The following is a 43,607-nucleotide window of genomic DNA, read 5'->3' as shown; positions in this document are numbered from 1 at the left end:
GACTCCCGCGCCTTCGCTTGGGCTACACCCGCCGCCGGCCATCTGTTCTGAATATTCGCAAAATAACAGTTCATCCATTATTTCGACGAGCTACCCTACTGACTTACACAAACTTCTTGACGCTACCGGAAACAAGGGCTACGAGGGTCAAAAGCCTGCACTTTTGCAGGCTTTGTGCACACACGCCGCCGGCGCACTAGCTCGAGCGGCCCGGGCTGTTCTAGCAACGGCCGGCCTTGCCCGAAAACCTGCGAAAATACAGGAATTTTCGCAGGAACCGGCCGGTTTGAAGGAAAAGCCTGCGATTGTGCAGGAATTTCCGCGCATGAGGGGGCGGGGCCCTAGGTTTGGACGGAAAAGCTTGCAGATTTGCAGGAATTTTCCGGAAACAAGGGCTACGAGGGTCAAAAACCTGCACTTTTGCAGGCTTTGTGAACACGTCGCTGCTGGCGCACTAGCTCAAGCGGCCCGGGCTGTTCAAGCAACGGCCGGCCTTGCCTGAAAACCTGCGAAAATACAGAAATTTTCGCAGGAAGAGGCCGGTTTGAAGGAAATGCCCGCTATAGCGCAGGAATCTCCGCCCATAAGGGCGGAGCCCTAGCCGCCACAGCGCAAAGCTGCAACAAGCATGGATGCTGAATCCATGCTATTTTTTCACCTTAATAAACAATTCATTTTATTCTGACATTCCATTTACACAAGGCAAGTACAATGGCAGTGAGGCAAATCATTCAAAATAAAAAAAATGTAGCAAATGCTTCATTTGGGAGGCGGCAGAGTGGCTTTAACATTCGTATGGTTCGATTTGGGGTATACGCTGGTGGATCGTTACATAGGACGTTTGTATCAAAACATTCTTTCCAGCGAATACCAGATTCAGAAAACGGTTCGCGAAGTCGAATTGGCGTTTCACTGCACGGACAAGCTGTTCATGCGGGAGTATCCGGGAGTGCTGAGCCAAAAAAGCTCAACGTACTTTTTGTGGTATATCGGGGTCGTCAATCATTTTCTCGGCATCGCGATTGATTTGGAAAACGTTGTGGCGCATTTCAGGCAAAACAATTATTTCAGCGTCGATATTTGGAAAGCTTATCCGCATACGAGGGATACGCTTTTGAAGCTGAAGCGGGAAGGTTACGGCGTAGGCCTGATTTCCAACTGGGATTTATCGGCCAGACAAGTTCTGCAGGACAATCTCCTTGATGATTTGTTCGACGAAGTGGTCGTCTCTGCCGAGGTCGGCGTGGAAAAGCCCAGTTCGAAAATATTTAAAATCGCCCTCGACAAGCAAAAATTGAAATCGGAGGAGTGCCTATACGTTGGAGACAACTATTACGACGATGTCATCGGATCGCGCAAAGTCGGGATGGATTGCCTGCTCATCAACCGGTTCGGAACGACGGGCATCGAAGAATTATCGTTCCAGGCCGTTATCGAAGATGTAACGGGCGTGCTGCCGTGGTGCCAACGTAAACAGGCGCTGCAGTAAATATCCAGGGGGTAACAAAGTTGAAAATAACAGAGAGAATAGATTTGCATTTCGATTCACTAAGCACCAGTCAAAAAAAAGCGGCGCACTACATTGCTTCGAATTTGGTTGAAATTGTGACGCTGCCCGCACGCCAAATCGCCGAACTTGCGAACGTCAGCGAAGCGACGCTGCACCGGCTGGCGCAAGCTTTGGATTACGCGAACTACAAAGACATGCATGGAGCGATTAAGGAAGCCGTATTCAAGCAAAGAGCGATTTCGAGGCTGCAGCAGACCGCCGACATTTCGGACAGCAGTTGGGTGGACGCACATTACGATGCGGAAATTCATAATATCGAGGCGACTCGCCGGCTCAATGACTACTCCGATTTGCAAAAAGCGGCCGACATGCTGCTTCAAGCAAACAAAATTTGGGTGGCCGGCTGGCGGATGGGGCTGGCGGTTACGTCATTTTCGGGGTTTATTTTCAAATATTTGTTGGGCAATGCCGAGCTCATCCCGCAGGGGCAAACCGCAGAATACGCGACCTATTTGGATAAGCGGGATGTGATGTTCATCAGCGGTTTTCCGAGATATTGCAGAAGGACGCTGAAGCTTGCGGAGATTGCCAGGCAGCGCGGGCTTCGCGTCATTGTGCTGACCGATTCGAAAATGTCGCCGTTCGTGAAGTATGGGGACGTCAATTTGTACGCCTTGACGAAATCGGTCAGTTTTCTGGACTCTTATACGGCTCCGCTCGCGCTTGTCAACGCGATTTTGCGGGAAATGTCGATTCACGACAAAAACCGCATGCAGGAAAGCATGAAAACGATGGAGCACATGTTCGAAGCTTTTGAAGAAAGTTTCAGTTGGTCGATTGTCGGGAAAACGGAGAAAGAACAATAACCAGGAGGAAGAGAAACCATGAAAAAGAAAATAAGCAAACAACCGGTTGTTTTTGTATGCTGCGTTTTGATGCTCGTCCTTATTCTAGCTGCGTGCAGTCCGCAGAAGTCCGGCCAGGACACAGCCGCCGGCAGTCCCCAGCAGAGTCCGAAAGCGGAAACGGCCGCAGCGGCCAAGCAAGGGGGAACGGTCAGACTGCCGATTGCTACGGAGCCTGATAATCTGGACCCGTATTTATCCTCAGCGACGGATACGGCTTCCATGATGGACAATGTGTTCGACGGTTTGCTCGGAAATGACGACAAAGGGAGTATGGAACCCGCAATCGCCGAGTCCTATCAAATTACCGACAACGGGCTTACATACACGTTTAAGCTGCGGCAAAATGTCAAGTTTCATAACGGCCAGCCGCTAACTTCTCAGGATGTGAAATATTCGTATTCCCGTTTGGCCGGTCTTAACGGCGACAAGCCGCTGTCGTCTAAATTCGAGATGGTGAAAAGCGTCGATACGCCTGACGACTATACAGCGGTCATTCATTTGAAAGTGAGCGATTCGTCGTTTATTTCCCGGACGACTACGGCTATTTTGCCCAAAGATTATAAAGATCAAAGCAAGCAGCCGATTGGCGCAGGACCATTCAAATTTGTGGAATACAAACCCGGGCAGTCGCTCGTTCTGGAGAAAAATAAAGATTTCTACAATCCCGATAAAGCCGCCAAATTGGATCGGGTGGAGTTTAAATTCATGACCGATGCCAACGCAACTTTGCTGGCGTTAAAATCCGGCGCCATCGACATGATCCCGTCGGTTTCGGCGCAAGGGCTGCAGCAGTTGGGAGATGGCTTCAATTACGTCAAAGGTCCGCAAAATATGGTGCAGTTAATGGCATTAAATAATAAAGTGAAGCCGCTGGACGACCTCAAAGTAAGACAAGCCATCAATTATGCGATCGATGTGGATGCGATTATTAAAACGATTGCGGACGGAAACGGCACAAAGCTCGGCTCCAATATGAGCCCGGCGATGGCGAGCTTCTACGAACCGGGTCTTGACACAATGTACAACGTGAATGTAGAAAAGGCCAAAGCTTTGCTTGCCGAGGCGGGTTATCCGAACGGCTTCGACCTGGAAGTGACCGTTCCGTCCAACTACAAAACCCATGTGGACACCGCCCAGGTCATCGCCGATCAGTTGAAGGCGGTCGGCATCAAAGTGCAGATCAAACAGATCGAATGGAGCAAATGGCTGGATGATGTGTACACGAAACGCAATTACGTATCTACTGTAATCAGCTTTACAGGCAAGCTGGACCCTTATGATGTGCTAATCCGGTACGACAGTTCTTACGGCAAAAATTTTATTAACTACTCCAATCCGAAATATGATGAGCTTATGAAGCAGGGGACGCTGGAATCGGATACCGCCAAACGGATCGAAATTTATAAGAAAGCGCAGCGTTTGCTGACGGAAGAAGCGGCATCCGTCTATATTATGGACATGAACCAAACCGCAGCGATGAAAAAAGGATTGAACGGATTCAAAATTTATCCGAACCAATTGCTGAATATGGCGGATTTGTACTACACCCAATCCTGATGGAGGGTATACAGTGACCGTTTTTGCCCGAAAAATCGCAACTTTGCTATCTACGGTACTATTCGTATCCGTGATTACCTTTTTCGTATTTCAAATCCTTCCCGGAAACCCGGTGCTCATTATGTTAGGCGTTGACGCCGATCCGAGGCAGGTCGAAGTTCTGGGACAGCAGATGGGGCTGGATCAGCCGGCCATTGTCCGCTACGCCGAATGGATTCAAGCGGCTCTCCACGGCGATCTGGGGATGTCTGTCCGCTATCAGCTTCCCGTCTTTCAGCTTCTGGGCGACCGTCTGCCGGTCACGTTGTCTTTGACTTTCATTTCCATGGGGTTGATCGTGCTGATCGGTCTCCCCCTGGGCATTTTCATCGCAACCCGCAATGGAAAACCCGTGGCCTATCTGTTATCTTTTATCACGCAATTAGGGCTGGCGATTCCTTCCTTTTGGCTGGGCATCGTTTTGATTTTTATATTTTCGGTCGTGCTGCGCTGGCTGCCTTCCGGGGAATATGTGAGCTGGAGCGAAGATCCGTGGAAAGCGTTCAGATCGCTGCTGCTGCCCTCGACGGCGCTTGCGATTCACAATACGGCAGTCCTCATCCGCTATATCCGAAACACCGTCATGGACCAAATGAAACAGGATTATGTGAGGACGGCCAGGAGCAAGGGATTGAATGCGGCCGCCATTTTATACGGACATGTCATCCGCAATGCTTTTGTTCCGGTATTGACCGTGCTCGGTTTGATCGTGGCGGAAACTTTGGGCGGCAGCATTATTGTGGAAAATGTGTTCAGTCTGCCCGGTTTGGGCAGCTTGCTCGTGACGTCCATCAACAGCAGAGATTTGCCGCTCGTTCAAGGAATGGTTCTCTACATCGGCATCACCGTCGTCATGATTAATTTCATCGTGGACATTTTGTATAAAGCAGTCGATCCAAGAATCGGTAGAAAGGGCTAATTTGATGAAGTTGAGCAGATTTTATAAGAACGTCCATCTCATGATCGGCGCCTTCTTGTTCGCTATCCTGTTTATCGTCTTTTTGGTCGGCTTGTTTTACACGCCTTATGCCACGGAGGCGATGAACACGGGACAGCGCCTGGCCCACCCGAGCGCAGCCCACTGGTTCGGCACCGACAATTTCGGGCGGGACATCCTGAGCCGGATTATGGAGGGCTCGCGGATCGTGTTTTATGTCGGCAGCTTATCTGTTACGATCGGTTTGACCGGAGGCCTGCTGATCGGTGCGACGGCCGGTTATTTCGGAGGCTGGATCGACGAGCTGGCTATGCGGATTATGGACGGTATGATGGCGTTCCCGGGCATTTTGTTCGCGCTCATGCTCGTCACGGTGTTCGGGCCGGGTCTGGGCAATACGATCATCGCGCTGGGCATTATGAGCATTCCCGGATTTTCGCGCATCATTAGAAGCGGGGTCATCCAGTATAAGGAGTTTGAATTTATCAAGGCGGCCAAAGTGCGCGGTGCGGGTCCGCTCCGCATTATTTTTCGCCACATTTTGCCGAACATGACCTCACCGCTGATCGTGGCGGCGGCGCTCGCGGGTGCGGGATCGGTTTTGGCGGAAGCCGGGCTCAGCTATTTGGGTCTGGGGGTTCAGCCGCCGCTGGCCAGTTGGGGGAGAATGCTGAACGAGGCGCAGGTATACGTGATGTCGGCTCCCTGGTACACGATTATTACGGGAAGCTTCATTACGCTGATGGTACTCAGCTTGAATTTTTTGGCAGACGGCTTAAGAGATTTGGCCGATAAACGGAAGTAACGGAAGAGGAGGGCGTATGGCTAACGAATTACTTCGCATCGATCGTTTAAATGTCCGCTTTTCTACGGACAAGGGCGAATTCAAGACGATCAAGGACGTATCTTTTCATATTCGCGAAAACGAAGTGGTCGGCTTGGTCGGGGAGTCCGGCTGCGGCAAAAGCGTCACTTCGCTGGCGTTAATGGGGCTCCTGCCGGCGAACGCGCGCAGCGTGTCCGAACAAATGCGGTTTCAGGGCAGCGATCTGTCCGGACTGGATGAAAAGGGCTGGATGAACGTTCGCGGCAACCGGATATCGATGATTTTTCAAGAGCCCATGACTTCACTCAACCCGCTTATTCCCGTGGGCAGGCAGGTTGCGGAAGGATTAATCCGGCATCGCGGATTGTCGGCAAAGCAGGCCAAAGCAAAAGCGCTTGAAGTGATGCAGCAGGTGGAGCTCCCGCGAGCCGAACAGCTGTACGACAATTACCCGCATCAGCTCTCCGGCGGAATGCGCCAGCGCGTCGTCATTGCCATGGCGCTCGTCTGCGGCCCGCAGTTGCTGATCGCCGATGAGCCTACAACCGCGCTGGACGTGACGGTGCAGGCCCAGATTCTGGCCCTCCTGAAAACCATTCATTCCAGGCAAAATACGTCCATCTTGTTTATTTCGCATGATTTGGGCGTTATCTTTAATTTGTGCCAGCGCATTATCGTCATGTACGCGGGCCATATCGTGGAGGAAGCGGATAAGGCCAGTTTGAGCCGACGGCAGCTGCATCCTTATACGAAAGGGCTGATCGAGTCTTTGCCGACCGCCGAGAAAAAAGGCAAGCCGCTCTACACGATGCCGGGCTTCGTTCCCTCCATTCAAGAGGAACAAAAAGGGTGCCCTTTTGCGCCGAGGTGCCCTAAAGCGGACAAGCGCTGCCATGAAGAGCTGCCGCAGTTGGAAGAGAAGGCGCCCGGCCATCAAGTGCGCTGCCATTTCCCGAACATGGAGGCTATCGTATGAGCGAACCGCTTGTTGAAGTCAACGGACTGCACAAATATTTTCCGGTTCCACGCAAACATATGCTGGAGAAGCGCTCGCACGTCAAAGCGGTCAACGGCGTATCGTTCGAAATCCGCAAAGGCGAAATTTTCGGACTCGTCGGCGAGAGCGGGTGCGGCAAATCGACATTAGGCCAAATGCTGGTGCGGCTTTTGCCGATGACAGAGGGGACCTTGGCTTTTCGCGGCCAGGACATTACGAATGTCAAAGGGAAAGAGCAGCAGGAATTGCGCAGGCACATTCAAATGATTTTCCAGGACCCGTACTCGTCGCTAAATCCGAAAATGAAGGTGCAAGCGATCCTGGAAGAACCGCTGATCATTCATCGGATGGGGGACCGTGAGGCCCGCAGGCAAGCCGTCGTGCAAATGCTGCGGCACGTAGGTCTGGACGAAACCTATCTGGACCGCTATCCGCACGAATTGAGCGGAGGCCAGCGGCAAAGAGTGGGCATCGCCTGCGCGCTCATCCTGAACCCGGAATTTATCGTTGCCGATGAAGCCGTCTCCGCGCTGGACGTTTCCGTTCAAGCCCAAATTTTGAACCTGCTTCGAGAGTTGCAGCAGCGCTTTGATTTAACGCTGCTGTTTATTTCCCACGATTTGAATGTGATTCAATATATAAGCAACCGCGTCGGTGTCATGTATATGGGGGAAATGGTGGAGATCGCTGACGCGGACTTGATCGGGAGCAAGCCCATGCATCCGTATTCGCAAGCTTTATTTTATGCGGTGCCTGATTTGAACCGGCAGGATGAGGACAGCAATCCATTCCTTGTTCAATCCGGCGCCCCCGCGTCCGGTTATGTGCCTGACGGTTGCTCGTTTCACGGCAGATGTCCTTTTGCGCAGCCGCAGTGCACGCAGATCAAGCCGCAGCTAAGGCAAATTGCGGACAAACATTTTGTAAGGTGCCATTTGTACGAATAAAAAAGCCGAGAGGGGAAAGTCCGATGAAAACAGGCGTAATTTCCGATTTGCATCTGGATATCAATAAGGAGAAGGCGGTTTTGCCCGCTTTATGCGATGCCGTCAAACAGAATGAGTTACAATTGCTGATTATCGCCGGCGATCTGTCGAATGATTGCTTGCAAAGCATAGAGGCCGTACGGGAAATCGAAAAGCTTACGGGGATTAAAGTATTGTTCGTTCCGGGCAATCACGATTATTGGTCGGTGAACGGCGATGTGCAGAATACTTGGGATACTTACAAAAAGTTCCAAGAAGCGCCGGGCTGCCTAAGCGGGGAACCTTATTGCCCGAATGACAACTGGGTCATTATCGGGGACTCGGGGTGGTATGACTATTCGTTTGGCGATCCGCGCTATTCGGTTGAGCAGTTTGACCGGATGATGACTGCGGACAGAACGTGGGGGGACAGCTTGCACGTACGATGGGGAAAGAGCAACAAGGAGATGACCGAATTTTTTTACGACAAATTGAAAAACGAGCTGGCGCAGCACAAGGGCAAAAAAGTCGTGCTGGTTACGCACATGCTGACGCATCCTTTTTTCAAAGTGCCGGCGGACCGCGAACCATGGGACTATTTCAACGGTTTTTTGGGCAGCGAAAAGTACGCCGAGCTGTATGAAGACCCCCTTGTCAAATTCGGCATTATGGGACATGTCCATTACAGAAAATCAACTGCTTATGCGCATACGCAGCTGATTTGCGCCTGCCTCGGATACGCCAGCGAATGGAGACAGCCGGGCAACGTAGCCGTTGAGATTCATGATGCGCTGAAGGTGATTGATTTGGACTAGCCGGCTACTAGAAACGCGACTTGGAGGAGGTGCCCGCAGGGAAGCGCTGCAAGAGTCTGGCGGGAAATCGGGTGGCCATGCGCAGAAAGCCTGCAAGAGTGCAGTTTTTACAGGCTGTGAGAAACCCACACGCCAGAGCCGACCGCACCATCAGCCTGGTCGCGCGAAGAAAGCCTGCAAAAGCTAGGAATTCGCGTTCTAGAGGCAGCAACTGCTCGGCAATGCGGAGAAAGCCTGCAAAAGTGCAGTTTTTGCAGGGTGAGAAACCCACACGCCAGAGCCGACCGCACCATCTGCCTGATCGCGCGAAGAAAACCTGCAAAAGTACAGCTTTTGCTCGATGGATACGCTGTTCGCGACAAATTCCTGCAATTGTGCAGGCTTTTCGCCGCGAACATGGGCTACGGTTCATTTTCAGCAAAAATTCCTGCACAATTGCAGGCTTTTCGCGAAAATGAACCTTTTTTACGGAAAAAACCTGCACTTTCGCAGGTTTTTCCGTGCCAAGTAGCCTTGCCGCCCACCTCAGCCCCGCAGTGAAGGAGAGGTGAGGCTCACTTCAGCCCTACAACCCCTGAGAGGTCTATTCTAGCTCCGCAACCCAAGCAGGAGAGGCCTTCTACAACCCGTACAGTCGAGGTGGGCCCACCACAGGTCTGCGCAGGAGAGGCGAGAAGGCCCACTGCACCTCCGCACCCCGTATAGGCGAGGCCTACGGCGGGGGACTCTGCGAATATCGCGGCAGCGGCGGAAGGTTCAAATTATTGCTGACGCACTAGAGTCCAGCCTGCGGAAGGGGGTTGGACAACATAGTTGAACAACTGTCCGTCAGCGTCTTCTATGACAATCTTAATGCCGTCCGAGACAGGCAGAATGTGGAGAATTTCACCGTCTTGCCCAAGCTCAGCCGCAAGATCGGTTACAGCCGGAAAAAGGGATTCCTCGAGCCAAATTCTTTCCTGATACCAGCGGGGAATCGGCACTGGCACCGGATAGCCTGTGGCGGGAGCTTCCAGTTCCGCCGCAAGGCTTTGCGGGTCGCACGAAAGCTTGCGGCCGGCGCCGATCGCCGCTACGAACCGCAGACAAAGCTCGATCGTATTGAGCACCTCATCGTAGTCCAAGGTGCCGTTCGCATAGCGAATTTCCACGGTGCCGATATCATACCAGGCCCCGACATTGATTCCGCAGCGATGGGATTGAGGGCGTCCCCGATGATGGACTGCGTCCGGACCCGGATCAGAAATAAAGCGGCTCCGCATCTCTCGAGTGACAGGAGGGCAAAATATAAGCCGATGCTCGCTCGTCTGTAACAGCGCCCGGATCGTATGTTGATACAGTAGCGCTGCATCAATCAGCGGAAGCACGATATCTTGCCCCCACGATTCCAAACCGATATGAACATGGAGTCCGCAGCTCCAATTTACAGATGCTCCCTGCACATGCAGCCGGTTCAACATGACTCGTATTTGTTCCCGGTCTTCCCACAAGATCGGGGGCGTTTTAAGCTCGCTGCCCGAATCTGCGCCCGTCTCGTCAATCTGCAGCTCATCCAATGAAATAACCCATCCGGGCAGCAGCTCCAAATTTTCCGCATCGCCGCCGATAAACTCAATTTCAACACCGAATCTCAAGTCTTTCCAATCAACTGATTTAACCAACACACTCATCCTCTCATTGTCGAATTGAATGGGATAGAAAGCGCAATGAGAGGGGGGACCGCGAGATTACCGGGGGATTTTTTCTCTTGGCACAGCGACTCCTCCTTTTATTTGATGATGATATAAATGATATCACATATCCGTTCGTTCATTCGAGTGAATGATCTCAATGCCAAAATCGATTAACTGTTCGGCTCCCATCATGGTCATTTTCATTTTGGCCCGCTTTTTATGCTTGTCGATTTTTTTGATCGAGCTTTCCATTCCTTTTAACGGACCTGCCTGAACGATTATACGCGATTCCTTGAAATAGACTCGGGAATATTCGATAGTTTCGCTGTGATGAATAAGCTTCAGCACTACGAGTATTTCCTCTTCGGGCACTTTTCTTTTAGGAATCACACAATGCAACACGCTGCTATCAAATTTCAGATCAAGCCACTTCTTGGTTTTCAATTGTGATCCTGATTTTACGAATAGCACGTACCATGACATGAGGTGAAACTCCTTTTTGTTTTTTTTATGGGTATAATACCAAAAAACTATAGAGAAAATGTCGAATCATAGTTTCTATGCGAAGAAACCGATATTATTTTCTTGCAGAACTAGTAGTTTACTGATATAAAAAAATATAGTATTATATGGGTAATTCATTACTTTATGTAACATTAACTTACGTAAACTTAATCGACGTTTCGGCGCGTTAGGTGCGTGTAAGGGCCATAGTCATGCACATGGTGCTGCGTAATGCTTGCGAAGCCTCCCTGCCAGGGGAGGATCCGCAGGCATTTTTATGTTTTCTTTTCCGGCGGGGAGGACTTTTACGATTGATGGAGCGTCAGATTGAGAATCTGCTGTTCTCTCAAGTTTGAACGGAGAATCAAAAGTTATTTGGCAGGCAGGTACGCAGCCAAGAGAACCGTCTCTCTTCACTTGAAGGAGAACGATTTGCAGCAAATTTGCATTGATCAAGGCATCTTTACCCAGCCGATTGTCGCTCATCGGCCCAATGTTCAGGTCAGCATCACCCACTGCGAGAACCTGGCTGCCGCCGTCGCTTTTTCGGAAAAGCAGCCTTTGGGCATCGATATCGAGCTCATCCGGCCGGATAAGCTGGATATTTTGGAAAGTCAAGCGACTCCATGGGAACTCAAGCTCATTCACTCGCTGCCGTATTCGTTCGAAAGTATGCTGACCGTGTTATGGTCGGTGAAAGAAGCGCTGTCCAAAGTGCTCAAGACCGGCTTGATGGCGCCGCTTCGCATCTTTGAACTGAATCGGATTGAAATCGGGGAACATGGTTGCATAAGCCGGTATGAAAACTTTTATCAATATGAAGCCGCTTCTTTTTTTCTTCATCCGTTCGTCTGCTCGATTGTTTACCCCAAAGGGGTGGAGTTGGACGCTGATGCGGTCAAAAAGAGCTTAAACATACCTATTCGAATCTAACTGGGAGGATGGTAGAAGCTTATGGTAACTTATGTTTTTCCGGGGCAGGGAGCCCAAAGAAAAGGAATGGGAGCCTGGAGGCATCCGCCCGACAGATGCTTGCATTTGCAGAGCGCGAGCCATCATTTTCTTTAGCCGATTTTACCTTTACGCTGCAAGTAGGGAGAGAGCCAATGGAATGCCGCCTCGCATTCGTGGCCGGGAGCAGGGAGGAGCTGATCGACGGCTTCAAATCGTTCCTTTCGGCGGAAGCCTCGATACCTATTTTTACGGGAGGCTCCGACCCGGATGACAGGAGCATGGTTTTCGGGCAGCCGGGAGATGATGCTTGGCAAGCGCTTTTGGCGGAAAATAATTTGCAGAAAATGGCATCGCATTGGGCAAATGGAGGCAAAATTCCGTGGGAATCGCTTCATGAAGGCGAAAACCCGCGGAGAATGTCGCTGCCTACGTATCCGTTCGAGAAAAGACGGTGTTGGCCGGAGCCTCATAAACCGGAATCCAATGCAGGACCGGTCAAGCTACCGGTCACAATCAGCAGCCGGGCTGCGGCCGACGGTATCCCGTCCGACAGCCGCGTTCTTGACAGCTTATCCCGCATATTGGGCATGGAACCTGCCGAGATAAATCCGGACATACCATTAGTTCAGTATGGGCTTGACTCCATTGTACTGATGCAGCTGCTGCAGCAATTGCAAAATCAGGTGAATCCGGAGGTCGACCCGGTCCAATTGCAGACGTGCAGGACGCTGCAGGATATGATCCGTCTCGTCGAGCTTCACTAAGATAATAAGCCGCAGTTGTTCCAACAGCGAGCCAAGACCCCGGTTGCGGCCGGCTGGCCGCAGTTTCCCGAGCTTATTTTGCTGAACAAAGGCAAGGAGGGACTGCCTGTATTTTGGTTCCACGGCGGTCTGGGCGGAGTGGAAATGTATCAATCGCTAGCCCAAAAAAGCAAACGTCCGTTTTACGGAATCCAGGCAAGAGGATGGATGACCGACCGGTCTCCGCTGCAAGGAGTCGGGGCAATGGCCGCCTATTATGCGCACATTATTCAATCCGTCCAACCGGAAGGACCGTATGATTTGGGAGGATATTCGCTGGGCGGAGTGCTGGCCTATGAAGTCATACGCCAATTGCAGGAATTGGGAAAAACCGTCAGTTCGGTTGTAATGCTGGATTCGCCTTTCGGCATAGAGTTCCAGCAAGGGGAAATTTCCAGAAAATAGGCGGTATTGCAGGCGGTGAACCTGGCGCTCGCGTCAAAAAATTTCCAAGAGCCGGAGAAATTTGCGCAAACCCTTATTCACAGGGATGAATTGGATTTGAACGCGGAGGAAGAACAACTGCTGAAACAGCTTATCGAGCTTGGAAACGAACGCGGGCTCACCAAAACCGAAAGTCAAATCCATTCCATGATAGAAGCAAATATTAAAATCCAGCACGCTTACCAGTTCGACCGTTTTTCCGTTATGCCGCTTTCCGACGCCAAGGCGGTATCCTGCTACTATTTCCGCAATAAGCGCGGTCTTATTTTCGGGGAATTGGAGCCCTATTTTTCAACGACCGAAGACTCGTCCGCTTTGAACAGTGCCCAATATTGGGAGGAACGGGAGCGTCAATTTGCGAATCTGCACATCATCGATATCGATTCACCCAATCATATGGTGATGCTGTCCGAGCCCAAAGTGTATGAAACGATTTTTGAATTTTGCGAAAAGCTGTATGCCGGTAAAGGAGTAACGGGCAAATTTCTCCAGGCTTTTAAAACGAAGGCGAAACAGCTGCACGGAAGCAAGGTTTGAACGGTTCCATTCCGATGAGCGCGATTCAGCTATGAGAGTTTACCGGCCGGGGTACGCGAAACCGCGCTTGGCCGGAAGCTTTCTCATGCTCAAAAACGAGCTGGAGGGTCTATGGCAAATTACGAAGTGTTTCCATTGCGAACGGTTTCACACCCGTTTATTAATTCCTGCTTCCGGATTGCATATTTACGGGAGATACCATTTTTATCGAAGGCTGCGGAAGCTGTGAGTTCGAAGGAAGTTTCAAATCGATTCTTTGCAGCACTTTGTTCATTTTAGAATGAGACCGAACCAGCGCAAAGCGTACAATTTTCAATAGACCTGGGGGTGAAAAAACAATGGGGAAAGCGATCGTGTTTTTGTTTTCCGGGCAAGGCTCGCAATATTATCACATGGGCAGAGAGCTGTACCGCCATCAGCCCGTGTTCCGCCATTGGATGCTGAAGCTGGACAAAATCGTCTGCGACATTTGCGGCAAATCAGTGGTGAGCGAATTGTACGATGAGGCTCGTCGCAGCAGCGACACGTTTGATCGTTTGCACTACACGCACCCTGCTATATTTATGACTGAGTACGCCTTGGCGCAAGTTTTTATCGAAAATCGGATCTATCCCGACTATGTGCTGGGCACGAGCTTGGGAGAGTTTGCGTCCTGTGCGGTTGCGGGCTCGGTTGACTGCGATTCGGCACTGGAATCCTTGGTTGTCCAAGCCGAATGCATCCGAAATCAGTGCGAACCTGGAGGCATGACGGCCATTCTTGAGCGCAGCTCGCTATTTGATGCCGAGCCTTCGCTGAACCGGAACAGCGAACTTGCATCCGTTAACTATGACTCTCATTTTGTTGTTTCCGGGGGCGAAGAGGGACTATCGGAAGTGGAAGCGTTTGTAAAGAAAAACAACATCCTCTATCTAAGGCTGCCGGTTTCCTACGGGTTTCATTCCAGGTGGATCGATGCGGCCGGTCCGTCTTACCGGCAATATTTAAGCTCGGTTTCCTTCAAGTCCCCGCAGACTGCGGTTATATCCAGCCTCATGGGAGGGCCCTGTACCAACTTTGAAGCGGAGTTTTTCTGGAATGTCGTCAGGGAACGATTCGATTTCCGCGGCGCCTTGAGCCATGTGAGACCCGAGGAAAATACAATTTTTATCGATCTTGGACCGTCAGGCACGCTTGCGAATTTCGTCAAACGCAATTTGCACGATTTGGAAGGAAACGCTGTACATACTGTGCTGTCTCCTTTCCATAAAGATATGTCCAGGCTGGAACAAGTCATCGACGCGATAACAACCAGCCGCTGAGCACGCCTAACGGTGTCACGAGCGGGCGGCCGGTCACAGCATGGCGAATCCGTCACCTTCAAAAGCAGTTCGATTCCGGCTTAGGCCCGGTTCGGACTGCTTTTTTGTTGCCCGGAAGTCATCCCTTACTTGCGCCTATCTTGTGAGTTTTTTGTGAGTGTGCAATGATAGAATGACAAGATCAAGGTCGTGTGGTCGTATTCCGGAAGGGGACTATGTTTTGAAAAGGGGTCATTACCGCAAAATCATCGGAATCAGCTTGATTTTTGCGCTCTCTGTTGCGCTGTTCGCGGCAATTTATTCGCAAACGATACCGAATCGGGACATGCCGCCTGCAAAGCGCGGGGTGCTCGATTTGTCGAATTGGGACTTTCACAAGCAGGGATGGGTCAATCTCGATGGAGAGTGGGAGTTTTACGAAGGCGAGCTGCTGGAGCCTGCCGATTTTCGCGAAGGAACGCGGGCGGAAGTTTCATATTTATCCGCACCCGGCACTTGGCGGGGAAAATCAGCGAATGGCGGCATGAACAGCAAAGGCTACGGAACGTACCGGCTGAAAGTGTTGGTTAAAGATGCGAATGAAGTTTACGGTCTGAAAATAAGGAGCATCCGCATTTCCCACCGGTTGTTCGTCAACGACAAGCTGGAAGGCAAGAGCGGGCGTCCTTCGGCCGGTCTGGAGACGAATCAACCAGGCAATACGCCTTATACTGCGTTTTTTTACACGAACGACAAAGAAATCGATATTGTCATTCAAGTGTCCAACTACGTATTTGTCACCGGAGGCATCGTTAACTCGATCCCGTTCGGATTGGAAAGAGACATGACGAAGCTAAACGGGATACAACTCGGAACGGATATCGGGATTATGTTGATTTTGGGCATGTTCGGCGCGTATCATCTCAGCTTCTATTTCCTCGGGCGGCGAGAGAAAACGTATTGGCTCAGCGGGCTGTATTTGCTGATCCTGATGCTTGAAAAAGTGCTTTACGGCGAGAAAATTTTGCAGCGGGCGCTTCCCGGCCTCCCTTTTGACATAGCCTACAAGCTGCTGGATATAAGCGAAGTTGTAAGCGCGGCAGTGATCATCGTGTTTTTCTGTTCCGTCGAGGCACGGCTAATGACGGCCCGGATCATGAAGTGGATACTTGCTCTGCCTGTCCTCTATATTGCGGCGGTTGTCGTGCTGCCTTACCGTATCCATATCTCTGCCAAATATGTTCTCATGCTTTACTTAGGCATAGTTACTCTATACATGATTGGCAGAATGTCATATTTGTATAGTCAAAGCCAAAGAGGATCGTCCGAGCGGAAGGAATTGATGCTGTTTATTGGCGGATGCGTTTCGCTGGCGATCTTCCTGGTGGACGGGAGCCTCTACGCGGAAAATGTCGTCCCGACCGACCTGGCTGGCAAATTCGGGGTCATTTGCTTCATTATTTTCATCAATATTTTGCTCGCCGTCAGGTTCTCGAACGCTTATGAAAAGACGGAAATCTTATCGCATCAGTTGTCGGCTTCCATTCAGCTCAAAGACGAATTTTTGATGAACACGTCCCACGAGCTCAAGACTCCGCTGCATGGCATCCTGAATTTGACTTCCCATCTGCTGGATGACGAGGCCAACAATTTATCGTCGAAGCAAAAACAAAATCTTTGGCTTATCAAAGATACGTCCGTCAAACTGTCCATGCTGATTCATGATTTAATCGATGTCTCCCGCTTGAAGCATGGCGAGCTGCTCCTGCACCCGACGGTCGTGGATGTACGGGTGGCGGCGCAAATTGTGTTCGATGTGCTGCAATTTGAACTTGCGGGCAAAGCCGTGCGGCTGGACAATCAAGTCGGTTCCGACGTCTGGGTTCTCGCGGATGAGAATCGGCTGCGTCAAATTTTGTACAACCTTGTGAGCAATGCCATCAAGCATACGGACGCAGGGGTGATCAAAGTGATGTCTGGCGTCCGCGGGGATGCCGTAACGATTTCTGTGGAAGATACCGGAACCGGAATTACGAAGGAAAGGCATGAAGCCGTTTTTGAATATTTTGAGCAGCTCGACGGGCCGCTGCCGAAGGACGGATATACAGGAATGGGGGTTGGTTTGTACATCAGCCGAAAGCTGGTCGAGCGGATGGGCGGACAAATTCGGGTGGATTGGTCGGAGGTCGGTCTTGGCACGAGAATGACCTTTACGCTTCCGGCCGCAATCGAGCTGCCGGTTCATCGCGAAACGGCGTACGCCTGGGAAGAGCAGCAGCGGCATACCGGTAAAGAGCAGGATCTGGACAATTGGGAGGGGCACGAACATACGGTCATGATCGTTGACGATGAAGCTTCCAATATCCGTACTTTGCTGAATATTTTAGAGCGGCATCGCTACAATGTCGTCACCGCTTTCTCGGCGAAGGAAGCATTGGAGAAAATCGAAGAGTACCCGCAAGTCGATCTCGTCATTCTTGATGTGATGATGCCGGGAATTTCGGGCATCGAGCTGTGCCGGAGACTGCGGAGCAGCCATTCCATACTCGATCTGCCCATTTTGTTCGCGACAGTCAAGGACACGCCGCAGGATATCGCGCTCGGTTTCGGGGCCGGGGCGAACGATTATTTGACCAAGCCGTTCGATGCCGAAACGCTTATTGCCAGAATCCGCACCTTGATCGCCGTGAAAACGTCGCTCCAGGAAGCGATTCGCAATGAACAGGCGTTTCATCACGCGCAGATCAAACCGCATTTTCTCTACAACGCCTTGAGCAGCGTCATTTCTTTTTGCTATACGGACGGGGAAAAAGCGGCGTATTTGCTGTCCATGCTCAGTCAATATTTGCGCTACATTCTGGATATGGATCGTTCCACGCTATTCGTCCCTCTTTATCAGGAAATGGAACTGATTCATGCGTACGTCGAAATCGAGAAAGCACGATTCGGGGAGCGCTTCGACTACGAATTTCATTACGACGAACGGATCGGGCATGTGGAAATTCCCTCTTTATGCATCCAGCCTTTTGTTGAGAACGCGATCCGGCACGGTTTGTTCGAGAAGGACGGCCACGGCAAGGTGACGCTGGCGATCAGCGAGGGCGACGGTTATATCCGGGTGGTCGTCGAAGACAATGGCGTCGGCATACCGGATGATCTGCTGTACCGCATGTCCAAAGGGGAGCTGAAGGACAGCGGCATCGGCATCCGCAATATCCGCAAACGTCTGGATTCTTTGCCGGGGGCGACTTTGACCGTCAGCTCCGAGATGGGAAGCGGAACGAAAATAACGATGTATTTGCCTGTAAGGAATAACGATATCGCCGGCTCAGGCGGGCGAGGGAGGGATAAGATTGTTTAATGCGGTCATTGTTGAGGACGAAATACCGATTTTGAATTTAATGAAATATGTCATCGGGCAAAACCCGCACTTCACGATCACAGGTGCGTTCACAAGTTCGCTTGAGGCACTGGCCAGCCTGCCTGAGCTTCAGCCGGATGTCGCTTTCCTCGATGTGGAAATGCCAAGGATGAACGGGCTGGAACTGGCGGAAAAGATCGCTGAAGTGTCGGAGCATACGAAAATCATCTTCACGACAGCTTACAAGCAATACGCGCTGGATGCGTTCAAGGTGTATGCCTCCGATTATATTTTGAAACCTGTGACGCCCGCCGCGATCGAGCGGGTTGCGAATCGGCTCGTCAAGCTGCATCGCCCAGCCGCCGATGCCAAGCAGCAGGCGAGGCTTGCCTCGATCCAGTGCTTCGGGAGATTCGAAGTCCGAAATCGCGAAGGCTCGCTAATCCGGTTTCCGACACGCAAGACCGAGGAGCTGTTCGCATTTTTCCTCTGCCACCCGGATCAGGATATAAACAAATGGCAATTGGCGGACTTGCTGTGGCCGGAAATGAGCGAGGACCGCGCGTCGCACAATTTGCACAACACGATGTATCGCTTGAAAAAACTGTTGAAAGAGCAAGAAATCGGCATGGACATTCAAAAAATGAACGAAGGGTACATACTGAAACCAGCCGATCAAGTGTACGATGTGTTGAAATACGAGCAGTACGGCTTTTCCCCTGCAGAAGAGCTGAAGGATACGGCGCATGCGGAACATGTGTGTTCATTGTACAAAGGCCCCCTGCTGGACAGAAAAGATTACATCTGGAAAACTCCGCTTGAGGAAGGGTATTTCAAACAGTACACAGCGCTAATGCGCAGTCTGATCCGGCACGATCTTGCAGGACAGGATTGGAAAAGGGCGGAGCAGCGGCTTGAAACGTATTTGACTCTGTATCCGCTGCATGAGGAAATGAATCAGATGCTGCTGGATATTTATGCAAGCACCGGGGACACGGAGCAGCTCGCCAAACAATACGCAAGGTACGAAGCCTCTTACCGCCGGGAAATGGGTCTGGAGCCGCCGCAGGAGATACGGAACCGGGTCGCGTTCTATCTAAAGTAAAGTTGGATCTAACGGTCTCTTCCTTGGGGAAGGGGCCTTTTTTTGCATATAGAGATGTTATAGTGCTGCACCTGCGAAATGCAGTTTTCTTCTCTGAATTTGGACTGTTTTGGTGAAAAGCCTGCAAAAGTGCAGGAATTTTCGCTGAAAGTGAATCTGAGCCCCTGTGCGGGGCAAAAAGCCTGTACAAATGCAGGAATATTTCGTTTTCAGCGCATGAATAGGTGAAAACCTGCACTTTTGCTGGCTTTCTCGCGCTGCTAGGCAGCCTGGCGGTTAGGCATCCGGGCGAACCGGTTCTGTGCGCGCGTTCCGTAACTGCCTGACTTTACAACGTGCAGGGTAAATCTTTGTTATTTTACATAACACAAAAAGTTGAATTTTCACAGAAACTTAACAAAAACTTCTGCTTTTCGCCATTTTATGTGATGAAAAATGACGCAAATATATCAAACCTGCATTGAAATAAATCGTAGAACGATATATATTGATAATAATTAGTTTGGTTTAGATATAATTAGTTTTATTACCGGATTGGATAAGGAGAGGATGAACAGGATGCGAATTCAATGTGTGCAGCATGTCTTTTTTGAAAACCCGGGAGCAATTACGGATTGGGCCCATGCAAGAGGGCACGAGTGTTCAGTCAGCCGATTATACGCCGGAGAAGAACTTCCGCCGATGGATTCCTGGGACTGGATGTTCGTTCTTGGCGGACCGATGAGCGTGCATGACGAGCGTGAATTCCCGTGGCTTCTTGGTGAAAAGCGCTACATTGCCGAAGCGGTCCGCAGCAACAAAACCGTCATCGGCATTTGCCTGGGCGCACAATTGATTGCGGATGCGCTGGGTGCGAAGGTATATCCGAACGAACAAAAAGAAATCGGATGGTTTCCGCTTCAATGGACGCAAGCGGGGCTGAATATGCCTGTTTTTCAGTCTTTTCCCGAGGCGCCGGTCGTGTTTCATTGGCATGGCGAGACGTTCGAATTGCCGGAAGGCGCGACATTGCTCGCGTCAAGCGCTGCGTGCCGCAATCAGGGATTCGTTTTTGGCCGGTCCGTGTACGGTTTTCAGTTCCATCTGGAAATGATGCAGGATAATGTCCGGTTGATCGTCGAGAACTGCGGTGACGAAATTGGCGATGCGCTGTTTATTCAGACAGCGGAGGAGATGCTGGACGCCGGGCCGCAGATGAAACAATCCGTCGCGCTGCTGGAAAGCTTTTTGAATCGGCTCGAACAAGCCGGCCAGTCAAGCGATTGAGGTGATCACGATATGCGGTCCATAAGCCCGATCCGCGACAGATGGGTATTTCTCGTATTATTAGCCGGGCTGGCGGCGCTTGTGCTTTTGTCTTTTATGGTCGGGAGGTTTTCCATTTCCCCCTGGCAGGTGGCCGATGCCCTGTTTTCCCGATTCGGCGCGGCCCGTGAAACCTCCGATATTATGAATACGGTCGTTTGGGACATTCGGCTGCCCCGCATCGTTGCCGCAATTGCGTCCGGGGGAGCTCTTGCGGTGTCCGGAAGCGTCTACCAGCGTATTTTTAAAAATCCGTTGGTATCGCCCGATATACTGGGCGTCTCCGCCGGGGCCGGATTCGGCGCGTCGCTCGCCCTTTTGCTGTTATTGCCCTGGACGGTGCTTCCACTGCTTGCTTTTGCATTCGGCCTGGTTGCGGTCGCCTGTTCGCTTTTCGTTTCCAGATTAGCATGGAACGGTTCGAATATGATGATCATTTTGAGCGGTATTGTCGTGGCTGCCATTTTCCAGGCTCTGATTTCCATCGTGAAATATGTGGCCGATCCGGACAATACGCTGCCGAGCATCGTGTTTTGGTTGATGGGCGGCTTTGCGAGTGTGAAAAGCAGCCAAGTTTGGATAACGCTCGTGCCAATCGCAATCGCACTGCTTGTTTTACTCGGATTACGCTGGCCGCTGCAGGTCATCTCGTCCGGTGAAGACGAGGCCCGCTCGCTCGGCGTCCCGGTCGCCCGGATCCGGCTCATTGTCATTTTATGCGCGACACTGCTGACGGCCGCCGCCACAAGCTTGGGCGGAATCGTAGGGTGGGTCGGGCTGCTCGTTCCGCACATGGCGAGAATGCTGGCTGGAGAAAATATCGTGCGTTCGCTCCCGGTGACATTCATGGCCGGCGCCATGCTGCTGCTCGCTGTTGATACGGCTGCGCGTTCCATCGGTTCGACGGAAATACCGCTCGGAATTATTACTGCGCTGCTGGGCGCACCGTTCTTTTTGTTCCTGCTCATTCAAAAAGGGAGGAGGGAACGGTGATGCTTGACGTACATAATCTTCGTTTTCATTATTCGCCCGACCGCCCTTTGCTTCGCGGGCTTTCATTTTCGCTTCGGCCGGGAGATGTTTTCTGCATTCTCGGTGCGAACGGAACCGGCAAAACGACGCTGATCAAGTGCCTCCTTGGCTTTGTGAAATCTGCGCCCGGAACGATTCGGGTCGGAGGGGCCGATGTGGCCTCTTTGAAGCCCGGAGAGCTTGCACGGCGCATATCGTACGTTCCGCAGGCGGCGCTGGCCGACATGGACCAGACCGTCTTTGATGTCGTCATGATGGGGAGGAATCCTTACATCAAAATGCTGTCATCGCCATCCGGAGAGGATGAACGAATCGTGCATGACGCGATGGTTCAGCTTGGCATAGCCGGACTAGCCGGCACGCGCTTTTCGCGGCTGAGCGGCGGGCAGAGGCAAATGGCGCTCATTGCAAGAGCACTGGCCCAGCAGGCGCCTGTCATGGTGCTGGACGAGCCGACTGCGAGTCTGGATTACGGCAATCAGCTTAAAATTCTTCAAGTTATAAAAGATTTGGGCGCGAGCGGCCGTACGGTCATTATGACTACGCACGTCCCGGACCATGCGCACTGGGTTTGCAATATGGCCGCATTCATGAAGGATGGGATCTTCATTGCCCAAGGCGCGCCGGATCGGATTTTGACATCCGCTTTGCTCAGCGAGCTTTACGAAGCCGATATCCGCACGGCGAAGGCGCAGCTGGACGATTCGCCGGACCGGACCGTGCGCGTTGTAATACCCGTAATGGCCGAGAGCGGCATGATAAAAGGGAGGTAATCAACGATGAAATTCGGATTATCGGGAAGCAGCGGAGGGCTTGAATCGCTGCCGCAGGCCCGCATGAAAGCATTCATACCTTTACTCGAGAAAATGGGCTTTACGTCGATATGGATCAATGAGGAACATTTTCAACGAAACGCTGCGGCGCCGGATCGGCACGGTTATTCGCCGCTTATATTGGCGGCTGCTGCAGCGGCATTGTCGTCCCGGCTCCGCATCGGCTTCTCGGCGCTGCTGCTTCCGCTGCATCATCCGCTGCGGCTGGCGGAAGAGATCGCAACCTTGGACCGGCTATCCGACGGCCGAATCGATTTCGGCATTTCTCGCGGGCACGCCGGCCGTTATTTTGAAGCATACGGCGCCGATCCCGAGCAAAGAACGGCACAATTTCGCAACGTGCTGGAAGAAATCATCCGCTACTGGCGCAACGGCATGGTCTCTTTGGCGGATGAAGAAGTTCTTTTTGCGCCACTGCCGGTTCAGGCGCCTCATCCTCCTGTCTATGTGGCTGCGTATTCGGATGAATCCGTCGAATGGATCGCCCGGTCCGGGTATCGGCTTATCCAGCACGGCATTCAGTCCATAGACAGCCTTCGCCGCTGCCTCCACGTGTACAAGGAGTCCGGAGGCGATTCGGAAGCATTGCCTGTAGGGCGGTTCGTTTATGTAGGAGAAAGCGACGAAGAAGCAAGAAGGGACATTTGGCCGACCGTATGCCGGTTAACGGACCTGTTGAAACGGATTCGCACCGAACGGTTCTCGCTTATACACGATGAAGACGATTTGGAGCCGGAACGGTTTTACGATAGTCTCGCCATTATCGGAAGTCCGGAAACGTGCAGCGGCAAGCTAAGGCAGCTTCGCGAAGAACTCGGCGTGAACGATATCAATCTGCTGCCGTCTTTTTTCGGATTGCTTCCTGCCGAGCTGCTGGAAAAATCTTTGGAGCGCTTTTCAACCCGGGTCATGCCTGAGTTAGCCAACTTATAACACCAGAGAAGGGGAGCGACTATATGTTTGAAACAATCAAAAAGCGCGCTGCGACGCGAAGTGTAATGGCTGCGGTGCTGCTGCTGGCGCTGCTGCTGTCCGGGTGCGGCTTAGGGAAAAACGCGGATCCGGCATCGACATCGGGTAACACGCAGACGGATATGGCGGGCAGGCCGGTAGCCGTGCCAAGCAAAATCGAACGCGTGTCAGCGCTGCATCCGATCCCGTCCTACTTGCTTTGGCGGCTTGCCCCGAAAAAGATGGTAAGCAAAGACATGGTTTTTGTATCCCAGTATTTGGCAGAGAACAGCCCGAAGTTGTTTGCCGAGCAAGATTCCGCCATGCTGAAAGCTTTGCCGACGACGGGCGTATTTTTTAAAGGGCTCGATCCTGAGCAATTGCTGCAGGTACGGCCGGACATCGTCATCACGATGACGAAAGATCCGCAAAAGGATCAGTTGGCCGAAAAAATCAAACTTCCGGTTTACGCGATATCCAAAGATACGTTGACCGACTATGAACAATCGATTCGCTTGATCGGGAAGCTGGTCGGCAACGAATCCGAAGCGGCGAAGCTGGCCGATTATTGGAAAAACGCGATCGAAGAAGTCGCAGGCGAAAGCAAGCGCATTCCCGACAGCCAGCGGTTGAAAGTTTATTATGCGAATTCGGAATTGCTTGCAACCCCTGGCAAAGATACGATAATGGCTTCAGTTATCGAGCTTGCCGGAGGCGTGAACGTGGCGAGCGGTTTGTCCGGCAATTCGACGGACGAGAACCTTCCGGTCAAAATGGAACAAGTGCTGGAGTGGAATCCGCAGGTCATAATCGTCAAATCGCTCGCGCAAAAAGAACAGATTCTGAAAAGCCCGGAATGGCAAGGCGTCGATGCCGTCAAAAAGCAGCGGATTGCGGTGCAGCCCCGCTATGCGATTATGGACGGAATGATGGCCATCATGGGCTTGAAATGGGCGAACGGCGTCATGTATCATCTTGACGACCAAGCTTTCCAGCAGCAGTTCCGACAAAAATGGACCGAATTCCACTCGCTGTTCTTTCATTACAATATTACGCCTGAGCAAATGCAGGAACTATCAAAATAAAGCGGTCGCTTTTGTATTCGCACATTTTGACAGTATGTTCGTCAGGAAATCTCGCCCAACCTAATTCCATGGTGTGATAACTGAAATTTAAAGGCTGCTCCCCCAATTGGAGGAGTAGCCTTTTCTATCTTCACTTACCAATAACCTCTGTGTTCCTCGCCACTTAATTTTCTATGCACTTCTTTGATTAGATAAAACTGTTTAGTGGAACCAATTTTTACGTGCGGATTGATCGTATTAATAATAGCAAGTACTATAGAAATCATTGTAATTACAATACAAGGACGAAGAAGCAAATGAGAGGATAAATGCGAAAGAATTGCATGAATTGCGGCTGGAGGGAAGCTGGAGTAATAGCGCCATCCTCGGCGCGAAGTGGCTCGGGTACAGTGAGGAGCAGACAAAGGAGTTTGTTCAGCCGCCGGATCGCCAACTACTCCCAAAGGAGGTACCTTCGTGCTGCGCCTTCATCCGCTGATCGATGCGTTCCAGATGGCCGCACAGCTCACTAAGCTGCGTTACTTTGGTAACAACTAAATCGGTGACTTTATTTGTAGCTTGTACCTTGTCCAACCTCGAAACGCCATATCAACTTGCGTAGGCTGCGAGCTGTTTGGCCGGCAGCACCGTCTTGTCCCAGTTGCATCCGCGCACGAACCGGTTCGGCATCAACTTAGCTAATTATTGCGACGCAAAATACATCCCAAAACGAAAGAAGGAACTGTCCCAAAAAAGCTCGCATAGTATGAGAACGGCGCGAAAATCGAGCAAAAGGACCTCAAATTCCACTGCCAAGTGGAGAGTGAGGTCCTTTGGATTTAGGCTAGCAGCTTAGCTTGGTTCAAAATGAAAAAGCTCTGTAAGCGCGGAACTGCCGTCTAGCCTGTAGATTGCCGCTATTCACCGTAAGTCGCCGGGTCCAGGCTATATGCAAGACCTTGCCAGTCGAAGTCTCCGCACGCTTTTCTAAGGCGGTTTTCACCGGCGACGTTGCGGTAGAGCCGAAGGGCTTCGCGGTCGTCCAACTGCACGGTGTCCTGCCCCAGGTGCTCGGACAGAAGTTGACGGCGCAGTGCGCGCACCACTTTTGCATCCCATATCGCTGCGTTCATCTCCGTATGGCCGAATAGTGAATTCGAGTGGAGATTGCAGGACCCGATTGTCGCCCACGTGTCGTCTACAAGCATGATTTTCGCATGTACATATATATCGCTGCGTCCGCCTTGAGCAGTTGGACCGGCAATGCCGACAAGCGTAAAATTGCCGTATCGGCCGAGCGCTTCGATGTGATCGAAAAAGCCCTTGCGGTCCGGGTTCCGGCGGGCTGCGCGCACGTATTCCTCGGGTTCGGCCGGAACGAGGAGAACGACATCGACGCCGCGTTTCAGGGCGTCCTCAAGCCTGGCCGCTATTTCCGGTACCGGGAGCGCCTGATTTTCGATATAGATCGAGCGTCGCGCGGCATCGATCGCCTGTTTGTACTGCTCCAAAACGGAACGCTCGCCAGCGGCAATATCGAAGGAAGAACCCCCGGGAGTCGGGTGGCTATTGCTGTAGCGGCCGGCGTACACGTTCCTTTGGATCTGCACGAGGCTATCGCCCCGCGGCTCGGTGACGCGCACCGGAAAGGGCAGTTCGTCGTCGCCGTCATGGCCCCATACGCCGTTTTCCGCCGTTTTTTCGCTGGCCTCGTTCCACCTCTGGACGAAATTGTGATGCACGTCGGTTGCGGACGGTCCGGTCACTTCGACATAGACATCGTGGCGGTGGCCTTCTCCCGCGTGGCCGGGTTCAAAAGCCTTGAAAGTCGGATTAATCCCGCCGACAAATGCCGTTTCGGACGGTTCGCCTGCATCGATAAGCCAAATTTTTTGGTGTTGGCAGTAGTAGCCGTAAGCACGATCCCAACGTGCGCGGAAACGCGAACCGCGTGCGCCGAGCAGTTCAAAGTCGGCGTGCGATCCGGCAAATGCTTGGCCGTAGCCACTGCTTTCCGGATTGGGACGCCAGAAAATGATCCGCACATCCAAGCCCCGCTCAACCGCGCGGTCCAGCACATCGAAGATCGTGCCCCGGCCGTCCGGCATTTGGAAATCCGGCGCCAGGAAAGTGACCGCAAGCCAGACGCTGTGCCGCGCGGCATCGATCGCTTCGCAAATACGCCGGAAGGTGGGGGCGCTATCCACAAGCGGCCGCACCGCATTGCCGGGGCGGATGGGGTAGGAGGCGGATACAAGGAAAGGCACTTGCGGCTCGGAGCCTGGAACGGCTAAAACTTCGGATGGGATCATCGAATAAACCTCCAATAATCATAGTAACGTAAGCCAACTGCAAAGGTTGATAGAACGGTACGTAGTACAAGTCGTCTGCCGGAACTAACGTATCATGCTGCGCTAAAAACCCGCAAAAGTCAGACAGCTGCCCAGAAACCCACACGCTAGAGCCAACGGCAATTCGCGCGCTAGAGCCACCAGCAATTCGCACGCCAGAGCCAACGGCAATTCGCACGCCAGAGCCATCACTTCATCTACATCTGCCTGGCCCGCGAAGAAAGCCTGCAAAAGTGCATCTTTTTACCCGTTGATACGCTGGCTGCGGAATTATTCCTGCAAAAGTGCAGGCTTTTCGTCGCGAACATGGGCTTAGACTCATTTTTATCGAAAATTCCTGCACAATCGCAGGCTTTTTGCCAAAATGACCCATGATTACGGAAAAAGCCTGCACTTTCGCAGGTTTTGTGCGTTGTAACTGCTTAAGCCGATTGCAAAACGGTTGCGCCGCATGTGGCGCCAAAGTCATACTTTTGCTTGGACGAAAAGGGAAGCCTTCCGCTTGTCCCAACAAGGTGCGGAAACTTATGCGGCGTTCTGGCAGATTCTGTTTGTCTCTTTAATTTTAATGTATCGGAAATATCATGTATAGGGCAATCACATTCTCGACATCATGCTGCCGGAGCTCGAAGGCGTCTGCCCAATGTTCCTATCCTTATACAGACGGCCATCAAGAACGAAAGTGAAGCGAAGGTTCCCGGTTACGCCAATATAGTTTACATAACAAAAATTATGCAAAAAAATCTGCTCACCCTTCAGGACTTCGTTTTCTTTTTTTTACTTCTCACACCATGTTACAGAATGTAAAGTGGAGCAACTGATTTCGAAACACTTTGTATAATGTCATTTTGTAATTATGTTATATAATATAACATATATAGTAATTGAAGTTGACCGTGAATTCACATTTGAAAGTGGATGAGGAGGGGCTTCATGCAATCAGACGGTTTCGGCAAAAAAGTGGAGATTTCGGTGGACGGCGTTTCGATGGTTTTTGGCAAAAAGGGGCGTCAAGTGACCGCGCTTCAAGACACCAGCTTCGAGGTGTATCACAATGAATTCGTCTCCCTGCTCGGTCCGTCGGGCTGCGGCAAATCGACGCTGCTCAGGCTGATGGCCGACCTGCTGCAGCCGACAGGCGGAACCATCTCCGTCCGGAAGGAGCATCCGAGAGAAATTCGTCTCCGCCGTAAGTTCGGCATCGTTTTTCAAAGCCCCACATTGTTTGAATGGCGGACCGTCAGGGAGAACATCGAGCTTCCGCTCGAAGTGCTCGGCCAGACGAAGCGCGAAGCGGCCGGCATCGTCGACGGGCTGCTCGACATTGTCGGACTGACCAAGTTTAAGGAGCATTACCCTTGGCAGCTGAGCGGGGGCATGCAGCAGCGGGTCGCCATAGCCAGAGCGCTCTCGCTGGACCCGCCGATCCTGTTCATGGATGAGCCGTTCTCTGCGCTCGACGAGTTTACGAAAGAAAAGCTTCAGCTGGAGCTGCTTGAAATCAAGAAGAAGACGAACAAAACGATCGTTTTTGTCACCCACAGCATTCCGGAAGCCGTGTTTTTGTCCGACAGAGTCATTGTGTTGTCCCCGCATCCGGGCCGCGTCCATTCCATTTTCGATATCCCGCTCGGCGGCAGCAGGACGGCTCTGATCCGCGAATCGGAGACGTTCCACGCGTGGACGGCCGCCGTTCGGAACTGCTTCTACAAGGAGCGTGAATCCCTTGACGAGCAAATTATTTAGAACATGGAGCCAAGGGACGTCAATCGCCGTCTGGGCCGCAGCCTTGATCATTTTGTGGGAGGCGCTCGCATGGCTTCTGCATCATGGCATTCCGCTCAAGTCCCCCGATTCGAAACTGCCTTACCTTCACCAAATCGTGCTGTCGATGACTGCGAATCTGCCGGCTCTGACGGAGCAAGGGGCGATCACCTTCGGCAACTCCATGCTCGGCTTTCTCATCGGCTCTGTTGCCGGAAGCGGATTGGCAATCGCCATGAGCCTTTCCAAAACGGTCGAAAATACGCTGTCACCCTACATGGTCGCTTCGCAAATGGTGCCGATCATCGGCCTTGCTCCCATCGTCTACGGCATCCTTCATGATCCGGGCATTTCCCGGATCGTCATGTCAGGATACGTTACATTCTTTCCGGTCACGATTCATACGCTGCGCGGTTTGAAAAGCGTTTCGTCCGAGCATCTGGAGCTCATGCGCTCCTATGCCGCTAGTCCATGGCAAAGCTATATGAAGCTGAAGCTCCCCGCTGCGCTGCCGGGCGTATTTGCAGGCCTGAAGCTGGCTGCGCCGCTGGCGATTACGGCCTCGATCATCGTCGAGTTGATGGGCGCGCCCGACGGCATAGGCGTATTGATGGTCAGCTCACTATATTACGGCACAGCGCAAGTCTATATGTTTTGGAGTACGGTGCTGGTCAGCATGGCAATCGGATTCGCATCTTTTCTGGCGCTTTTGTTGGCGGAACGGCTGTTGACGCCATGGCAGCCCGAATTTCGGCAAGCGGGGAGGGATGGCCTATGAAGGAGATGGCGATCGGTGCGGAGCAGACCAGTCCCGCGAAGCCGGCGGAAGCCCCGCTCAAACTCAAACGCCCGAAGCCGGCCGCTGCGGCAAAAGCTCGTTCCTGGCCGGCGAAGCTGCTTCCTTCCGCGTTCGGCGTTTTGTTCCTCGTCCTGTGGCAGACGGAGGCGTTTCATAAGCTGTTTCATCTGGAGAGGTACCAGCTGCCAATACCGTACGACATTGCCGCCGCAATCCGGGACAACAGCGATACTTTAGCGCTCTATGCGCTCTACAGCGGCATCGAAATGGTCGGAGGCTGCCTGATCGGCTCTTTCCTCGGGTGGCTGGCGGCCGTGGCCGCGTCCTTTTATCCGAATGCGGGGAAAGGCGCCGTCTCGATCATGGCTTCGCTGAACGCACTGCCCATCGTGGCGCTCGCGCCGATCATGAACAACTGGCTGGGCGACGGCATCGCTTCGCGCATCGGGATCGTGTCCGTCATGACGATGGCGACGATGGCGGTCAGCGCGTACAAAGGATTTCGATCCATCGATCCGGCGTATTTGGAGCTGATGGAGTCCTATGCGGCCGGGAAGCGGCAAACTTTTTTTAAGCTGAGGCTTCCCAAAGCGCTCCCGTCCATGTTCGCCGCCCTCAAGATCAACATGTCGACCGGCATTATCGGGGCGATCGTCGGCGAGTTTTTCATCTCGTCCAGGGGGCTCGGTTATTTGCTATCCGATCAAATCAGGCTGGCCAACATGCCGCTTGCCTGGGCCTGCATCGCAATAGCCGCCGCGCTCGGCATCGCCCTTTACAACATCGTGCAGCTCATTGAAAAACTGTCCGTTCCATGGTCCGCTCAGGACCGGACTTCCTAGAAAAGAACATTATTTTCGGAGAGGGTTGGTCTGAATGTTGAAGGGAGTATCTGCTGTCCGCTTTGCCCTGCTGAGCTGCATATCGTCCGCGCTTGTGATCATGTCCGCCTGCGCTTCCGGTCCGGCTGCCTCGCCGGCGGCCCCGGCTCCTGCCGCTGCAGGATCGTCGCCGTCCGCGCAAGCGCCGTCCTCCGGACCGCTGAAAAAAGTGAAAATTCAGCTGAAATGGGTGCCGCAAGCGCAATTTGCCGGCATTTACGCAGCCAAAGAGAAAGGCTTTTACAAAGATGAAGGCCTCGATGTGGAAATCATCCCCGGCGGACCTGACGTCGTCATCGAACAGCAGGTCGTGAACGGCGCTGCGGATCTTGGCGTGTCGAGCTTCGACAGCCTCCTCGTGAACCGCGATAACGGCTTGCCGCTCGTGTCATTGGCGCAAATCACGCAAAAAAGCTCCTACCGGCTGCTCGCCAAAAAGGCCACAGGCATCGATGCCCCGGCCAAAATGAAAGGCAAAAAAGTCGGCACATGGATGGGCAGCCAGCAGTTCCAGGTGCTTGCTTTTATGGAGAAGAACGGATTGGACCCGAAAAAAGATATTCAGCTCGTCAAGCAGGGCTTTACGATGGACCAATTTTTCAATGATCAGCTCGACGTGGCGACGGCTACGATTTATAACGAGTACTATGTCGTTCTGGAAAGCGGCGTGAAAGAATCCGATCTGAACGTATTCAACTTTGACGATGCGGGCGTTGCCATGCTGGAGGATACGCTGATCGCCAAGAAGGATTGGACGGACAAAAACCATGATCTCGCCGTCAAAGCGGTGCGGGCCACATTGAAAGGCTGGAAATACGCGATCGATCACCAGGACGAAGCGGTCGACATCGTGATGAAAAGCGTGACGCAGGGCAGCACGACGAAGCAGCACCAAGTGACGATGCTCAAAGAGATGGCAAAGCTCGTGAAGCCGGAAGGTTTCAAGGATGAGCAGGTCGGCGCGTTCGTCGACGAATCCGTAAAACGGACGGCAGATATCGCATTAAAGTACGGATTGATCAAAAAACCGGCCGATTTGGCGGCTTCCATCGACAAAACGGTTCTGGAAGGCGCCGCCAAGTAGGCAGAGGTAGAGGCAGAGAGGGGAGAACGAGATGAACGTCAATCAAGTGAAGGATGCGGCTGTCAAAGACGAACTGCTGGACAAAGACCGCAAATATGTATGGCACCACATGTCTCCCCATAACGACAATCCGATGATTGTCGAATCCGGCGAAGGCAGCTGGATTACGGACATCGAGGGCAACCGCTATTTGGACGGCATGTCGGGGCTGTGGTGCGTCAACGTCGGGCACGGGAGAGCGGAAATAGCCGAGACGGCTGCAGGGCAAATGACCAAAATCGCCTACGCCACGCTAGTCCAGTCCCATGTGCAGGCGATTGAGCTTGCTGCGAAGCTGAACGAATGGCTGGACGCGGAATACCGGATCTTTTTTTCCAACTCGGGTTCGGACGCGAATGAGGTCGCTTTTAAAATCGCCAGACAATATCATCATCAAAACGGCAATCCGACCAAGCACAAATTTATTTCCCGGCACCGCGCCTATCACGGCAATTCGATGGGGGCGCTCGGGGCGACGGGCCAAGCGCAGCGCAAGCTGAAGTACGAGCCGCTCGGCGTCGGCTTCCAGCACGTTCCGCCGCCCTACTGCTACCGCTGCCCGTTCGGGCAAGCCCCGGGCTCCTGCAAGCTGGAATGCGCCAAAGCCTACGAAGACGCGATCCGGTGGGAAGGGCCCGATTCCGTGGCGGGCGTCATTTTGGAGCCCGTCATCACCGGTGGGGGGATGATCGTCCCTCCGGATGACTATTTGCCGGAAGTGCGCCGCATTTGCGACCGCTACGACGTTCTGCTGATCGTCGATGAAGTCATTTGCGGCTTCGGCAGATCGGGCGAAAAGTTCGGCCATCACAATTACGGGGTCAAGCCGGATATCGTCACGATGGCCAAAGGGCTGACAAGCGCGTATTCTCCGCTGTCGGCGACGGCGGTTGCCGCGGAATTGTACGCTCCTTTTCAGGATAAGCAGGCGGACAGCCACTTCCGGCACGTGAATACGTTCGGCGGCAATCCGGTGTCCTGCGCCGTTGCGCTGAAAAACCTGGAGATTATGGAGCGGGAAAATCTCGTCGCCCGTTCCGCCTATATCGGCGGCAAGCTGAAGACCGGCCTCGCACCGCTGCTCGGCCATCCGAATGTCGGGGAGATCCGCGCATTCGGCTCCGCGCTCGGCATCGAGCTGGTGGAGGATCGAAGCTCGAAGACGCCGGCTTCGCCCGAACGGGTGGCGGCGATTTTGAACGGCTGCAAGCAGAAGGGGCTGCTGATCGGAAAAAACGGCGATACGGTTCCGGGTTATGCGAACATTTTGACGTTAAGCCCGCCGTTTACGACGACCGATGACGATCTTGCATTCATCATAAGCACGCTGCTTGACGTATTTGATGCCAATCGGGAGAAAGGATGATGCCATATGAAGACGACACCCGCTCTTCGTATGAATGCTTCGAGGCTGCAGCGGCGTATTGCGGAGCTGGCCCAAATCGGGCGCATCGGCGATACCGGCGTATGCAGGCTGGCGCTGTCCCGGGAAGACCGGGAGGCCGTGGAACTGGTCAAATCGTGGATGGAAGAAGCGGGCATGAGCGCGTCGATCGACCCGTTCGCCAATTTGATCGGGGTCAAGCAGGGCAGCGATCCGGCGGCTCCCGTGCTGATGCTCGGCTCGCACATCGATTCGCAGCCTTACGGCGGCCGGTATGACGGCGTAATCGGCGTGCTTGGCGCTATTGAAGCCGTGCAAACGATGGCGGAGGAAGGCATTGTGCCGGCATGCACGATTGAAGTCGTTGCTTTTTGTGACGAGGAGGGCTGCCGGTTCAACAAAGGCTTGTTCGGCGTCCGGGGAATGACCGGGAGGCTTGAAGAAGGAGAGCTGGAGCGAACGGATAAAAACGGCGTGACCCGCAGGCAGGCGTTGGCCGAATTCGGCTGCGATCCGGCGGGATTTGCGGATTACCGGTTTCAAGACGGCCGGATCGGCGCTTTTTTGGAGCTGCACATCGAGCAGGGCCCTGTGCTGGAAGCGCTGGAAGCGCCGATCGGGATCGTCAGCGGCATCTCCGGTCCCTTGTGGCTGACGGTGGAGATGACCGGCTTCGCCGGACACGCGGGATCGGTGCCGATGCCGCTGCGCCGGGATGCGCTGGTCGGCTGCGCGAAAGTGATCATAGCGCTGAACGAGCTGGCGCAGCGGGAGCCGGGAGCGCCGACGGTCGGCACGGTCGGCTCGCTCACGGTGTTTCCGGATTCGCGCAACATCATCCCGGAGAAGGTGTCCTTCACCGTCGATCTTCGCGATATCGACCTGCAGCGCCGCAACGCGCTGGAATCCGAGCTGCTCAGCGTGATCGAACATGCCGCACAGGAGCACGGGCTCACCTACACGATCCGCGAGGATACGAACAGCGAGCCGCGCTACTGCGCCGACTGGATTAAGCGAACGCTGCGGCAGGAGGCGGCCGCCATGGGCCTGGCTCCGCCGGAGCTGATGAGCGGGCCGTTTCACGATTCGCTGACGATGTCGCACGTATGCGATTACGGCATGATTTTCGTCCGCTGCAAGCAGGGGATCAGCCATAACCCCGAGGAGTTTGCCGCCGGGGAAGATATCGCGCTGGGCGCGGAACTGCTGTACCGGGCGGCACTGCAAATTTGTTCCGCCAAAGGAGGGCAATAAACGTGAGTATCGTGAAAATCGGGCTTATTCAGGCGGCCAATGACGTTCACGGCGATGAGCCGGTTGAAGTCCACAAGAGCCGGGCGATTGAGAAGCATATCCGGCTGATCCGGGATGCGGCGCAGCAGGGCGCGCAAATCGTCTCGCTGCAGGAAATCTTTTACGGGCCGTACTTTTGCTCGGAGCAGACGACCAAATGGTATGATGCCGCCGAGGAAATTCCGAACGGCCCGACGACGAAGCTGTTTCAGGAACTGGCCAAAGAGCTTGGCGTCGTCATCGTCCTCCCGATCTATGAAAGAGAAGGGATCGCGACTTACTACAACACGGCGGCCGTAATCGATGCGGACGGCGCGTATTTGGGCAAATACCGCAAGCACCACATTCCGCACGTTGCCGCCGGCGGCGGTTCCTGCGGCTTTTGGGAAAAATATTACTTTAAGCCGGGCAACCTGGGCTATCCCATTTTCGATACGGCTTATGCCAAGGTCGGCGTATACATTTGCTATGACAGGCATTTTCCGGAAGGAGCCCGGGCACTTGGGCTGAACGGCGCGGAAATCGTGTTTAATCCGTCGGCTACCGTCGCCGGAACGTCGGAATATTTATGGAAGCTGGAACAGCCGGCCCATGCCGTCGCCAACGGCTATTACGTGGCCGCCATCAACCGCGTCGGCGTGGAAGCCCCGTGGAATATGGGCGAATTTTACGGCCAATCGTATTTGGTCGATCCGCGGGGCACGATTGTAGCCATCGGCAGCAGAGACAGCGACGAGGTTGTCATCGGCGAGATGAACAAAGAGCTGATCCGCGAAGTGCGCAATGTGTGGCAGTTTTACCGCGACCGCAGGCCGGAAACTTACGATCAAATCGTCAGCTTGTAACGGGAGGAGGCTATCTATGAGCAGCACATTTATTTCCATCGAACAGTTGAAACGAAATTTCGCCGAAGTGAAGGCCGGCATGCGGCCGAAGGAAGCGATCGAGGAATCCAACCGCTGCCTGTACTGCTATGACGCCCCGTGCGTGAACGCCTGTCCTACGGGCATCGATATTCCGTCCTTCATTAAAAAGATCGCCTCCGGCAATATGAAAGGCTCGGCGCGCACGATTATGGAGGCCAACCCGGTCGGAGCGAGCTGCTCGCGCGTCTGCCCGACTGAAGAGCTGTGCGAAGGCGCATGCGTGCTGAACCGCTCGTCCAAGCCGATCCTGATCGGCGATCTTCAGCGGTATGCGACCGATTGGGCGATGCGTAACGAGCAGAACCTGTTCCAGCCGGGTCTGCCGAACGGCAAAGCCGTTGCCGTGATCGGCGCCGGGCCGGCGGGATTGTCTGCGGCGCGCGAGCTGGCGCGGTTCGGTTTTGCCGTTACGGTGTTCGACGCCAAGCCGCAGGCGGGCGGCCTGAATACGTACGGCATCGTATCGTTCCGGCTGCCGCAGGATGTGGCGCTGTGGGAAGTGGAACAGGTGCGGAAGCTCGGCGTCGAATTCCGCATGAATACGGTCGTCGGCCGGGATATTCGCCCCGAGGAGCTGCTGCGGGACTATGACGCGGTCGTGCTGGCCGCAGGCATGTCGAAAGTTCCGATGCTCGGCATCGAAGGCGAGCGGCTCGCAGGCGTGCATGACGCCATCGAGTTCGTCGAATCGACGAAGACGGACATCGACGGCCGCATGGCCGGCAAGCGCGTAGCCGTCATCGGCGCCGGAAATACGGCCATCGATGCCGCAACGTGTTCCGTGCGCATGGGTGCGGAACAGGTGCAGATTGTATACAGGCGCACGCAGGAAGAGATGACCGCTTACGACTTCGAGTTCGAATTCGCCAAGCAGGACGGCGTCCGTTTCCAATGGCTGACCGCTCCGAAACGGATCATCGGCAACGAACGCGGAGAAGTGACCGGCATCGAATGCGTCCGTATGCGGCTGGAGGAAACCGAGGGCGGCACAGGGCGCAAACGCCCGGTTCCGGTGGAAGGCTCCGACTTTGTGATCGAAGCCGATGCCGTCATCAAAGCGATCGGACAGACGAAGCATGTCTCGCTTATCGAGGAGTTCGGCCTGGAGCATTACCGCGGTACGGTTAAGGTGAATCCGCAGACGGGCGAAACGTCCGATCCGCGCATTTTTGCCGCCGGAGATGTGACGTTCGGCGACGGGCAAGGGGAAGCGATGGTCGTGAGCGCTGCACAGCAAGGCAAGCAGGCCGCCTTTGCCATTTACAACAAGCTGATCAAGCTTCGCCACGAAACGGCGTAAGAGCGCTGGTTCGCTGTTTGGGCGCCAGGCTTATTCATTTTATCAATCGGAACAGGAGGGATCTCTAATGGCTGATTTACGTATTAATTTGGCAGGCATTTCATCCCCGAATCCTTTTTGGCTGGCCTCCGCGCCGCCGACGAACACGGGCTACCAGGTGCAGCGCGCTTTTGAAGCCGGATGGGGCGGGGCGGTATGGAAGACGCTGGGGGACCCGATCATCAACACTTCTTCGCGCTTTGCGGCGGTGCATTTTAACGGCATGCGGGTAGCGGGCTTCAACAATATCGAACTGATCACCGACCGGCCGCTGGAGGTCAATCTGAAAGAAATTTACGAGACGAAAAAGCGGTTCCCGAACCATGCCGTAGTCGCTTCCCTGATGGTGGAGCCGAAGCGCGAGAAATGGCATGAAATTGTCAAAAAAGTGGAAGCCGTCGGCGTTGACGGGCTCGAACTGAACTTTGGCTGTCCGCACGGGATGGCGGAGCGCGGAATGGGGGCCGCTTCCGGGCAGCAGCCGGATCTGGTCGAAGCACAGACGATGTGGGCCAAAGAAGCGGCGCAAACGCCGGTCATCGTCAAGCTGACGCCGAACATTACGGACATTACGGCGACGGCCAAAGCGGCCGTGCGTGGAGGCGCCGACGCGATCTCGCTGATCAACACGATCAACTCGCTCGCCGGCGTCGATCTGGATACGTGGAATACGATTCCCCACGTCGGAGGCAAAGGCGCCCATGGCGGCTACTGCGGCCCGGCCGTCAAGCCGATTGCGCTGAACATGGTCGCGGAATGTGCCATGGGCGCCGCTATCGGCGTGCCGATCTCGGGAATCGGCGGCATTTCCAACTGGCAGGATGCGGTCGAGTTTTTGCTTATGGGAGCGACGGGCGTGCAGGTATGCACCGCTGCGATGCATCACGGCTTCCGGATCGTCGAGGATATGATCGACGGCCTGAACAATTACCTCGACGGCAAAGGGCTTGCCAGCGTCACCGAGCTCGTCGGCAAAACCGTAACCCGCTATTCGGATTGGGGCAACCTTGACTTGAACTACCAAGTCGTCGCCCGGATCGATGCGGAGACGTGTATCAACTGCAACAAGTGCCATATCGCCTGCGAAGATACTTCGCACCAGTGCATCGAACGCGTCACGGATGCAAGCGGTGCGCCGATCCTGCAAGTCCGGGAGGAAGACTGCGTAGGCTGCAATTTGTGCTCGATCGTGTGCCCTGTAGACGGGGCGATTACCATGGTGGAAGTTCCTTCCGGGCTCGCGCCCATGACGTGGAACGAAAGACAGGAAGCGATAGCCGGCATGCGAACCGACAAAGAGAATACGACCAAGGAGGCTGTGTAGCCGATGGCCAAACTCATTAAGAACGGCACGATCGTCACCGCCACAGACAGCTATCAGGCGGACGTCTACATCGATAACGGCGTTATTGTGAAAGTGGGAATCGGATTGGAAGCGGAAGGAGCTGAGGTCATCGATGCGGCAGGGCTCTATGTGTTTCCCGGCGGGGTCGACCCCCATACGCATCTGGATATGCCTTTTGGCGGCACGGTTACGGCGGACGATTGGGAGACAGGTACAAAGGCGGCTGCGTTTGGCGGTACGACGACGATTATTGATTTTTGTCTGACGAACAAAGGAGTTCCGCTGCGGCACTCCGTGCAATCGTGGCATCAAAAGGTGCAGGGCAAAGCCGTCATTGACTACGGTTTTCATCTGATGATCGCCGAAATGAGCGATGCCGTGCTGGAGGAGCTTCCGGCGATGATCCACGACGAAGGGATTACATCGCTGAAAGTGTTCATGGCCTACAAAAACGTGTTTCAGGCCGACGACGGCACCTTGTTCCGCACGCTGCTGGAAGCCAAGGAGCACGGGGCGCTTGTGATGGTTCACGCGGAAAACGGCGACGTCATCGAATATTTGGTCAAAAAGGCGCTGGACGCCGGGCAGACGGAGCCGATCTATCACGCTTTGACCCGGCCTTCGGCGATCGAGGGAGAGGCTACGGGCCGGGCGGCCAAGCTGACCGCGCTAGCCGATTCCCAGCTGTACGTCGTGCACGTTACCTGCGAGGAAGCCGTCCGGCAAATCGCGGAAGCCCGCAACCAGGGGCTGGCCGTATGGGGAGAGACGTGTCCGCAGTATTTGGTTTTGGACCGGTCCGCTCTCGAAAAGCCCGATTTTGAAGGGGCGAAATACGTCTGGTCGCCGCCGCTCCGCGAGAAATTTCATCAGGAAGTGCTGTGGAATGCGCTGAAAAACGGGCAGCTGCAAACGCTCGGTTCCGACCACTGCTCGTTCAACTTCAACGGACAAAAAGATTTGGGCATCGGCGATTTCAGCAAAATCCCGAACGGCGGCCCGATCATCGAAGACCGGTTCACGCTGCTGTATTCGGAAGGTGTGGCAAAAGGCCGGATCACGATCCATCAGTTCGTCGATATCGTGTCGACCCGCAGCGCCAAGCTGTTCGGGCTTTTCCCGAAAAAAGGCACTATCGCCGTAGGCGCGGACGCAGATATCGTGCTGTTCGATCCGAACGTGCAGCGGACGATTTCGGCCGAGACGCATCATATGAACGTCGACTACAATCCGTTCGAAGGCATGACGGTGACGGGGGAGCCGGTATCTGTGCTGTCCAGGGGCGAGTTCGTTGTCAAGAACAAGCAGTTCGCCGGCACCCCGGGCGCAGGACAATTCGTGAAGCGCGCCGCTTACTATACGCCGTATACGGAGAAGGGGACGCCGGCCAAAGAGCCCGTTCAACTGTAAGCGAGGCGGGAGGACGGAAGGACGGAAGCCGCAGAATGTGCAGACTTTCCTGCCAGATCAGGCCTCCGGCCCATCGCCGGCGGGGAGTTCCTGTACCATTGCAGGCTTTTCCGCCAAACGTGCTGGTTCCATCGAAAAAGCCTTCACTGAAGCCGCTGCCCCCTTGCCTACGCGCAGAAAGCCTGCAAAAATCAGGCTGTTGAGAAAACGTATATTGGATAGGCGAATCTCTATAAACGCGTAGACAACCAGCAAAAATCAGATTGTTGATAAAGTGACGGTTTAGAGGAATCAGAGGGGCAGGGGCACCGCCGTTCTTCCGTAATTCATTTCTCTCCTGTATGGGGCGCGGAATTGAAGTAGGGGAAGACAAGGCGGCTTGGCGGAAAAACCTGCGAAAGTGCAGGCTTTTTCCGTAAAAATGGTTCATTTTGGCGAAAAGCTTGCGATTGTGCAGGAATTTTTGATGAAAATGAACCTGAGCCCCTGTTCGCGGCAAAAAACCTGCACCATTGCAGGAATTTTTCGTGGCCAGCGTATCAACCGAGCAAAAACTGTACTTTTGCAGGCTTTCCTCGCGCAAACAAGCAGATTATGCGACTGGCTCTAGCACGTAGGGTTCTCAACAGCCCGACTTTTTCGAAACCAGACCATCAAGAAGCAAAAGGATGCATTTTTGCAGGCTTTCTGCGCGTTGCCAAGCAGATAAACTAGCTCTTGTGAGCGGTTTTTCTCGACAGTCTGGCTTTTTCGGTTTTTTACACGCGATGTTATTGGAGTCGCCCCAGCTCTTACGAGCGGATTTCTCGACAGTCTGCAAACATACAGTTTTATTGCGCTGTAATACACGCACTTCGAATAATTCCTGCATCGGCTCATCACTGGCAGGGAATTTCTTCACCATTGCAGGTTTGACAAGCTGCTGTGCCGCTTTCGAAGCCGGTTTTGCTTCGCAAAACTCTAAGGAGGTTTTTCCCATGTCCGATTTTGAGCTAGCCATGCTTGAAAAACAAAAACTTGACGGGTTTGTCGCCCGTCAATTTAAAATCGTCGCCGTCAAGGAAGATTTGAGCGGTTCCTGGCTCGATCTGGAGCATCCCGGCGGCGAGCAGGCGACGCTGCATTTGCAAACGGCCGAGGCCCGCAAATATTTCGGCGGCGTACTGATCCGGCAGCGGCGCAGCACGCTTTCCTAACGTATCGCGCCGTGAACGTATTCATAGGCATGCAGGGCGAGCTCAATGGAGACTCGCTTCTGCGGCTGCATGAAATCGCCGCCGAGCAGCTGCGCGATTTTGTCCAGCCGGTGGTAGAGCGTCTGCCTGGCGACAAACAGCTCTTTGGCCGTTTCCTGCTTGGAGCCGCACAAAGCCAAATACATCTTGAGCGTTTTCAGCAATTGGCCGTTTTTTTCCTGATCAAAGCTGATGACGGGCCCGATGTACGCTGCGATGAAGCTGTGCAGCATCCCTGACTTTTTCATCATGTACACGATTTTGTGCACGTGCAGGTCGTCATAGAACGGCTCCTCCAGCGCTCCGGCGTCTTTTTGGATCAGGATCGTTTCCTGAGCCGTTTCGTAGCTCTCTTTCGCGAGGGTGAAATCGGTCGTCACCTTGCCGATGCCCAGAAGCGAGGAGAACAGCGCAAGCTCCTGCCGGGCTTCGGTTTTTTGCAGCCTGCGGATCGCTCTCAGCATTCGCTCCTTGAAGCCGGGAGCCTGCAGCTGATCCAGCAGGACGAAAACGATCTGCTCCTGAAGTTGAGCCGGCAGCAAATACATGCCTTCCGCTTCGAAAATCGCGCGGGCGACCATATTTTTCTGGATGAGCAAAGATTCCCAGTCTTTAAAAACGGCGATATCCGCCTGGATGTCGAACACGCATACGGCTAGCCGGCTCAGCTTTGCGGTCGGTTTGATCGAGCCGATCGTCTCGCGAATATTCGGCAGCGAGTGCTTGCCGCCAAGCCATTCGATGACCCACAGATCCTCTTTGTAGCGCCTTTTTTCTTCGATATACTTCGTGCGCATCATCTCCTGGGCGACCGCCGTGGCACAACGGTCCAGCGCCAGAACGTGGAACTCGCTGAGCTCCTGTTCGGAATAAAGCAGCAAATCCGCAAACAGATGATCGAGGGCGAGGATCGGGCGATGCGCCAGCCTGCTTTTGATTTCGGGGGCGTCGAACATTTCGCCGTAGATCCATTTTTGGTAAAAAGCATCCGCTTTGGGCTTCGGCATGAACGGCATGAAGTGCGCTTCCGCGCCAAGCGGGAAAAAGGCAACCTGCGCCCCCGTCGTCTGATGCAGCAGCTTCAGCAGCGGCTTCAAGCCTTTGCCGGAAAGCAGCAGCTGATTGAGCTCCGTGGATAAAGATTCCAGCTCGGATACCATACGGTGATGCTGATTGATGAAATATGCGTGTAAATCCTGAGTAATATCGATATAGCGGACTTCTTCGTGGAAAAAAATGAGGGGAAAGTGCTCGCGCCTCGCAAGCTCTTTCATTTTCTCCAGCGGCTGTCTGGTATACGTGCCCAGCTCGATGCACAGACCGGAGGCGCCGCAATCAATAAGCTGCTGCAGGAAGGAGACGCTTAAATCCTCATCGTCGTGCCATGCGATGCCTGTCGATAAAATGAGCTCGCTGCCGTTAAGCAGATGCCCGACATGGGTGACCTCCATAATATGGACCCAGCGGACTGTGCGGCTGAGCGCTTCTTCGTCGGCGATAGCTTCCGCTTTGCGGAACAAAGGGCGTTGAAGAATGTCTCGCACAGTAAGTTGAAGCCATGTCTGTACCATGAAACACACCGCCTTTATGTCAGGTAAACTAACACAAAATGAATGAAAAACAGTTTTTCTCATTATACAATGTGTCCAATGGAAGTGGTATACATTTCTTTCGCCCCTATCAGGGATCTTTGTGCTATGGCAAAAGAGGGGAATTTGTCGTACTTATTTTTGAGCGAGGAGGGGAGCATGTATGGAAATCGGAATCCCTAAAGAAATCAAACGCAATGAAAACCGCGTGGCGATGACGCCGACAGGCGTACATGAGCTTAAGCGGCATGGGCATCAAGTATTTGTAGAATCCTGCGCGGGGATTGGTTCCGGATTCGCCGACGAGCAGTATGCCGCCGCAGGCGCCGTTATCGTGGCGACCGCCGAGGAGGCGTGGTCCAAACCGATGGTCATGAAAGTCAAGGAGCCGCTTGCCGAAGAATTCCGGTTTTTTCGCGACGATCTGCTCCTTTTCACGTATTTGCATCTGGCGGCCGAACCTAAGCTGACTTATGCGCTGGCCGAGCAAAAAGTGACGGCTGTAGCTTACGAAACTGTACAGCTTGCAGGCGGGCAGCTTCCGCTGCTCACGCCGATGAGCGAGATCGCCGGCCGCATGTCCGTGCAGATCGGCGCACAGTTTTTGGAGAAATCGCGCGGCGGAAAAGGAATTTTGCTCGGCGGCGTACCCGGCGTCAGGCGCGGGAAAGTGACGATCGTCGGAGGAGGCGTCGTCGGCACAAGCGCAGCGCACATTGCGCTGGGGCTGGGGGCGGACGTAACGATTTTCGATACCGACTTGAACCGGCTGCGCCAACTGGATGAGCTGTTCGGCCATCGCGTGCATACGATCATGTCCAGCGCTTCGGCCGTAGCGGCAGCCGTGGCCGAGTCGGACCTGGCCGTCGGAGCTGTGCTCATCCCCGGAGCCAAAGCCCCCAAGCTGGTCGGCGAATCCGCGGTACACGCCATGGACGGCGGCTCCGTCATCGTCGATGTCGCGATTGACCAGGGCGGCATTTTCGAAACGATCGACCGCCTCACGACGCATGACGAACCCGTGTTCGAAAAACACGGCGTCCTGCACTATGCGGTCGCCAATATGCCGGGCTCGGTTCCCCGCACGTCAACCCTTGCGTTGACGAACGCCACGCTTCCGTACGCGCTGGAAATCGCGAACAAGGGTATCTATGAAGCGGCTTTGGGCAGCCCCCCTCTGCGCAAAGGAATCAATGTAATCGGCGGCTGCATTACGCACGAAGCGGTCGCCGAGGCGCACCACCTGGCCTACATGGAGCCAGGCTCGCTATTGCGCGCAGCTTCCGCGTGATTGCGCAGCGGCCAAAACAAAACGGCAGTCCGAACCCGAAGGGTTCAGCTGCCGTTTTGTTTTGACGACCGGCCGCCGTCATGCAGCGCGACACCGCGCGCTGGGAGCTGTGCGCGGTGCGAAAGTCGTCCAATCTACCCGACTGCGCGAAGAAAGTCTGCAAAAGTGCAGTTTTTTGCTCCTTTATGCGCATGCTTCGCGAAATTCCTGCAATTGTGCAGGCTTTTCCTCGGCACAGGGGCTCAACTTTCCATTTTGTCAAAAATTCCTGTACTTTCGCAGGCTTTTCGCCAAAACGAGCTATTTTCACAGAAAATTCCTGCACTTTTGCAGGTTTTCCCGTCGGCCCACACTAGCTTTGCAAACAAATGTAACAAACCATATTTTTTAAATGTTATTTAACAAAAAAGGTAAATTAATGTTGAAATTTTGCATAAAAAAACCTATTCTAATGGTCAGATCATCTAGGCGTGTTAC

Annotated in this window: 39 protein-coding genes; 34 read left to right on the top strand and 5 right to left on the bottom strand. The window is 53.6% G+C overall.

What is annotated here, in order from left to right:
• The first annotated feature begins 778 nt into the window (after positions 1-778).
• From AC3G2T_RS36425 to AC3G2T_RS36385, 9 genes are all read left to right on the top strand, one after another.
• Complete coding sequence (locus AC3G2T_RS36425) at positions 779-1,489, top strand: HAD family hydrolase (protein WP_488438513.1); 711 nt, start codon at positions 779-781, stop codon at positions 1,487-1,489.
• Between the two features lie 20 nt (positions 1,490-1,509).
• Positions 1,510-2,376 (top strand): MurR/RpiR family transcriptional regulator, encoded by an 867-nt coding sequence (locus AC3G2T_RS36420; RefSeq protein WP_474680881.1) that lies wholly within the window; start codon positions 1,510-1,512, stop codon positions 2,374-2,376.
• 18 nt (positions 2,377-2,394) lie between these two features.
• A complete protein-coding gene (locus AC3G2T_RS36415) occupies positions 2,395-3,975 on the top strand; it encodes an ABC transporter substrate-binding protein (protein ID WP_474680882.1) in 1,581 nt (526 codons plus the stop codon).
• 13 nt (positions 3,976-3,988) lie between these two features.
• The gene (locus tag AC3G2T_RS36410) at positions 3,989-4,933 is read left to right on the top strand and encodes an ABC transporter permease (RefSeq protein WP_488438512.1); all 945 of its coding nucleotides are present in this window, start codon (positions 3,989-3,991) and stop codon (positions 4,931-4,933) included.
• A 4-nt stretch (positions 4,934-4,937) separates the two neighbouring features.
• A complete protein-coding gene (locus AC3G2T_RS36405) occupies positions 4,938-5,756 on the top strand; it encodes an ABC transporter permease (RefSeq protein WP_488438511.1) in 819 nt (272 codons plus the stop codon).
• A 16-nt stretch (positions 5,757-5,772) separates the two neighbouring features.
• Positions 5,773-6,753 carry an ABC transporter ATP-binding protein gene (locus AC3G2T_RS36400; protein WP_488438510.1) on the top strand — a complete coding sequence of 327 codons (981 nt, stop codon included), beginning with the start codon at positions 5,773-5,775 and terminating at the stop codon, positions 6,751-6,753.
• Positions 6,750-7,721: an ABC transporter ATP-binding protein gene (locus AC3G2T_RS36395; RefSeq protein ID WP_488438509.1), complete on the top strand. Its 972-nt coding sequence runs from the start codon at positions 6,750-6,752 to the stop codon at positions 7,719-7,721. Before AC3G2T_RS36400 ends, AC3G2T_RS36395 begins: the two co-directional genes overlap by 4 nt.
• Before the next feature lie 23 nt (positions 7,722-7,744).
• Complete coding sequence (locus tag AC3G2T_RS36390) at positions 7,745-8,554, top strand: metallophosphoesterase (RefSeq protein WP_488438508.1); 810 nt, start codon at positions 7,745-7,747, stop codon at positions 8,552-8,554.
• Between the two features lie 258 nt (positions 8,555-8,812).
• Positions 8,813-9,094: a hypothetical protein gene (locus AC3G2T_RS36385; protein ID WP_474680888.1), complete on the top strand. Its 282-nt coding sequence runs from the start codon at positions 8,813-8,815 to the stop codon at positions 9,092-9,094.
• A gap of 221 nt (positions 9,095-9,315) precedes the next feature.
• Here the strand turns inward: AC3G2T_RS36385 and AC3G2T_RS36380 are convergent, their stop codons facing one another.
• Positions 9,316-10,215, bottom strand: coding sequence for an amidoligase family protein (locus AC3G2T_RS36380; protein ID WP_488438507.1), 900 nt, complete (start codon positions 10,213-10,215; stop codon positions 9,316-9,318).
• A gap of 132 nt (positions 10,216-10,347) precedes the next feature.
• Positions 10,348-10,710: a hypothetical protein gene (locus tag AC3G2T_RS36375; protein ID WP_488438506.1), complete on the bottom strand. Its 363-nt coding sequence runs from the start codon at positions 10,708-10,710 to the stop codon at positions 10,348-10,350.
• A 396-nt stretch (positions 10,711-11,106) separates the two neighbouring features.
• Here AC3G2T_RS36375 and AC3G2T_RS36370 point away from each other — a divergent pair, with 396 nt between their 5' ends.
• The 12 genes from AC3G2T_RS36370 (at position 11,107) to AC3G2T_RS36315 (ending at position 24,421) form a co-directional block, all read left to right on the top strand.
• The gene (locus tag AC3G2T_RS36370) at positions 11,107-11,664 is read left to right on the top strand and encodes a 4'-phosphopantetheinyl transferase superfamily protein (protein ID WP_488438505.1); all 558 of its coding nucleotides are present in this window, start codon (positions 11,107-11,109) and stop codon (positions 11,662-11,664) included.
• Between the two features lie 8 nt (positions 11,665-11,672).
• A complete protein-coding gene (locus AC3G2T_RS36365; RefSeq protein ID WP_488438504.1) occupies positions 11,673-12,449 on the top strand; it encodes a phosphopantetheine-binding protein in 777 nt (258 codons plus the stop codon).
• Between the two features lie 15 nt (positions 12,450-12,464).
• Complete coding sequence (locus AC3G2T_RS36360; protein ID WP_488438503.1) at positions 12,465-12,893, top strand: thioesterase domain-containing protein; 429 nt, start codon at positions 12,465-12,467, stop codon at positions 12,891-12,893.
• A gap of 15 nt (positions 12,894-12,908) precedes the next feature.
• Positions 12,909-13,469: a hypothetical protein gene (locus tag AC3G2T_RS36355; protein ID WP_488438502.1), complete on the top strand. Its 561-nt coding sequence runs from the start codon at positions 12,909-12,911 to the stop codon at positions 13,467-13,469.
• A 338-nt stretch (positions 13,470-13,807) separates the two neighbouring features.
• Complete coding sequence (locus AC3G2T_RS36350; protein WP_488438501.1) at positions 13,808-14,770, top strand: acyltransferase domain-containing protein; 963 nt, start codon at positions 13,808-13,810, stop codon at positions 14,768-14,770.
• A 220-nt stretch (positions 14,771-14,990) separates the two neighbouring features.
• Positions 14,991-18,110 carry an ATP-binding protein gene (locus AC3G2T_RS36345; RefSeq protein WP_488438500.1) on the top strand — a complete coding sequence of 1,040 codons (3,120 nt, stop codon included), beginning with the start codon at positions 14,991-14,993 and terminating at the stop codon, positions 18,108-18,110.
• The gene (locus AC3G2T_RS36340; protein ID WP_488438499.1) at positions 18,103-19,215 is read left to right on the top strand and encodes a response regulator; all 1,113 of its coding nucleotides are present in this window, start codon (positions 18,103-18,105) and stop codon (positions 19,213-19,215) included. Before AC3G2T_RS36345 ends, AC3G2T_RS36340 begins: the two co-directional genes overlap by 8 nt.
• Positions 19,216-19,773: 558 nt before the next feature.
• The gene (locus AC3G2T_RS36335) at positions 19,774-20,481 is read left to right on the top strand and encodes a type 1 glutamine amidotransferase (protein WP_488438498.1); all 708 of its coding nucleotides are present in this window, start codon (positions 19,774-19,776) and stop codon (positions 20,479-20,481) included.
• Positions 20,482-20,493: 12 nt separating this feature from the next.
• Entirely contained in the window at positions 20,494-21,513 is a 1,020-nt protein-coding gene (locus AC3G2T_RS36330; protein WP_488438497.1) for a FecCD family ABC transporter permease, read from the top strand.
• Positions 21,513-22,325, top strand: a complete 813-nt coding sequence (locus tag AC3G2T_RS36325) for an ABC transporter ATP-binding protein (RefSeq protein ID WP_488438496.1) — start codon at positions 21,513-21,515, stop codon at positions 22,323-22,325. Before AC3G2T_RS36330 ends, AC3G2T_RS36325 begins: the two co-directional genes overlap by 1 nt.
• A gap of 6 nt (positions 22,326-22,331) precedes the next feature.
• Positions 22,332-23,318 (top strand): LLM class flavin-dependent oxidoreductase, encoded by a 987-nt coding sequence (locus AC3G2T_RS36320; protein ID WP_488438495.1) that lies wholly within the window; start codon positions 22,332-22,334, stop codon positions 23,316-23,318.
• A 23-nt stretch (positions 23,319-23,341) separates the two neighbouring features.
• Entirely contained in the window at positions 23,342-24,421 is a 1,080-nt protein-coding gene (locus AC3G2T_RS36315; protein ID WP_488438494.1) for an ABC transporter substrate-binding protein, read from the top strand.
• An 896-nt stretch (positions 24,422-25,317) separates the two neighbouring features.
• Here the strand turns inward: AC3G2T_RS36315 and AC3G2T_RS36310 are convergent.
• A complete protein-coding gene (locus AC3G2T_RS36310) occupies positions 25,318-26,712 on the bottom strand; it encodes a phospholipase D-like domain-containing protein (protein WP_488438493.1) in 1,395 nt (464 codons plus the stop codon).
• Between the two features lie 972 nt (positions 26,713-27,684).
• On the opposite strand from AC3G2T_RS36310, the gene AC3G2T_RS36305 reads away from it, so the two are divergent.
• The 11 genes from AC3G2T_RS36305 (at position 27,685) to AC3G2T_RS36255 (ending at position 39,625) form a co-directional block, all read left to right on the top strand.
• Positions 27,685-28,497 (top strand): ABC transporter ATP-binding protein, encoded by an 813-nt coding sequence (locus AC3G2T_RS36305; RefSeq protein ID WP_488438492.1) that lies wholly within the window; start codon positions 27,685-27,687, stop codon positions 28,495-28,497.
• On the top strand, positions 28,478-29,293 hold the full coding sequence (locus AC3G2T_RS36300) for an ABC transporter permease (protein ID WP_488438491.1): 816 nt from the start codon (positions 28,478-28,480) through the stop codon (positions 29,291-29,293). Before AC3G2T_RS36305 ends, AC3G2T_RS36300 begins: the two co-directional genes overlap by 20 nt.
• Positions 29,290-30,156, top strand: coding sequence for an ABC transporter permease (locus AC3G2T_RS36295; RefSeq protein WP_488438490.1), 867 nt, complete (start codon positions 29,290-29,292; stop codon positions 30,154-30,156). Before AC3G2T_RS36300 ends, AC3G2T_RS36295 begins: the two co-directional genes overlap by 4 nt.
• A 34-nt stretch (positions 30,157-30,190) precedes the next feature.
• A complete protein-coding gene (locus AC3G2T_RS36290; RefSeq protein WP_488438489.1) occupies positions 30,191-31,279 on the top strand; it encodes an ABC transporter substrate-binding protein in 1,089 nt (362 codons plus the stop codon).
• 31 nt (positions 31,280-31,310) lie between these two features.
• Positions 31,311-32,684: an aminotransferase gene (locus AC3G2T_RS36285; protein ID WP_488438488.1), complete on the top strand. Its 1,374-nt coding sequence runs from the start codon at positions 31,311-31,313 to the stop codon at positions 32,682-32,684.
• Between the two features lie 6 nt (positions 32,685-32,690).
• Positions 32,691-33,956 (top strand): M20 family metallo-hydrolase, encoded by a 1,266-nt coding sequence (locus tag AC3G2T_RS36280; protein WP_488438487.1) that lies wholly within the window; start codon positions 32,691-32,693, stop codon positions 33,954-33,956.
• 2 nt (positions 33,957-33,958) lie between these two features.
• The gene (locus tag AC3G2T_RS36275) at positions 33,959-34,840 is read left to right on the top strand and encodes a nitrilase-related carbon-nitrogen hydrolase (RefSeq protein WP_488438486.1); all 882 of its coding nucleotides are present in this window, start codon (positions 33,959-33,961) and stop codon (positions 34,838-34,840) included.
• 16 nt (positions 34,841-34,856) lie between these two features.
• Positions 34,857-36,221 carry an NAD(P)-dependent oxidoreductase gene (locus AC3G2T_RS36270; RefSeq protein WP_474680910.1) on the top strand — a complete coding sequence of 455 codons (1,365 nt, stop codon included), beginning with the start codon at positions 34,857-34,859 and terminating at the stop codon, positions 36,219-36,221.
• A gap of 67 nt (positions 36,222-36,288) precedes the next feature.
• Positions 36,289-37,584, top strand: coding sequence for an NAD-dependent dihydropyrimidine dehydrogenase subunit PreA (gene preA / locus AC3G2T_RS36265; protein ID WP_474680911.1), 1,296 nt, complete (start codon positions 36,289-36,291; stop codon positions 37,582-37,584).
• A gap of 3 nt (positions 37,585-37,587) precedes the next feature.
• Positions 37,588-39,015 (top strand): dihydropyrimidinase, encoded by a 1,428-nt coding sequence (gene hydA, locus AC3G2T_RS36260; protein WP_474680912.1) that lies wholly within the window; start codon positions 37,588-37,590, stop codon positions 39,013-39,015.
• Positions 39,016-39,394: 379 nt separating this feature from the next.
• Positions 39,395-39,625 carry a hypothetical protein gene (locus tag AC3G2T_RS36255; protein ID WP_474680913.1) on the top strand — a complete coding sequence of 77 codons (231 nt, stop codon included), beginning with the start codon at positions 39,395-39,397 and terminating at the stop codon, positions 39,623-39,625.
• A gap of 12 nt (positions 39,626-39,637) precedes the next feature.
• Here AC3G2T_RS36255 and AC3G2T_RS36250 read toward each other — a convergent pair whose 3' ends face one another.
• The gene (locus AC3G2T_RS36250) at positions 39,638-39,994 is read right to left on the bottom strand and encodes a hypothetical protein (protein ID WP_474680914.1); all 357 of its coding nucleotides are present in this window, start codon (positions 39,992-39,994) and stop codon (positions 39,638-39,640) included.
• On the opposite strand from AC3G2T_RS36250, the gene AC3G2T_RS36245 reads away from it, so the two are divergent.
• Entirely contained in the window at positions 39,993-40,211 is a 219-nt protein-coding gene (locus tag AC3G2T_RS36245) for a hypothetical protein (protein WP_474680915.1), read from the top strand. The two genes, AC3G2T_RS36250 and AC3G2T_RS36245, sit on opposite strands and share 2 nt — an antisense overlap.
• On the opposite strand, the gene AC3G2T_RS36240 is transcribed toward AC3G2T_RS36245, so the two are convergent.
• Positions 40,208-41,821 (bottom strand): PucR family transcriptional regulator, encoded by a 1,614-nt coding sequence (locus tag AC3G2T_RS36240; protein WP_474680916.1) that lies wholly within the window; start codon positions 41,819-41,821, stop codon positions 40,208-40,210. The genes AC3G2T_RS36245 and AC3G2T_RS36240 overlap by 4 nt on opposite strands.
• Positions 41,822-42,002: 181 nt before the next feature.
• Between AC3G2T_RS36240 and ald the strand changes: the two genes are divergently transcribed.
• On the top strand, positions 42,003-43,130 hold the full coding sequence (ald, locus tag AC3G2T_RS36235) for an alanine dehydrogenase (protein WP_474680917.1): 1,128 nt from the start codon (positions 42,003-42,005) through the stop codon (positions 43,128-43,130).
• The last annotated feature ends 477 nt before the right edge of the window (positions 43,131-43,607 follow it).

This window comes from Paenibacillus sp. sgz302191 (genome assembly GCF_057749925.1).
This window is presented reverse-complemented; position numbering and strand designations above follow the sequence as displayed.

Coding starts and splice junctions, on each gene's coding strand:
- AC3G2T_RS36415 (WP_474680882.1), top strand. CDS start 2,395: ATGAAAAAGAAAATAAGCAAACAACCGGTTGTTTTTGTATGCTGCGTT.
- AC3G2T_RS36405 (WP_488438511.1), top strand. CDS start 4,938: ATGAAGTTGAGCAGATTTTATAAGAACGTCCATCTCATGATCGGCGCC.
- AC3G2T_RS36400 (WP_488438510.1), top strand. CDS start 5,773: ATGGCTAACGAATTACTTCGCATCGATCGTTTAAATGTCCGCTTTTCT.
- AC3G2T_RS36395 (WP_488438509.1), top strand. CDS start 6,750: ATGAGCGAACCGCTTGTTGAAGTCAACGGACTGCACAAATATTTTCCG.
- AC3G2T_RS36390 (WP_488438508.1), top strand. CDS start 7,745: ATGAAAACAGGCGTAATTTCCGATTTGCATCTGGATATCAATAAGGAG.
- AC3G2T_RS36375 (WP_488438506.1), bottom strand. CDS start 10,710: ATGTCATGGTACGTGCTATTCGTAAAATCAGGATCACAATTGAAAACC.
- AC3G2T_RS36365 (WP_488438504.1), top strand. CDS start 11,673: ATGGTAGAAGCTTATGGTAACTTATGTTTTTCCGGGGCAGGGAGCCCA.
- AC3G2T_RS36350 (WP_488438501.1), top strand. CDS start 13,808: ATGGGGAAAGCGATCGTGTTTTTGTTTTCCGGGCAAGGCTCGCAATAT.
- AC3G2T_RS36335 (WP_488438498.1), top strand. CDS start 19,774: ATGCGAATTCAATGTGTGCAGCATGTCTTTTTTGAAAACCCGGGAGCA.
- AC3G2T_RS36330 (WP_488438497.1), top strand. CDS start 20,494: ATGCGGTCCATAAGCCCGATCCGCGACAGATGGGTATTTCTCGTATTA.
- AC3G2T_RS36325 (WP_488438496.1), top strand. CDS start 21,513: ATGCTTGACGTACATAATCTTCGTTTTCATTATTCGCCCGACCGCCCT.
- AC3G2T_RS36320 (WP_488438495.1), top strand. CDS start 22,332: ATGAAATTCGGATTATCGGGAAGCAGCGGAGGGCTTGAATCGCTGCCG.
- AC3G2T_RS36315 (WP_488438494.1), top strand. CDS start 23,342: ATGTTTGAAACAATCAAAAAGCGCGCTGCGACGCGAAGTGTAATGGCT.
- AC3G2T_RS36310 (WP_488438493.1), bottom strand. CDS start 26,712: ATGATCCCATCCGAAGTTTTAGCCGTTCCAGGCTCCGAGCCGCAAGTG.
- AC3G2T_RS36305 (WP_488438492.1), top strand. CDS start 27,685: ATGCAATCAGACGGTTTCGGCAAAAAAGTGGAGATTTCGGTGGACGGC.
- AC3G2T_RS36295 (WP_488438490.1), top strand. CDS start 29,290: ATGAAGGAGATGGCGATCGGTGCGGAGCAGACCAGTCCCGCGAAGCCG.
- AC3G2T_RS36290 (WP_488438489.1), top strand. CDS start 30,191: ATGTTGAAGGGAGTATCTGCTGTCCGCTTTGCCCTGCTGAGCTGCATA.
- AC3G2T_RS36285 (WP_488438488.1), top strand. CDS start 31,311: ATGAACGTCAATCAAGTGAAGGATGCGGCTGTCAAAGACGAACTGCTG.
- AC3G2T_RS36280 (WP_488438487.1), top strand. CDS start 32,691: ATGAAGACGACACCCGCTCTTCGTATGAATGCTTCGAGGCTGCAGCGG.
- AC3G2T_RS36270 (WP_474680910.1), top strand. CDS start 34,857: ATGAGCAGCACATTTATTTCCATCGAACAGTTGAAACGAAATTTCGCC.
- preA (WP_474680911.1), top strand. CDS start 36,289: ATGGCTGATTTACGTATTAATTTGGCAGGCATTTCATCCCCGAATCCT.
- hydA (WP_474680912.1), top strand. CDS start 37,588: ATGGCCAAACTCATTAAGAACGGCACGATCGTCACCGCCACAGACAGC.
- AC3G2T_RS36245 (WP_474680915.1), top strand. CDS start 39,993: ATGTCCGATTTTGAGCTAGCCATGCTTGAAAAACAAAAACTTGACGGG.
- AC3G2T_RS36250 (WP_474680914.1), bottom strand. CDS start 39,994: ATGGGAAAAACCTCCTTAGAGTTTTGCGAAGCAAAACCGGCTTCGAAA.
- AC3G2T_RS36240 (WP_474680916.1), bottom strand. CDS start 41,821: ATGGTACAGACATGGCTTCAACTTACTGTGCGAGACATTCTTCAACGC.
- ald (WP_474680917.1), top strand. CDS start 42,003: ATGGAAATCGGAATCCCTAAAGAAATCAAACGCAATGAAAACCGCGTG.